At 51.2% G+C, this 57,671-nt stretch carries 57 protein-coding genes (2 of these 57 only partly in view); 52 read left to right on the top strand and 5 right to left on the bottom strand.

What is annotated here, in order from left to right; translation table 11 throughout:
* Window positions 1-1,236, bottom strand: partial view of a cytosine deaminase gene (codA, locus tag DWX59_RS08300; protein ID WP_117557945.1) — the 5' portion only. 42 nt of this gene lie to the left of the window's left edge; 1,236 of the gene's 1,278 nt are visible here — the first part of the coding sequence; the start codon lies at window positions 1,234-1,236; the stop codon falls past the left edge of the window.
* Window positions 1,237-1,441: 205 nt separating this feature from the next.
* Here codA and DWX59_RS08295 point away from each other — a divergent pair, with 205 nt between their 5' ends.
* Window positions 1,442-2,197, top strand: coding sequence for a creatininase (locus DWX59_RS08295; protein ID WP_117557943.1), 756 nt, complete (start codon window positions 1,442-1,444; stop codon window positions 2,195-2,197).
* Here DWX59_RS08295 and DWX59_RS08290 read toward each other — a convergent pair.
* Window positions 2,194-3,387, bottom strand: a complete 1,194-nt coding sequence (locus tag DWX59_RS08290) for a PucR family transcriptional regulator (RefSeq protein ID WP_166460196.1) — start codon at window positions 3,385-3,387, stop codon at window positions 2,194-2,196. The two genes, DWX59_RS08295 and DWX59_RS08290, sit on opposite strands and share 4 nt — an antisense overlap.
* A 148-nt stretch (window positions 3,388-3,535) precedes the next feature.
* On the opposite strand from DWX59_RS08290, the gene DWX59_RS08285 reads away from it, so the two are divergent.
* The 6 genes from DWX59_RS08285 (at window position 3,536) to DWX59_RS08260 (ending at window position 10,230) form a co-directional block, all read left to right on the top strand.
* Entirely contained in the window at window positions 3,536-4,942 is a 1,407-nt protein-coding gene (locus DWX59_RS08285; protein ID WP_117557939.1) for an ADP-ribosylglycohydrolase family protein, read from the top strand.
* 23 nt (window positions 4,943-4,965) lie between these two features.
* Entirely contained in the window at window positions 4,966-6,072 is a 1,107-nt protein-coding gene (locus tag DWX59_RS08280; protein ID WP_165641518.1) for a BMP family ABC transporter substrate-binding protein, read from the top strand.
* A gap of 106 nt (window positions 6,073-6,178) precedes the next feature.
* Complete coding sequence (locus DWX59_RS08275; protein ID WP_117557935.1) at window positions 6,179-7,705, top strand: ABC transporter ATP-binding protein; 1,527 nt, start codon at window positions 6,179-6,181, stop codon at window positions 7,703-7,705.
* A complete protein-coding gene (locus DWX59_RS08270; RefSeq protein ID WP_117557933.1) occupies window positions 7,695-8,780 on the top strand; it encodes an ABC transporter permease in 1,086 nt (361 codons plus the stop codon). The genes DWX59_RS08275 and DWX59_RS08270 overlap by 11 nt, the downstream gene beginning before the upstream one ends.
* Before the next feature lie 5 nt (window positions 8,781-8,785).
* The gene (locus DWX59_RS08265) at window positions 8,786-9,691 is read left to right on the top strand and encodes an ABC transporter permease (protein ID WP_117557931.1); all 906 of its coding nucleotides are present in this window, start codon (window positions 8,786-8,788) and stop codon (window positions 9,689-9,691) included.
* Complete coding sequence (locus DWX59_RS08260; protein ID WP_117557929.1) at window positions 9,688-10,230, top strand: ureidoglycolate lyase; 543 nt, start codon at window positions 9,688-9,690, stop codon at window positions 10,228-10,230. The genes DWX59_RS08265 and DWX59_RS08260 overlap by 4 nt, the downstream gene beginning before the upstream one ends.
* On the opposite strand, the gene DWX59_RS08255 is transcribed toward DWX59_RS08260, so the two are convergent.
* Window positions 10,175-11,743, bottom strand: coding sequence for a PucR family transcriptional regulator (locus DWX59_RS08255; protein ID WP_117557927.1), 1,569 nt, complete (start codon window positions 11,741-11,743; stop codon window positions 10,175-10,177). The genes DWX59_RS08260 and DWX59_RS08255 overlap by 56 nt on opposite strands.
* Window positions 11,744-11,946: 203 nt before the next feature.
* Here DWX59_RS08255 and DWX59_RS08250 point away from each other — a divergent pair, with 203 nt between their 5' ends.
* The 7 genes from DWX59_RS08250 (at window position 11,947) to tnpA (ending at window position 20,724) form a co-directional block, all read left to right on the top strand.
* Complete coding sequence (locus tag DWX59_RS08250) at window positions 11,947-12,891, top strand: flavodoxin family protein (protein ID WP_117557926.1); 945 nt, start codon at window positions 11,947-11,949, stop codon at window positions 12,889-12,891.
* Window positions 12,892-13,052: 161 nt separating this feature from the next.
* Window positions 13,053-15,068 (top strand): oxidoreductase, encoded by a 2,016-nt coding sequence (locus DWX59_RS08245; RefSeq protein ID WP_117557924.1) that lies wholly within the window; start codon window positions 13,053-13,055, stop codon window positions 15,066-15,068.
* Window positions 15,069-15,111: 43 nt separating this feature from the next.
* Window positions 15,112-16,599, top strand: coding sequence for an FAD-dependent oxidoreductase (locus DWX59_RS08240; RefSeq protein ID WP_117557922.1), 1,488 nt, complete (start codon window positions 15,112-15,114; stop codon window positions 16,597-16,599).
* A gap of 57 nt (window positions 16,600-16,656) precedes the next feature.
* Entirely contained in the window at window positions 16,657-18,747 is a 2,091-nt protein-coding gene (locus DWX59_RS08235; RefSeq protein ID WP_117557920.1) for an FAD-dependent oxidoreductase, read from the top strand.
* Between the two features lie 13 nt (window positions 18,748-18,760).
* Complete coding sequence (locus DWX59_RS08230) at window positions 18,761-19,333, top strand: NADH-ubiquinone oxidoreductase-F iron-sulfur binding region domain-containing protein (RefSeq protein WP_117557918.1); 573 nt, start codon at window positions 18,761-18,763, stop codon at window positions 19,331-19,333.
* Window positions 19,334-19,463: 130 nt separating this feature from the next.
* Window positions 19,464-20,084 carry a TetR/AcrR family transcriptional regulator gene (locus DWX59_RS08225; protein WP_117557917.1) on the top strand — a complete coding sequence of 207 codons (621 nt, stop codon included), beginning with the start codon at window positions 19,464-19,466 and terminating at the stop codon, window positions 20,082-20,084.
* A gap of 166 nt (window positions 20,085-20,250) precedes the next feature.
* Window positions 20,251-20,724, top strand: a complete 474-nt coding sequence (gene tnpA / locus DWX59_RS08220; protein WP_117557915.1) for an IS200/IS605 family transposase — start codon at window positions 20,251-20,253, stop codon at window positions 20,722-20,724.
* A gap of 262 nt (window positions 20,725-20,986) precedes the next feature.
* Here tnpA and DWX59_RS08215 read toward each other — a convergent pair whose 3' ends face one another.
* On the bottom strand, window positions 20,987-22,537 hold the full coding sequence (locus DWX59_RS08215) for a PucR family transcriptional regulator (protein WP_117557913.1): 1,551 nt from the start codon (window positions 22,535-22,537) through the stop codon (window positions 20,987-20,989).
* A gap of 150 nt (window positions 22,538-22,687) precedes the next feature.
* Between DWX59_RS08215 and DWX59_RS08210 the strand changes: the two genes are divergently transcribed.
* The 17 genes from DWX59_RS08210 to DWX59_RS29270 all read left to right on the top strand — a co-directional run bounded on the left by DWX59_RS08210 (window position 22,688) and on the right by DWX59_RS29270 (window position 40,714).
* Window positions 22,688-23,998, top strand: coding sequence for a thiolase family protein (locus DWX59_RS08210; protein ID WP_117557911.1), 1,311 nt, complete (start codon window positions 22,688-22,690; stop codon window positions 23,996-23,998).
* Between the two features lie 18 nt (window positions 23,999-24,016).
* Window positions 24,017-24,430, top strand: coding sequence for a Zn-ribbon domain-containing OB-fold protein (locus DWX59_RS08205; RefSeq protein WP_117557909.1), 414 nt, complete (start codon window positions 24,017-24,019; stop codon window positions 24,428-24,430).
* Between the two features lie 61 nt (window positions 24,431-24,491).
* Window positions 24,492-24,731, top strand: coding sequence for an acyl carrier protein (locus DWX59_RS08200; protein ID WP_117557907.1), 240 nt, complete (start codon window positions 24,492-24,494; stop codon window positions 24,729-24,731).
* Between the two features lie 35 nt (window positions 24,732-24,766).
* Window positions 24,767-25,786, top strand: coding sequence for a phosphate acyltransferase (locus DWX59_RS08195; protein ID WP_117557905.1), 1,020 nt, complete (start codon window positions 24,767-24,769; stop codon window positions 25,784-25,786).
* Window positions 25,783-26,895, top strand: a complete 1,113-nt coding sequence (buk, locus tag DWX59_RS08190) for a butyrate kinase (protein WP_117557903.1) — start codon at window positions 25,783-25,785, stop codon at window positions 26,893-26,895. Before DWX59_RS08195 ends, buk begins: the two co-directional genes overlap by 4 nt.
* A gap of 6 nt (window positions 26,896-26,901) precedes the next feature.
* A complete protein-coding gene (locus DWX59_RS08185) occupies window positions 26,902-27,567 on the top strand; it encodes a DUF1097 domain-containing protein (RefSeq protein WP_330668581.1) in 666 nt (221 codons plus the stop codon).
* 81 nt (window positions 27,568-27,648) lie between these two features.
* On the top strand, window positions 27,649-28,473 hold the full coding sequence (locus DWX59_RS08180) for an MBL fold metallo-hydrolase (RefSeq protein WP_235844965.1): 825 nt from the start codon (window positions 27,649-27,651) through the stop codon (window positions 28,471-28,473).
* 187 nt (window positions 28,474-28,660) lie between these two features.
* Window positions 28,661-30,661: an FUSC family protein gene (locus DWX59_RS08175; protein WP_235844962.1), complete on the top strand. Its 2,001-nt coding sequence runs from the start codon at window positions 28,661-28,663 to the stop codon at window positions 30,659-30,661.
* A 277-nt stretch (window positions 30,662-30,938) separates the two neighbouring features.
* Window positions 30,939-31,454 carry a 5-(carboxyamino)imidazole ribonucleotide mutase gene (gene purE / locus DWX59_RS08170; RefSeq protein ID WP_117557899.1) on the top strand — a complete coding sequence of 172 codons (516 nt, stop codon included), beginning with the start codon at window positions 30,939-30,941 and terminating at the stop codon, window positions 31,452-31,454.
* A 33-nt stretch (window positions 31,455-31,487) separates the two neighbouring features.
* Window positions 31,488-32,522 (top strand): phosphoribosylformylglycinamidine cyclo-ligase, encoded by a 1,035-nt coding sequence (gene purM / locus DWX59_RS08165; protein WP_177314772.1) that lies wholly within the window; start codon window positions 31,488-31,490, stop codon window positions 32,520-32,522.
* On the top strand, window positions 32,516-33,109 hold the full coding sequence (gene purN / locus DWX59_RS08160; RefSeq protein WP_117557897.1) for a phosphoribosylglycinamide formyltransferase: 594 nt from the start codon (window positions 32,516-32,518) through the stop codon (window positions 33,107-33,109). The genes purM and purN overlap by 7 nt, the downstream gene beginning before the upstream one ends.
* A gap of 86 nt (window positions 33,110-33,195) precedes the next feature.
* Entirely contained in the window at window positions 33,196-34,470 is a 1,275-nt protein-coding gene (purD, locus tag DWX59_RS08155) for a phosphoribosylamine--glycine ligase (protein WP_117557895.1), read from the top strand.
* Between the two features lie 174 nt (window positions 34,471-34,644).
* A complete protein-coding gene (locus DWX59_RS08150) occupies window positions 34,645-35,658 on the top strand; it encodes a virulence RhuM family protein (protein ID WP_117557893.1) in 1,014 nt (337 codons plus the stop codon).
* Window positions 35,659-36,813: 1,155 nt separating this feature from the next.
* Complete coding sequence (cas5c, locus tag DWX59_RS08140) at window positions 36,814-37,470, top strand: type I-C CRISPR-associated protein Cas5c (protein ID WP_235844961.1); 657 nt, start codon at window positions 36,814-36,816, stop codon at window positions 37,468-37,470.
* A 3-nt stretch (window positions 37,471-37,473) separates the two neighbouring features.
* Window positions 37,474-39,354, top strand: a complete 1,881-nt coding sequence (cas8c, locus tag DWX59_RS08135; protein ID WP_117557889.1) for a type I-C CRISPR-associated protein Cas8c/Csd1 — start codon at window positions 37,474-37,476, stop codon at window positions 39,352-39,354.
* 4 nt (window positions 39,355-39,358) lie between these two features.
* Window positions 39,359-40,189: a type I-C CRISPR-associated protein Cas7/Csd2 gene (cas7c, locus tag DWX59_RS08130; RefSeq protein WP_117557887.1), complete on the top strand. Its 831-nt coding sequence runs from the start codon at window positions 39,359-39,361 to the stop codon at window positions 40,187-40,189.
* A gap of 378 nt (window positions 40,190-40,567) precedes the next feature.
* On the top strand, window positions 40,568-40,714 hold the full coding sequence (locus DWX59_RS29270; protein ID WP_235844959.1) for a hypothetical protein: 147 nt from the start codon (window positions 40,568-40,570) through the stop codon (window positions 40,712-40,714).
* Window positions 40,715-40,919: 205 nt separating this feature from the next.
* Here the strand turns inward: DWX59_RS29270 and DWX59_RS08115 are convergent, their stop codons facing one another.
* Complete coding sequence (locus tag DWX59_RS08115; protein WP_117557885.1) at window positions 40,920-41,285, bottom strand: helix-turn-helix domain-containing protein; 366 nt, start codon at window positions 41,283-41,285, stop codon at window positions 40,920-40,922.
* A 481-nt stretch (window positions 41,286-41,766) separates the two neighbouring features.
* Between DWX59_RS08115 and DWX59_RS28660 the strand changes: the two genes are divergently transcribed.
* The 21 genes from DWX59_RS28660 to fliP all read left to right on the top strand — a co-directional run.
* Window positions 41,767-41,943, top strand: a complete 177-nt coding sequence (locus DWX59_RS28660; protein ID WP_166460194.1) for a hypothetical protein — start codon at window positions 41,767-41,769, stop codon at window positions 41,941-41,943.
* Window positions 41,944-41,983: 40 nt separating this feature from the next.
* Window positions 41,984-42,373: a flagellar basal body rod protein FlgB gene (gene flgB, locus DWX59_RS08110; RefSeq protein ID WP_117557883.1), complete on the top strand. Its 390-nt coding sequence runs from the start codon at window positions 41,984-41,986 to the stop codon at window positions 42,371-42,373.
* A 67-nt stretch (window positions 42,374-42,440) separates the two neighbouring features.
* Window positions 42,441-42,758, top strand: coding sequence for a flagellar hook-basal body complex protein FliE (fliE, locus tag DWX59_RS08105; RefSeq protein ID WP_117557881.1), 318 nt, complete (start codon window positions 42,441-42,443; stop codon window positions 42,756-42,758).
* 35 nt (window positions 42,759-42,793) lie between these two features.
* Window positions 42,794-44,500, top strand: a complete 1,707-nt coding sequence (locus DWX59_RS08100; RefSeq protein ID WP_117557879.1) for a flagellar M-ring protein FliF C-terminal domain-containing protein — start codon at window positions 42,794-42,796, stop codon at window positions 44,498-44,500.
* Window positions 44,501-44,537: 37 nt separating this feature from the next.
* Window positions 44,538-45,536, top strand: coding sequence for a flagellar motor switch protein FliG (gene fliG, locus DWX59_RS08095; protein ID WP_227124054.1), 999 nt, complete (start codon window positions 44,538-44,540; stop codon window positions 45,534-45,536).
* Window positions 45,514-46,344 carry a FliH/SctL family protein gene (locus DWX59_RS08090; protein WP_117557875.1) on the top strand — a complete coding sequence of 277 codons (831 nt, stop codon included), beginning with the start codon at window positions 45,514-45,516 and terminating at the stop codon, window positions 46,342-46,344. The genes fliG and DWX59_RS08090 overlap by 23 nt, the downstream gene beginning before the upstream one ends.
* Window positions 46,345-46,352: 8 nt before the next feature.
* Window positions 46,353-47,654 carry a FliI/YscN family ATPase gene (locus tag DWX59_RS08085; protein ID WP_117557873.1) on the top strand — a complete coding sequence of 434 codons (1,302 nt, stop codon included), beginning with the start codon at window positions 46,353-46,355 and terminating at the stop codon, window positions 47,652-47,654.
* A 14-nt stretch (window positions 47,655-47,668) separates the two neighbouring features.
* Window positions 47,669-48,127, top strand: a complete 459-nt coding sequence (locus DWX59_RS08080) for a flagellar export protein FliJ (protein WP_117557871.1) — start codon at window positions 47,669-47,671, stop codon at window positions 48,125-48,127.
* 76 nt (window positions 48,128-48,203) lie between these two features.
* Window positions 48,204-49,442, top strand: a complete 1,239-nt coding sequence (locus tag DWX59_RS08075; protein ID WP_235844979.1) for a flagellar hook-length control protein FliK — start codon at window positions 48,204-48,206, stop codon at window positions 49,440-49,442.
* 17 nt (window positions 49,443-49,459) lie between these two features.
* The gene (locus tag DWX59_RS08070; protein WP_117557869.1) at window positions 49,460-50,032 is read left to right on the top strand and encodes a flagellar hook capping FlgD N-terminal domain-containing protein; all 573 of its coding nucleotides are present in this window, start codon (window positions 49,460-49,462) and stop codon (window positions 50,030-50,032) included.
* A gap of 27 nt (window positions 50,033-50,059) precedes the next feature.
* Entirely contained in the window at window positions 50,060-50,443 is a 384-nt protein-coding gene (locus DWX59_RS08065) for a TIGR02530 family flagellar biosynthesis protein (protein WP_117558020.1), read from the top strand.
* Between the two features lie 69 nt (window positions 50,444-50,512).
* On the top strand, window positions 50,513-51,511 hold the full coding sequence (locus tag DWX59_RS08060; RefSeq protein WP_117557867.1) for a flagellar hook-basal body complex protein: 999 nt from the start codon (window positions 50,513-50,515) through the stop codon (window positions 51,509-51,511).
* A 61-nt stretch (window positions 51,512-51,572) separates the two neighbouring features.
* Window positions 51,573-51,773, top strand: coding sequence for a flagellar FlbD family protein (locus tag DWX59_RS08055; protein WP_117557865.1), 201 nt, complete (start codon window positions 51,573-51,575; stop codon window positions 51,771-51,773).
* 27 nt (window positions 51,774-51,800) lie between these two features.
* Window positions 51,801-52,625, top strand: coding sequence for a motility protein A (locus DWX59_RS08050; RefSeq protein ID WP_117557863.1), 825 nt, complete (start codon window positions 51,801-51,803; stop codon window positions 52,623-52,625).
* Window positions 52,615-53,625, top strand: coding sequence for an OmpA/MotB family protein (locus tag DWX59_RS08045; RefSeq protein ID WP_117557861.1), 1,011 nt, complete (start codon window positions 52,615-52,617; stop codon window positions 53,623-53,625). The genes DWX59_RS08050 and DWX59_RS08045 overlap by 11 nt, the downstream gene beginning before the upstream one ends.
* A gap of 23 nt (window positions 53,626-53,648) precedes the next feature.
* Window positions 53,649-54,695 (top strand): flagellar motor switch protein FliM, encoded by a 1,047-nt coding sequence (locus DWX59_RS08040; RefSeq protein WP_117557859.1) that lies wholly within the window; start codon window positions 53,649-53,651, stop codon window positions 54,693-54,695.
* Between the two features lie 30 nt (window positions 54,696-54,725).
* Window positions 54,726-55,088 (top strand): response regulator, encoded by a 363-nt coding sequence (locus DWX59_RS08035; protein WP_002577856.1) that lies wholly within the window; start codon window positions 54,726-54,728, stop codon window positions 55,086-55,088.
* 12 nt (window positions 55,089-55,100) lie between these two features.
* Window positions 55,101-55,550, top strand: a complete 450-nt coding sequence (flgC, locus tag DWX59_RS08030; RefSeq protein ID WP_117557857.1) for a flagellar basal body rod protein FlgC — start codon at window positions 55,101-55,103, stop codon at window positions 55,548-55,550.
* 40 nt (window positions 55,551-55,590) lie between these two features.
* Window positions 55,591-57,048 carry a flagellar motor switch protein FliN gene (fliN, locus tag DWX59_RS08025; protein ID WP_117557855.1) on the top strand — a complete coding sequence of 486 codons (1,458 nt, stop codon included), beginning with the start codon at window positions 55,591-55,593 and terminating at the stop codon, window positions 57,046-57,048.
* Window positions 57,045-57,338 carry a flagellar biosynthetic protein FliO gene (locus DWX59_RS08020; RefSeq protein ID WP_117557853.1) on the top strand — a complete coding sequence of 98 codons (294 nt, stop codon included), beginning with the start codon at window positions 57,045-57,047 and terminating at the stop codon, window positions 57,336-57,338. Before fliN ends, DWX59_RS08020 begins: the two co-directional genes overlap by 4 nt.
* Window positions 57,331-57,671: the 5' portion of a flagellar type III secretion system pore protein FliP gene (gene fliP / locus DWX59_RS08015; protein ID WP_117557851.1), read on the top strand. Its footprint extends 316 nt past the window's final position; only the first 341 of its 657 coding nucleotides appear in the window; its start codon is at window positions 57,331-57,333; the stop codon falls past the right edge of the window. The genes DWX59_RS08020 and fliP overlap by 8 nt, the downstream gene beginning before the upstream one ends.

Raw genomic sequence — 57,671 nt, 5'->3', positions numbered from 1 at the left:
GGTTTTAGCTGGCTGCTTACGGAACAGGAAATTTCCCCTTCGCACCGATGCCAGCACGCCGACGCGTTCACGGATGGCCTCAAAGGCATCCGGGGCATCCAGTACAATGAAGTCTGCATCGTTACCCGGCCGTATCCCATAGCTTCCTTCCATGGACAGGGTGCGGGCGCCATTGTCCGTGATGTAGCAAAAGCTGTTTTCTATTTCAGGAAATGACATCAGGTGGCAGATGTGCAGGCCAAAGTCCAGGATGGTCATAAGATTGCCGTTGCCTAAAGGATACCATGGGTCGGAGATGGAGTCCTGGGCAAAGCAGACATTGATTCCTGCCCCGCTTAGCTCCTTGACCCGGGTCAGGCCGCGGCGTTTGGGATAGGAATCATACCTGCCCTGGAGGTGGATGTTCTCGGTGGGGCAGGATATTATGTTGATGCCTGAACGTTCTAACAGCTGAAAGAGCTTATAGACGTATGCATTGTTATAGGAACCCATGGCGCAGGCATGGCTGGCAGTGGTGCGGCTGCCAATCCCGTTCTGATAGGCCAGGGCTGCCAGGGATTCAATGAACCGTGACTGCTCATCGTCTGTCTCGTCACAGTGGATGTCAATGAGCTTATCATATTTAAGGGCCAGCTGAACCACTGTCTGAATGGATTTTTCGCCCCATTCCCTGGTGAATTCATAGTGGGGGATGGCTCCGACCACGTCAGCCCCCATGATCAGGGCCTCTTCCACCAGCTTATGGCCGTTGGTATATGAATACATCCCTTCCTGGGGAAATGCTATGACCTGAAGGTCCAGCACCCCCTTCAACTCGTCCCGCAGTTCCAGGATGGCCTTTAACCCGGTAAGGGACGGGTCTGTGACATCCACATGGGTCCTCATGTACTGGGTCCCATTGAGTATTTCCTTTTTTAACGCGGTCCTGGCACGTCTTTTTATTTCCTCCACGGACCGGTTCCGTTTTCCATGGGACCACCGTTCAATCCCCTCAAAAAGGGTTCCGGAACAATTGTCTGCGCCAGGTTCCCTGGCAGTGTATACATAATCCAGATGGATATGGGAATCCACAAAGGGAGGGAGCACCAGCTTTCCGTTAAGGTCGCAGACATTCCCTATGGGATATTTTTTATTCAGACATGGCCCGATTTCCAGGAAACGGCCGTCCTCCACCAGCAGGTCGCATAAACCCGGCTCATGATTCAGATGCGCATTGGTAAACAAAATTGTATTCAATTGATTCATTCCCTCCATATGAGTTTTAAGACCACATTACAGGAAAAGGACAGAAAAGTAATTGTGTTAAAGTAACAAAAAATACCTGGTTCTTTTGTGCGCGATAAGACGAAAGAACGGCCCGTATGTTTGTGTGTGCCGCACCTTAAACTGACCGGGGAAATCCGGTATGATAGCTGCATGAGGAAAAGGGAGGGACAAAACAATGTCAGGACATATTAAGATGAAGGATATGACATGGACAGAATATGCGGGGAAAAAGGAGGATATCCTGATTCTTCCGATCGGGGCAACGGAACAGCACGGGCCTCATCTTCCCCTGTGTGTGGACACGGTGCTGGCGGAAGAGTTTTCATACCGCATTGCAGGACAGGTGGACGGGATCGTGGCCCCGGCCCTCTGCTATGGATACAAATCAAAACCCTTCAGCGGGGGAGGCCCGCTGTTTCCTGGGACAATTGACCTGAACGGCCAGACGCTGCAGAACCTGGTGCAGGATGTGATTGACGAGTTTGTAAGGGACGGATTCAGGCGGATCCTCCTGTTCAACGCACATTTTGAGAATGAACCCTTTGTGGTGGAGGCAATGGACCTGTGTTCAGCCAGGCATGGGGATAGGGTAAGGCTCCTGTTGATGAACTGGTGGGACCCCATGTCGCCCAATATGATTGGACGGATATTTGACCAGGTGCCATTCCCGGGCTGGGCACTGGAGCATGCAGCCATTACGGAAACCTCCCTTATGATGTATGTTGCGCCGGAGCTGGTGCGCCAGGACCTGATTGCAGATGTGGGGAAGACGGATCCGGGATTCTGCTACCGGTATCCCATTGATAAGGACAGCATACCGTCCAATGGGGTGCTGGCCACAGCCAGATCCTCCTCTGCCCAGAAGGGGCAGTGGATTGTGGAGGACGTGGTATCCAATATCAGTGATTTCATCCGGCGGGAATTCTGCTAAACAGCATGAAGGTAATCATACAGGAGAATGCTGTTGAACAGTTCCAGGTTTTTCAGCGCATTGGACAGATCCGTGTGGAGAAGTTCTTTTATCAGGGATAAACGGTAGACCAGGGTATTCTTGTGGATGAACAGGGCCTGCGCGGTCTGGCTGGAATGGCAGTTGTTGATGAAATAAAGCCGGAGTGTCTCAAGGAGACTGGATGAATGCTGGGTATCGTATGATATCAGGGGATCAATATTTTTCATGCAGTAATCCCGGATGGACTCATTTTTATCAAGTTCAAACAGGATGCGGTAGATTCCCAGGTTTTCGTAATGGATGATGTGGTTGGGAAACAGGGCGTGCAGGTTTTTGGTGGACAGGGCCACCGTAATCTCATGGTAGCATTGTTTAATCTGATTCAGTTTGGTAAATGTGCGGCTGAACGCCATTTTCATGAAACCTCCCCTGGACGCGTGAAGCGCCTGTATGTATTCAAAGTTGTTCGATATGGTGTTCTGGAGATAGACGGTATCGCTTTTGCTGTCGGCTGTCAAAAGAAAAATCAGCCGGTTGGCATAGGAACAGCTGAGGATGGCCAGACGGCTGGACAGGGCAATATTCCGTACGGAGGCAGACAGGTGCTGGAAATTGGATTCAATGGCTTCTGAGAATACATTGTCCGCGGATTCCACCACGCATATACAGTATTGGGAATGAAGCCGGATGTTATAAAAATGCATGATGGAGTCAATGTCGCTGTTGTTGGAAAAAAGCAGGCTTTCAAGGAAGAAGCGGACATTCTTGCTTTTCTCCTTCACCTGCTCCATCAGTTCAATGATTTCCCGGGTCGCGTCAATCAGCTTCACATCCCAGGGCATCTGGAACACGGGAAGCCCTTCCTGGTCCGCTTTCTCAATTACCGCCTCAGGGATTTCAGGTATGTATTGGGGATTGAGCAGGAAAACGATGCCGGATAGGTTTTTCTGGATGCATTCATCAACCAGGTTCAGCAGGGATTCATCGTCCGAGGGGATACCCACTCCTGTCAGGAAGAGGAGCTCGCCTCCGTGGAGCCATTGGGATACGCTTGGGGTGGCGCCCACGTAAGGCCAGGTGATTTTCCTCCCCAGGCCGGTCCTGCCGCCCCTTAACCGGGCGTCGCGGAAGGAGGACAGTTTAAACAGATCTTCACAGTAAATAGCCATTGTTGTTACTCCTTTCATTGTTTGCTGAAGATAGTACCTAAAATTATACTAAAAGACAGGATAGGCATACATGTGTGGGGGGAACGAAGAATAACATGGAACAATTGTGTGGAACAGACAAAAAATATGAATACAAGGAGAAATCATTATGAAAAGAGCATGGGAATACGACTATGAATTTTTCTGTGACGCAATTCCGGTAAGGGACCGTACGGATTTAATCCAGTGGGATAACTTATTGGAGGGAAAATTCCTGGAGGAAGCAAGGCAGATGCTGGAAACCGGAAAGGGGGCATGGATTAAGCCGCTGCCGGAATCCAAGGCGCCCTATTCCAAGATGCTGGGTGCAATTTCCAGCATGAGGAACATGGGGTACGATGTGCAGGAGGCGGACCTGCTGATCACGGAAGCATTTAAGGCCATTGATGAGGACAGGCTCATAGACCTGCAGATCATCAATGCGCGGGTATTCAAAGCCCTGGCAGAGGCGCCCAAGATAGAAAGCCATCCATACTGGTCCTACACGGTTTACAACAGCTTTGAGCAGTATGCGCAATCTGTGAAGTTCCAGGAATATCCGGACTATAAGCTGCCTGGACAGGAGGCGCTCTTTGAGAAGGTCCATGCAGGATGGCTGGGGGAAATCATTGGCTCCGCCCTGGGAACTGCGGTGGAAGGGTTTAAATCCTCCAGGATATGGGAGGTTTTCGGTGAAATAACGGAATATGTGAAACCGCCGGAAACCCTGAACGACGACATTACATTTGAACTGGCCCTTTTGGAGGCGTTCCGGGAAAAGGGATATGATATTACCTCAGAGGACATAGCGGATAAATGGGTGGGATATATCCCCTTTGCTTATACGGCGGAGGAGATTGCGCTGAACCATCTGCGCCACGGCATCTATCCGCCGGAAAGCGGTTATGTGGCCAATCCTTACCGTGAAATGATCGGGGCCGCCATGCGTGCCGCCATCTGCGGCGCCCTGGCACCCGCAAACCCAAGGATGGCGGCAGAACTGGCCTGGAGGGACGGATGCGTTTCCCATCACAACAACGGTATCCTGGCAGAGGTGTTTAACGCGCTCATTGTCTCCATGGCTTATGTGGAAACCGACATGCAGGTAATCCTTGACAAGGCCATGCGGATGATTCCCCGTGACAGCGAATTCTACAGCGTCCTTGCATTTGCATGCCAGGCCTGCGGACAGTCCAGGGATTACCGCCAGGCTTGGGAACTGTGTGAGGAAAAATATAAGGAATACAACTGGGTACATGCGTATCCGAACCTGGCTGCAGAGGTCGTTGCAATCCGTTTTGCAGGCAACAGCTTTGAGCGCGCCATGACGATATTGATGATGGCAGGTCAGGATAATGACTGCACGGGCGGACCCATTGGACATGCATATGGGGTAATGCTTGGACTGGATGCACTGGATGATAAATTTGTTGCTCCCCTCAGGGACCAGTTAGACACCTATGTGAGGACCATGGAAAGCCAGTCCATAACGTCATTATCCAAAAAGACCACGGATGCCATTCTGAAATATAATTAAACATGAGAAGGGAAGGATCAATTATGAGAGTGAAGAAATTAGCAGCGGTTACATTGTGTGTTGCACTGGGGTTATCAACCGTACTGGCCGGCTGTGGGAAGACGGCGCAGACCGCAGAAAGCGGGACAGCCGCGGCAGGGCAGACGGATGCAGGGCCGGACGCATCTGCCAAGACGCCGGAGACAGGTGGGGCTGCAAAGGAGAGCAAGGCAGGGGAAGGGAAAAGCGATGAGAAAAAGGTAATTGGCCTCTTGATCCCGTCACCTGTTGGGGACCCGTTCATTGCCCTTTGCGTCAAGGGCCTGCAGCGCCTGGCAGATGAAGAGGGAGCCGAATTAAAGATTGTGGAGACACTGGACAAGGCCGAGTATGAGGACCAGGTCCGCGCCATGGCAGACATGGGGTACAACCCTGTTTATACCATGTGGGGCGACCTGTCGGAGATTGCACTGAGGCTTGCGCCTGAATACAAGGATACGGATTTTGTCCTGTGCGATGTATATATGGAAACCAATGAGCCCAATGTAAGCTCCGTATCCGTGGATCCGTCTGAATCCTCCTTTATTGCAGGCGTGGTTGCTGCCAATAACACGGAAAAGAAGAAGGTAGGCTTCATTGCCCATGCAGACCGCCCGGTCAGCCGCAAGTACAGGGATGGGTTCATCCATGGGGTCCACTATGTAGACCCGTCCATCCAGGTGTCCGTGGCTTATGTGGGCAATGACCAGGATCCTGTCAAGGGGCAGGAGGTTGCCAAGCTGATGATTCAGAACGAGGGCGTTGACTTAATCTTCCAGTCCGCGTCCAGAAGCGGCCTGGGCGTCATTGCGGGCTGTGATGAGCTGAATGTAAAATGCATCGGCAGCGATGATTATCAGGGCGATGTGGGAAAGAGCGTCATCTGGTCCGCCCTAAAGCCCATTGACGAGGCTTTGTACAGAGAAGGAAAAGCCTCCTTTGACGGGACCTTTGAGGGCGGGGACAAGGAGTATGGACTGGCCCAGGATCTTCCGATGTATACCCAGCAGGAATTTGACAAGCTGACGCCTGAGCTTCAGGAGACAGTGGAAAAGGTTACCCAAGACATAAAAGCAGGAACCATTGATGTGACAAAGGACACCGCCGATTAGGGGATTTAAGACATACCCTGACACGGCTTACGCCCCGGCAGGGGGCGGGAATATTCTCCGGCAGTTTACCTTGCTGCCGGAGAATTCCTTAAAAGGGAGGGATCTTATGGATGAAATTATCCTTGAGGTAAAACACATTTCAAAGTACTTTGGGCAGCTGGTGGCAAACAATGACATCAGCCTGACTGTTAAGAAGGGTACCGTGCACTCCATCATCGGGGAAAATGGGGCCGGCAAAAGTACGCTGATGAATATGATATCCGGTATTTATAAACCCAGCAAAGGGGAAATAATCGTTAAGGGGCGCAAGGCGGTATTCAGGAACCCCAATGATGCCACCAGGTGCGGGATTGGGATGGTGCACCAGGAATTCATGCTGTTTCCCGAGCTTACGGTGCTGGAAAACCTGATGATGGGATATGAGACAAAAAAGGCAGGGGGATTCCTGGACAAGAAGGCTGCCAAAAAAGATATTGAGGAGATTGCACACAAGTATGGTTTTTCCATTCCTCTGGATGAACGGGCGGAGGATCTCCCCGTATCCCTTCTCCAGCAGGTTGAAATCGTAAAGATACTGTATAAAGGCGCGGAGCTTATTATTCTGGATGAGCCCACGGCCGTGCTGACACCCCAGGGCATCGAGGGGCTGTTCCAGGCAATCCGTTACCTGACAAAGCACGGTAAGACCGTTATCCTGATTACCCATAAGCTTAAGGAAGTAATGGAGATATCAGATTACATCACGGTTTTGAAAAACGGCGAGGTGACCGGGAACCTGTATCCTGGGGATACGGACGAGCATGGGCTGGCAAGCCTTATGGTGGGACGCCAGGTGCTGTTTAATACCAGCAAACAGGAAAAAGATACAGGCGGCACGGTGCTTGACGTAAAAGGGCTGACTGTTATGGGAAGCGATGGGATTGAGAAAGTAAAGAACGTGGACCTGTCAGTAAAAAAAGGCGAGATTGTGGGAATCGCAGGTGTTGCCGGCTCTGGACAGGGTGAACTGATAGAGGCGGTCTTCGGACTGAGGAAGCCGAAGACCGGAACGATTACATATAAAGGCCAGGACATAACCTTTGCCACGCCAAAGGAAAAACGGGAAAAGAAGATCGGATACGTGCCCCAGGACCGTCTGGCCACGGGATGCAGCACGGACTGCAGCCTGGTGGAAAACTGCATCATGGGTTATCATGTGGCCCACAGGTTCAGGAACCCCCTTCTTGTGAATAAAAAGGAAGCTGAGGATTTTACCAGGAAAGTGGTGGAACAGTTCCAGGTAAAGACCCAGGATATCCATGATAAGATGGGCACCTTGTCAGGCGGCAATATCCAGAAGGCCATTGTGGGCCGTGAATTCCTCCAGGATAATGACCTCCTGATCATAGAGGACCCCACCAGGGGAATTGATGTGGGCGCCATAGAGTTTATCTGGCAGAAAATCATCGACATTGCCGGGAAAGGCGTTTCCGTGCTTTTGGTCAGCCATGAGCTGGGCGAGGTGATGGAACTGTCCGACCGGATCCTGGTCATGTATAACGGCGAGATTGTGGGGAACCTGGAAAACACGCCGGATTTAGACGAAAAGACCATAGGACTGTACATGTTAGGAGGGAAGAGGGATGAAATTTAGACTGGCACAGAATACCAAGCTGGAAATCCTCAAATACATCTTATCCATGCTGATGGTCATGCTGATCGGCACCTGTATCATACTTTCCCAGGGAAACAGTCCCACAGAGGCATTTCAGGCGCTGATCACGGGTTCCGTGGGAAGCGTCAGCGCCATCGGGACAACCATCCGCTGGGCAACGCCCAGTATCATAACAGGGATTGCGGCCGTGATTGCATTTAAATCCGGAATCTGGAATGTGGGGATTGAAGGGCAGATGTATTTCGGTGCATTCCTCGCGGCCATCATCGGGGCATCGGTTGCGGTACCGAAAATCATACATATACCGCTGTGTCTGGCAGCTGCCGGAATCGGCGGGATGCTGTTTGCGTTCATACCGGCAATCTTAAAGCTGACGCTGAATGTAAATGAATTAATCTGCACCCTGATGTTAAATTATGCGGCCTCCCTGTTTACCGAGTACCTGACCTTCAAGTATATGGGGTTTGACGCCTCCGAACTGGCGGACGCCATTGCCACCCCGGACATGTTCCCCACTGCGCGCCTTAGCACCATCATACCTAAGACCAGCGCCAGCACCGCTATTTTTATTGCCCTTGGAATCGCCATACTGGTGTATCTTCTGTATAAATACACGGTAAAGGGATATGAACTGAAGATGGTGGGGGAAAACCTGCGGTTTTCCAAATACGGCGGTATCAACTATAAGAGGACATTCATCCTGATTTTCCTGCTGAGCGGATTCATTGCAGGCGTCTGCGGCGGAACCGAGATGACGGGTTCCTTTGGCAAGTTCAGGCCTGCATTTGCCACCAATCTGGGCTGGGACGGGGTCATGATTGCGTCCATTGCCAAGAACAATCCCATTGCAGTCATTTTTATTTCCATATTCTGGGGAATGTTAAAGAGCGGTTCCTTCCACATGGAAAGGGTGACCAATACCAACCGTCTGGTAATCTCCGTGCTCCAGGCCGTATTCGTTCTACTGGTGGCCGTGGACTACGAGGCCCTGTACAGGTGGCTGTGTGAAAAACGCCAGCTTCGGATGCTCCGCAGCCAGAAAGGGGAGGTGTAGAAGATATGTTTCAATTATTATTCAGCGTTTCCACACTAGCTGCCACCATCCGGCTGTCCGCGCCCCTGGCCCTGGCTGCAATGGGCAGTGTGTTCGGACATAAGGCAAAGATATTCAACATCGGCCTGGAAAGCTATGTTCTTACAAGCGCGTTTTTCGCCACATGGGGAAGTTATCTGTTTGAAAATGCGTTCATGGGGCTTTTATTCGGCATCGTGGCAGGGATTGTCATGTCTGCTGTTTTCGGGACCTTTGTGCTGCATTTTAAATCAGACCCCATTGTGGTGGGCATTGCCATGAACCTGAGCTCCTGGGGGCTTACCTCCCTGCTGCTGTTCAATATATTCCATATCAGGGGTTCCATACTGGACCCAAGGATTAAGAGCTTTGGCAGTATCCACATGCCCTTCCTGGACGGGATTCCGGTGGTGGATGAAATATTCAATAACCAGAACATCCTTGTCTACATGGCATTTGCAGTGGTCATCCTTTCACAGGTCGTCATGTATAGGACGCCCTTCGGGCTGCGTCTGCGGGGCGTGGGTATCAATGACAAGGCGGTACAGACAACGGGCGTGTCCGTGGTAAAGTATAAGTGGGCAAGCCTTATCATCACAGGCGTCCTGGCAGGGGCCGCGGGCGCGTTCCTTCCGCTGAGCGGCATATCCATGTTCACGGAGAACATGTCTGCAGGCAAAGGTTTCCTGGCCGTGTCCGCGGCCCGTATCGGGAAGGGCGACCCCCTGAAATCCTTTTTTGCCTGCTTTATCTTTTCCTTTGCGGACGCGCTTTCCGTGGGCCTGCAGAGCTTTAACATACCGTCCCAGCTGGTGCTGATGGCGCCGTATGTGGTGACAATCGTGGTAATGTGCCTGACCAATTTAAACGAGCTTAAAAAGGAGGCCGTATGATACTGAAAGCAGTGGACATAAGGGATTTTGATTTTACCGGATACGGTACCTATTATAATATGACAGGGGACCGGGAACGGGTTTACAGGACATTGGGGGAGGAATTTGAGGACTATATGACAAGGACGCCGTTAATCGATACGCCAGGACATCTGGGATATACCGTGGGCATGGGCGCCCCCTATGTTTTAAAGGCCATGGAGAAACATGACCACACCCAGGAGGCGCTGTTCTGCGCCGCTGATCCGGTCATCCTTTGCGTGGCAAAAGCCAGGGGGGATGAGCCGCCCCTGGCAGAAGATGTGCGGGCCCTTATCCTGAATCCGGGGGATGTGGCTGTCCTGGACCGGAATATCTGGCATGACGCATGCCACGGCATCGGGAAGAGGACCGCCTATTATTATCTTGCTTCCCAGGGCCCCGCTCCTGCCCTGTGGGTCCGGGTGGCCGGGGACAGGGTACTGGTACAGTGTTCCGGACGCCTCAAACAGACCCCAGGCCAAGATAATCCAGCACCCGGAAGGAATACTCATAGCTGAACAAAGCCAGGCCGTCATTCATATCAATGCCGAACAAATCGGCCATTTTTCCCAGCCTGTAGAAAAAGGTGCTTTTATGAATATGCAGTTCCCCGGCAGCGGCCAGGGCATTCCGGTTCTTTGCAAGATAGATCCGGAGTGTCCTGGCGTATTCCGTGTTGGCGGTGCGGTCATATTCCGTCATCTGCGTGATGACCGGGTGGATGCTGGCGGCTAAAAGCCCGGTATCCTTATACTGACAGAAGCCATGTTCCAGATAATGTTGTTCATAATAGATGAAATGCCGGTCCTTTGGGAGGCCGGTTTTTTCATGGAGCAGGGACAGTTCCTTGACCTGCCGCCAATAGATGCTGCTCTTTGCAATATCCGTGTAAGGATAGCTGACATAAGCCTGCATGTGGTTTAACTGTAAGAAGGCAGCGAACCGGTTCCTTCCTGTTTCGCAAAACGGTTCCCCGCTGCCGCTGGGAAGCAGGACGGTCAGGTCGCCGTGGAACACCACCACCATGCAGCTTGGCAGAAGGGACAGAAGCTGTTCAAAATATCCTTTGTACGGACGCGGTTTGCGGGACGGCTCGGTGAACTTAAGGAGCAGGATTGTGTAATAGGGCATCTGGGCGCGTCCCAGCTGGATCAGGCGGCTGGCAATGTACCCGGCCCGGTCAAAATGTCCTTCCAGCAGCTCCGTAAGGAAGTACTCGTATTTCAGGCCCGTGGGATGGCGGTAACTGGAATCCTTCTGCATTTCAATGGAAAGCATCTTGGAAAATACATCAATGAATTCTAAATCATCTTCCGTGAATTCCCGCACCGTACCCCTGACACAGATATAACCCACCACGGCGTGGTGGATGCGTATGCTTTCAAATACCCATTGATAGGGATAATCGTCCAGGGCGGTTAGATACGGCACGGCGGAGGAGTAGATGTGGCGGATGATGTTCTGGTCCGCCATGTTCTGGAACAGGGAATCCTTCAGGTAAAGACGCCCGTGCCGTTCCTCCAGATTGTCCGCGTCCTTCACAACCGGGCTGGCGGCAATGACCGAGAAGCTGGTATCGCAGATGGTGACTGGGTTGCCAAGAAAGGTATGGGCCACATGGGCCATGCCTGCAATCCCGTTGTCACTGTGCAGTGACTGGAATAACTCCTCCTGCTTCAGTTTCAGCGTATAATGCCGGAAGATGACCTCCTGGATGGCGTTGAATACCTGGCAGGCATCCAGGGCTTCCCGGATGTATAAGATGCCGGGGGTGTCCGGGGGCGTATCATGCCCGGTTAACAGGATGTTCGGCAGACGGCGGAAGGGCGCTGCGGCCTGGGGGTCCCAGGCAGTGGCCCCTGTCCTGGAACATGCGACATAAAGCAGCTTGTCCCCGTATTCCGGGTCTGTTTCCTGTTCCGGTGTAAGGAAGCGCGTCCCTTCAATTTCAGTCCGTGTATGGAACTGACCGTGTACCTTCACATGGAAGGCGGTTTCCAGATGACGGACAATGGTTCCTAAGTATGCCATGTTATACCTCCAATCAGACAAATGTCTGAAAAACAGCAGATGATAGCGGATGATATCCGACTTGGAATGGATGCTTGTTAAAAAAATAACTGTTATATTTTACATAAAGTATAACAGATTTGCGGACGGGTTTCAATTCCAACCATTCATCCGTAACATCTGTTAGAAAAGACAAATCAGACAAAAGTCCAGGAGGAAAGAAAATGTCAGTAAAAGTAATGGGTATTACCGCGGGAAGAAAGGACAGCAACAGCGAGATACTGTTAAAAGAAGCGCTTATGTACTGTGAGGAGGCAGGCGCAGAGATAACCATGGTTAATCTGAAGGATTACCACATTGAAAGCTGCACGGGATGCACTTCCTGCACAAGGGGCATGGCCCAGGGGAAGAATGTGGGCTGCGTGCTGGATGCAAAGGATGATAAAAAGAAAATCATGGAGGTCATGCTGGCCCAGGACGCCGTGATTTTTTCTGCGCCAACCTATGATTTGATGCCCAATGCTGAATACCTGATATTTGCACAGAGGAGTTTAAGCTATGAAACTGCATTTTTAGAGACGATTGGTGCAATTGAACATAAGGACAGGGTTGCGGGGCTGATCTGCGCAGGCGGTTCCACCAGGGCGTGGCAGTCCATGGCCCTGGAGGCCATGCAGGCAACCATGTTTACAACCGATATGAAGGTGGTGGACATGATACTGGCCACAAGGGTGCCGGGCCGGGCGCAGTGCCTGCTGGATGAAGGGCTGATGGCACGGGCAAGGAAGATGGGCGAAAACATCATGACAGCAATCCATACACCGGCAGAAGAACGGACCTGGCTGGGGGATGAGGATATGGGCTGGTGCCCAAACTGCCATTCCAATGCCCTGGTGCTGGGGGAACCCCAGTGGGACGGGCTCCACTATCCGGTGGAATGCCAGGTCTGCGGCGCGGGCGGCAATCTGGAAAAGGCAGGGGATGGAAAATGGAAATTCATCATCCGGGAAGACGGATACCTGAAGGACCGCACCACGGTGGCTGGAAGGGCAAGGCACCTGGAGGAAATCGGCTGCACCGAAGGCGGGTTCTATGGGGATTCTGAGAAGCTGAAGCTGGTACAGGAAAGGCTTCAGAAATATAAAGACAAACAGTTTAAAAGCGTTTAGGGCAAAATGGGTTTGTGCCTTTGCACAAAAACAGGCTGTATATGTAAGGAAACATAAGGTGCAGGCATGATGTGAAGGGGTTGTGAATCCTTTATAATTTGAACCATACAGGACAATCAGGAATTCAGGTTCCATTAGGGTTTAAACGAAAAGGAGGACATATGAGTAAATTCACATATCTGGAAAGCCCCATGACCATCCGGGGAAAGGTCTACAGAAACCGCTTGATTGCAGCCCCTACCTTGTTTGCGCATTCCGTGTTTTTTCTGCCGGAGATTGCTGAAAATGTATACCGTATGGTGGAGAACCGGGCAAAAGGCGGGTTTGCCGCCGTATCCACCGGCGAGCTTCCGGTTAACAATGAAGAGGGGACCACACTGTTCATGGAACGGGCTATTGACATGGATGACTATGACGGGGAAGACTTTAAAAAGGTGAAGGAATATGCGGACCGTATCAAGAAGCACGGCGCCCTTGCCTACCTTGAGTTTTCCCACGAAGGCGCTGTGGCTGAGACAAAAGCCCCTCATGTCCCCTGGGGGCCGGACGCTTATGTCCGGGAGGACGGGGTGCAGGTTTATGCACTGAACCTGGGAATGATGGAAAAAATCTGCAACGACTACCGCAGGATATCAAAATTTGCAAAGGCCTGCGGGTTTGACGGCGTCCTGGTTCACGGAGGGCATGGGTTTAACATCCAGCAGTTTATTTCACCCTGGACCAACCACAGGACCGATGAATTCGGCGGAAGTATGGAAAACCGCGCCCGTTTTCCGAAAATGATCCTGGAAGCGGTGCGGGAAGGCATTGGGGAAGACATGATCCTGGAACTGCGCATGTCGGCAGAGGACGGTGTGGACGGCGGCATGGACATCCGGGATATGGTGGGGTTCTGCCGGGAAATCGACGGGATGGCCGACATCATCCATGTTTCCAACGGCCTTAAATGGGCGGGGAACCAGACCCAGACCTTTTCGGATTTCTTTGACGTGCACGGGGTCAATGTTGAGTTTGCAGCAAAAGTCAAGGCGGCAGTCACTAAATCAAAGGTGGCTGTCATTGGCGGGATTAATGACCCGGCTTTTGCGGACCAGGTAATCAGGGATGGAAAAGCGGATTTCATTGAACTGGGACGTCAGGGCTTTGCAGACCCGGAATTTCCGAACAAGGCATTTTCGGGAAGGGAAGACTATATACGTAAATGCGTCAGATGCTTCTCCTGCTACCCCGGTTTCTGCGAGCACAAGACCGATGTCCCCCTCTGGGAGAAAGGACTTTCCAAGGAAGAGGTTGACCGCATTTACAGCCCGGCGTCCATGGGGCGCTGCGCCATTAACCCGGATTCCGGGTTTGGATGGTATGAAGACAGGCATCCCTATCCCGCAGAAAGCAGGAAGATACTCATTGTGGGCGGCGGCGTGGGCGGCCTTCAGGCAGCAGTTACCGCGTCAAAGCGCGGACATAGGGTGACGCTTCTGGAAAAAACAGGGGAACTGGGCGGCACCATTAATTTTACGGACCAGGACGAGGATAAGGCGGATCTGAGGAACTTTAAGAACCTTCTGATCCGTGAGGCAAGGGAGAGCTGTCCGGATATCCGTATGGGTACAATCTGTTCCAGGGAAATCCTGGATGAGATAAAACCGGACGCTGTAATCATAGCGGTCGGCGCCCATCCGGTCAAACCGCCCATCAAGGGAATTGACCGGGCCATGAACGCGCTGGAGGCGTATCACGGCATGGATAGGATTGGGAAGCGGGTTGTCCTTGCCGGCGGAGGGCTGGTGGGATGCGAAGTGGGTCTTCACCTGGCAGGGCACGGCCATGATGTGACCGTGGTTGAGATGCAGGGGATGATGGCTTTTGAGACATTCGGATACTACAGAAACGCGCTTTTGGACGAGATGGATAAACGTGGCCTGAAGCAGATGTTACATACAAAGGTGCTGGAATTCACGGAAGAAGGCGTTGTGGTGGAACAGGACGGCAGGGCGGAGCTGATTCCCGCAGATACCTGCATATATTCCATGGGGATGAAGGCAGACCAGTCCGCCGTGCAGGAGATACTTAAGATGACCGGGGACATTAAGACTTATGTAATCGGTGATTGCCGCACAGCCGGAAAAGTAGGCGACGCGGTCCATGGGGGATATGAAGCAGCCATTGATATTGTATAATCCGCCCGGATAAATATGGATAAAAGAAAATGGAGGAAGAACCATGAAGAAGATGGAAACAGACATTATTGTAGCAGCTGCCGGCCTTTCCGGCCTTGCGGCAGCCATATCGGCGGCAGAGAACGGGGCCAGGGTACTGGTGTTTGAAAAGTCCGGCACCACCGGAGGCGCGGCCAACATGGGAATGGGGCCCCTGGGGGTCGGCTCCAGGATTCAGAGGGAGCACATGATTTCCCTGACCCCGGGGGAGGCATTCCGCAAGCACATGTATTTCACCCACTATCGTGTGGATGCCAGGATGGTCCGCGACTATTACTTTAAATCAGGAGATACCATTGACTGGCTGATGGACATGGGCGTGGAGTTTGCAGGCGTGCAGAGGGCTTTTGGTGCGCCGGAGGACACAAGGGCTTATTCGGACGGCGAGTTCACATGGCATGTGTGCAAGCCCGAGGGAGGCGGGATCCCCGGACCCAGGGCGGCCACGGCCATGACCAAGAAAATGACGGAAAGGGCCAAGGAACTGGGCGTGGAATTCCTCCTTGAGACGCCGGTTCATAAAATCATCATGGAGGACGGCCGCGCAGCAGGCGTGCTGGCAAAAGACAAGGACGGGGAAGAAATAGAGGCAAGGGCCAATTCCGTCATTCTTGCAACAGGCGGCTTTGGGGACAACCCGGCCATGATTAAAGAAGAAACAGGATATGAGTTCGGAAAGACCATTTTCAACTTTGCGATTCCAGGAATGAAGGGGGACGGCCTGCGTATGGCATGGGAGGCCGGCGCGGGAAAGGAACCCTGCACAATGGAACTTATGTACCAGCTTCCGGATAATATGAACCACTTTATCCTGGACGGCGCATTCCGCCAGCCATGTCTGTGGGTGAACCGCAACGGACAGAGATTCATGCCCGAGGACCAGATTGGCAATACCACTTTCACAGGCAATGCAATCACGGCACAGCCGGGCAGCGTGGCTTTTTCCATCTTTGACAGCAAGCTGCTGAAAAAGTATAAAAAGAAAGGTCCGGACATTGTAAGCCATGTGCATCCCCATGACCTGTACGACCATTTTGACGAGCAGTGGGAAAGGGACCTGGCGGATGGCTATGAACCCATAACACAGGCAGATACCCTTGAGGAACTTGCACAGAAGGCAGGAATCGACCCGGAGGGGCTGGCTGCGCAGGTGGAGGAATACAATGAGATGTGCGAAGCCGGGTTTGATGAGATATTTGAAAAAGACAGGCATTACATGCAGCCCATTGCCAAGGCGCCGTTTTATTGCTGCCGGCAGAACGTAGGCGCGTACGGCTCCCTGGGAGGCGTCAAGATTAACCACAGGACGCAGGCCATGACCCAGGAGGCAAAGGTGATTCCGGGATTGTACTGCGTTGGGACGGACGCATGCAATATTTTCGGGGACAGCTATCCATTTATCCTTGCGGGCAATACCATGGGCTTCTGCCTGAACAGCGGACGCATTGCAGGCGAAAACGCGGCGGCGGAGCTGGATGGGTTTGAGTACTGATACCAGGACATGGACGGACCGGGTCTTTGTATCCGGTCCTGAAACAGGAGTGAAAAAATGAAAATCACAATCGACGGAAAAGAAATAGAAGCAAAAGAGGGCCAGTCCGTGCTGGAGGCTGCCTTGGCCGCCAATGTTTTCATCCCCCATCTTTGCAGCCATCCGGACCTTGAAGCCAAGGGAGGCTGCCGCCTGTGCTCCGTGGAAATCGAAGGCGGCAGCGGTGCGGCGCCGGCGTGTGAAACCATGGCAAAGGATGGCATGAGGATCAGGGTCAGCGGGCCAGAGGCGGAGAAGGTGAGGAAAATGGCCATGGAGCTGATCCTGGCAACCCACCCCGCAGACTGTACGGGCTGTCCCAAATATGGCAGATGCGAACTCCAGTCCATGTACCAGTACATGGGCGTCAGCCCGGAGCGCTGGAGGAAGAAATCCAGAAGTACTGCCAATGACGACAGCAATCCCCTGATATCCCATCTGTTTACCAGATGCGTCCGCTGCGGAAGATGCATCCGCGCCTGTCAGGACCTTCGGGGCGTAAAGGTGCTGGATTATATTAAGACAGACGCAGGGGTACGGGCAGGCATTCCCGAGGGAAAGTCCTTAAAGGAAGCAGGATGCCGCTTCTGCGGGGCATGTATTGAGGTCTGTCCCACGGGTTCCATCATGGACCAGGTGAAAATCATGAAAGAAAACCGTTCCATGGCAGAAAACATCGTGCCCTGCCAAAGCACCTGTCCGGCCCATATCGATATCCCCAGGTACATACGCTATATCAGGGAAGGGGATTTTGACAAGGCGGCAGCGGTTGTCCGTGAAAAGGTACCGTTTCCTGAGACGCTGGGAAGTATCTGCAACCATGCCTGCGAGGGCGAATGCAAGAGGAATGAACTGGACGCCCCCCTTTCCGTGTGCAGGTTAAAACGGGCAGCGGCTGCAAATGACAGCGGCGCATGGAAAACACGTGTCCGCAGGGAACCGGCCACAGGAAAGAAAGCAGCTGTCATGGGCGCCGGTCCGGCCGGACTGACCGCTGCCTATTATCTGGCGAAAAAGGGACATGAGGTGACCGTGTTTGAAAAAAATCCAAAAGCCGGAGGTCAGTGCCGGTACGGAATCCCGGCGTACCGTCTGCCGGATTCGCTTTTGGACCGGGAAATCCATACCATCCTGGAAGCGGGAATTGAATTGAGGACAGACACGCAGCCACAATCCCCGGACCAGCTTTTGAAACAGGGATATGACACAGTGCTTGTGGCGGTGGGGACACACAAGGGAACCAGGCTTCCCATTGAGGGAAGCAGCCTTCCCCAGGTATATGTGAACACCGATTTCCTGAAACAGGCAAGACTTGGGACACCGCTTCCCTTAAGCGGAAGGGTCATGGTCCTTGGCGGCGGCAATGTTGCCTATGACTGTGCCAGGACAGCCCTCCGCCTGGGGGCGGAAGAGGTGCATATAGCCTGTCTGGAAAATGAACAGCAGATGACCTCCACGCCGGAAGAAATTGCGGAAGGCGCAGAAGAAGGCATCCTTCTCCATGCAGCCCATTCCTTCCTGCGCATTACGGGGACAGACCGGGTGGAGGGCGTGGAACTCCAGAAGGTAAACCGTTTTTATTTTGATGAAAACAGGAAGGCGGTCATTGAGCTGGAAGAGGGGACAAACCAGGTGATTCCTGTGGATTATGTCATATTCGCGGTTGGACAGAAGCCGGAGGGCACGGAGCAGATGGGGCTTGAGCTGACCCACGGACCCTATATCCTGGCAGACGCAAACCAGCGTACCAGCCTGGAAGGCGTATACGCGGCAGGAGACGCTGTGACCGGGACAAAATCCGTCATTGAGGCAATCGCGGCAGGACGCAGGGTAGCGGAACAGATGGATTTATATCTGGGTGGGGACGGTGATATAAGCGAGATGCTTCTGGAAAAGGAAACCCCGCCGCCATACATTGGACGGATGGAAGATTTTGCAGGACGAAAGCGCAGCCAACCCCGGACAGCACAGCCGGACCAGAGGGTGCAGGACTTTACGCCGGTGGAAGAGCCGTTCACCTGTGAGCAGGCCATGTGCGAGGCAGCCAGATGCCTTCAGTGCGACTTAAGGCTCCAGCTTACGAAACCAAAGCTGTGGAATGAATATTAAGGGGGTGTCCGCAATGAGTACATTGGAACGGATAGAGAATCTGAAAGACACAGAATGTATTGTAGATATGCTCTTAAAAGAAGTCAGGGCAAACCAATGCCAGGCCTGCGGGAAATGTGTATTCGGCTACGAAGGCATTACCCAGCTTGAACTGACCTTAAGCGACATCACGGAGAAGAAAGGGCGCAGCGGGGATCTGGACCTTATGAAGGACCTGTGTCAGGTAATGAAAACCCAGTCCCTCTGCGAGACAGGGGAGGAGATAGCAGAGGCTGTCCTCACTGCCATCCGGACCCATTTTGCGGACTTCGAGGAGCACATCGGAAAAAAAGCCTGCAAAGCAGGAGTCTGCAAAAAATTCATGACCTATCACATCCTGGCCGACAGATGCACTGGCTGCGGGGACTGTATGGATGAATGCGAAGAAGACGCCATCCAGGGAAAAGCCCGCTTTGTCCACATCATTGTCCAGGACGAATGCACCCAGTGCGGCGCCTGCCTGAACGCGTGTGATGAAGACGCAATCGTAAGGGCCGGATTGATAAAGCCGAAATGCCCAAGAAAGCCGGTTCCCTGCAGACGGTAGGCGGGATGGGGATATATGAATAAAAAGGCAGTTGAGAAAGTTATTTTCCAAGCCTTTCATTAAGGATACATGACATTTTCCCGCCGCTGTGGTAAACTGTTGGTATCTCAAATAAAAAGGCGGTAAGGGCATGTCAAAAAAGGGTTATTCCAAGGAAGAACGGGAGCAGGTAGGGCGGGACCTGCTGGAGGTGGGGCTGGAAATGCTGTCCCAGCGGGGACTGAAAGGCACCACCCTCCAGGACATCCTCCAAGCTGTTGGCATCTCCAAGCCGTTCTTTTACGGAAACTATTATACCTCCCTGGCAGAGCTGGTGATTCACATCATCAATTACGAGATCACGCTTTTGCTCCGGGAAGTACAGCAAAGCGCGGAAAACCAGGATATGGGCCTGGAAGAAACAATCCATCATTTTTTGGATATGGTCACACATAGCCGCCAGCACCATTTTTTTGTGATGACCCAAGAGGAGGAAATGTGGGTATATAAGCATTTAAGCCCGGAGGATTTTGAAACCTACCAGCAGGGTCAGGCGCGGTTTTATGAACAGGTGCTGGCCTTATGGCAGATACCCCAGGAAAAATGCACCCCCAAGGAGCTGGGCAACCTGATTCTCTCTGTCATCCTGATCTACAACTCGGCGGCCCGGTCGCTCCCGTTCTTTTTCACGGAGGAATTGGAGCGGACAGCCCAGGCCCAGGCAACCGCCCTTTCCCGGTATCTGGCCTCCCTGGCTGACACAGACGCATAACAGCCTGCGGCGCATCGTCCAAACGATGCGCCGTTTTTCTGTGTCACAGTAAAAATAAACCACCTGCTCTGCAGGTGGAGGGAATATCTCCAGATAAAAGCAAACTCCTGTGCTAAACTAGATGTAGGTCTGCAAACCACAAATAAAAAAGCACAGGAGGTCCAAAATGGACAATAATAGTTTAGCTCATAAAAATTGGGATTGCAAGTATCATCTGGTTTTTGCACCAAAATATCGTAGACAGGTAATCTATAAAGATATCAAGGCAGATGTAGGACAAATCCTTGGGACATTATGCCGAAGAAAAGGGATAGAGATAATCGAGGCACAATGCATGCCAGATCATATTCATATGCTGGTAAGCATTCCACCCAAATATTCAGTATCAGAGGTGGTGGGTTATCTCAAGGGAAAAAGTTCACTCATAATATTCGAGAAGCGTGCGAATCTAAAGTACAAGTACGGAAACCGTCATTTCTGGTGCCGTGGATATTACGTGGACACAGTAGGAAAGAATACGGCGGCAATAAAGGCATACATCCAAAATCAGATAAAAGAGGACTTGGAATATGACCAAATGTCGATAGTAGAGTACATAGACCCGTTTACGGGTGAGCCGGTGAAGAAAAACAAGAAGTAGGACTCTTAAGAGTCAGTAGGAAGTCAAAGCAAACCAGCAAGCCCCTTATGGGGCAAAGCCGGAGTAAGGAAGCACTGAACATGCCCTTTTAAGGGCAGCTGAGAATGTGGTGCAGCAGGCAGACTTTTCAGTGCGCCTTCCGGGCGCAAGCAGGTAACAGCCCCTTATAGGGGCAGAACAAGCCACCGGCTTAGCCGGTGGTCTTGACTGGTTGCTTCTGGCAGCTAAACTGAATGCCCTCTCTTTGGTATACTGCCTCCGACTACTCAATCATCCCAAGATATCTCATGATTCTTACGGAAAAATTAAAATTCATGAAATCCTCCCCTTCAATAAAACTGCAGTCCGTAATCTCTTTGATCTTCCCCATCCGGTACAGAAGCGTATTCTTATGGATATGCAGGTTTTCCGCAATTTTAGCAGGCTGTCCGGGCTGTGTCAGGTATTCCCTCAGTGTGGTCATGAAATCCGTATTTTTTTCCTGGTCATAGAAGTAAAGCTTCATAAGCCCGGGATGGATCAGGAACCGTATCTCAGAATCTTCCTTTTCATACAGCTCCAGCATCTGGTACAGATAATAATCACTGTAATAATAAATCGGCGCAGTATCCTTAAGCTTCAGGCCAAGATGGACGGAATCAATGGCCTGCCGGTAGAACCTGGGGGTGTCCTCCAGGTGCTGGTAAAAGTTGCTGATTCCGGCCTTCAGGCGGTTGGCCGTGAGATATCCGGAAAGCTGGGAAATCTCATATCCGCTCAGGTTCTGGTCCATGTCCCTGCTGATAAGGAACACAATGGTATCTTCATAAATCACATAGATGCTGCCCGCAAAAATCTGCTTCAGATGTTCCAGGATGACCTCCAGCTTCAAATCGGAAAAACTGTGGCTGACAGGAGGGATTGCCACGATATAAAAGGTTTCCTTAAGGCTGTAGCCAAGAATCTTTAACCGTTCCTTGATATCGGACACATTCTGCCTCGGATTCTTCAGCAGGTCGGCCAGGAAATAGGAATACATGACCCCTTTGTTCCTGGAATAGGCTGAATTCTTCTGTAGTTCCATGGACACCAGCTTACAGAAACGATGGAAAAAGTCCGGATCGTATTCACGGAAAGGGTGTTCGGACTCCAGCATCATCACATGCCCCACTTCCACGCCCTGGATATGCACCGCATCCACCAGCATCCCCTTTTTGACCAGGCTGTTGACAAAGTAATAGGCGGTGTCAGCCCTGCGGACCTTTTCATCCACTTTGTTGGCCCGGATGGAGCGGATGCCCTTCTCGCTGATATACCCGGACGCGCTTTCCTCCCGGAAAAAAGCATCATCCGGGACAATCCCCGCAGACATGGCAAGGTACTTGTTCTGCAGATCCACCACATAGATGGGATTGCCGAAAAGATGGGAGGCCGTATCAACCAGATACTGAAGCCCGTTTCCTGAAAACAGGGCATTGGTCAGGATATGCATGCCTGCGGTTATCTGCTGGAGCTCGGTCAGGTTTTCCAGGGTCACGTTAAACAGTTCCGCCTGCCGGATACCGGCCTCAAAATAAACAATGGTAAAAGAACTCTCCTGATACCGGGAAAAATCGATTTCCTCCCCATAACAGAACAAGGTAAACAGCTGGCCGTTGTCAGGCTCGGGCATAAGTCCGGTGGAGGTCAGATAAAGTATGGTTTCCTCAAAATGGCGCTGCCCCTCTGTCAGGATCCGTATGTTCAGCATATCGCAGCAGCTGTCCCGGTTCCCGTATATCAGCGGGCGGTATCCGGCATTTCCCAGCCTGTTTAACAAAACCTGTAATTCCATGATGTCTCCTTCTGCATTGTGCGCATGCACAAAAATGGGGTGGTGGTACAAGCCATACTTAGCCCCAAACACGATGATTACAATATCTTTATTATATATAATAATCATACAAACGTAAACAGGGAATAAGCAAAAGGAAGGAAGATGGTTATGGGTACTTTAGGAAAGTATAACAGAAGCGTCTCTATCATAGGCGTTGGCTGTACGCCATTTATGTACACGGTGGATAATCCGGAAACAAATGGACTGACAGAAGGGGAAATGTTCGGATATGCGGCATTAAAAGCAATGGAGGATGCAGGGGTCAATCCCCAGGATGTGGATTTTTATTTCCACGGCGAGGCCAGCCCGTTAAACGGCTCCAACTACCTGACGCCCAATGTGCAGGTGGCCAACTGGTTCGGGATGAAGGGAAAAGGCTCCATCCACCACTCCGAGGCATGCTGCACAGGTTATCTTGCAATCGAGCAGGCGGTCAACGCAGTGGCATCCGGGAAATACAACTGCGTCCTCACCGGAGCAGTTGAGTTCGGGGACAGCACCCCGTCGCCGGCCGATAATGTGGAAAGCCCCAAACATCCGTACAAACGGGATAAGATGACCATGGAGAAGTTCTTAAAGACCACATCCTGGTTATATGACCGCGCCTATACAAGGAGCCTGATGGCCGGCCAGGAACTGATTTATGACGATGCGGCGGAGTGGTATGTGCGCACCCGGGGGATTACGGCAGAGCAGATGAACGAGACATTGAACTGGATGTGCATCAACAACAGGCGCAATGCATCGGTCAATCCCCTTGCCATTGAAAGAAGGACATATGAATCCCTTGCAGAAGAAGCCGGGATGACCCTGGATGAATATATGAACTCACCGTATAATCCCAAAATGGGGGATTTCCTCCGGGCCGGCGGCATTGAGCTAAAATGCGACGGCGCGGCGGCAGCCATTGTATGCGCCACGGAAATGATCCCGGTCATAGCAGGGAACCTGAAGCACCGCCCGATTGAGGTGCTGGGAATCGGAAGCGCTGCCTGTGAAGCAACCACCCCCCATTTTGAAGTCCGGGCCACCGAGGAAGCCGTTCGCCAGGCATATGAGCTGACCGGCCTGTCAGGAGATGACCTGGACCTGTTCTATGCCAATGATTTCATCATCACGTCCCATCTTGTATCCGCAGAGATTGCGGGATATCTTCCTTACGGTGAAGGCTGGAAATACATCTGTGAGGGACGCACTGCATGGGACGGGGATAAGCCGATTAATACCAATGGCGGCCGTACCTCCTTTGGACATGCACATGCTGCCTCGGGTCTGGCGGATGTGTATGAGGCCTGCAAACAGATCTGGGGCGAATGCGGCGGCCATCAGGTAAAAAACCAGCCCAGGACAGCCATGCTCCGGGGCTACGGCGGGGCGCAGAACGTTGCGGCCGTATTGCTTGGCATATTGGATGAATAGCAGGAGGAGAGATGCGTTATGAGTATTAAATTAGAAAAGGTTGTGCAGACATTTTACGAAGGACTGGAAGAAGGAAAACTCTTAGGGCGCAAATGCCCCAAGTGCGGCAATGTGGAGTTTCCCCCTGTATATGCCTGCAATGCATGTGGGAATTATGAGACGGAGTGGTATGAAATCAGCGGAAAGGCCAGGCTGCATTCCATTGTATTGCCTGCAGCCCTTTCTTCCAAACCGGAATACAAGCAGTTAGGAAAATATGCGTACGGTGAAGTTGAATTGGAGGAAGGCACAAAATTAAACGCAGTTGTCCGGGGCATCAGCAAAAAGAACAGGAAGGAACTTTCAGAAAAGCTTCCCCTGAACTGCCATGCGGCAATCTTACGGAGGGAAGGCGGATTTAAGACCGTTGTATTTGATTTGGACGAAGCGTAAATAAAAACATGGAATCCGAAACGGACCAGATGTAAATAAAAATTATAGAGGGAGAATGAAAATGGACAGAAAAGAATTGGAAACACAGGTACTTAACATGGTTGCAATGTCATACAAACAGGATATCAACGACCTTTCCGTATCAACATCCTTTAAGGAGGATTTAGGCGGAGCCTCCGTACAGATGGTTGCCCTTGTATCTGAGATTGAAAATGAACTGGACGTGGAAATCATGCTTTCAGAAGCCAGCGCCTGCGCCACCGTCAAAGACCTGACAGACCTGATTGAGAAGGAAATGTAGGACGGATTTAGCCAATCCGGCCGAAAGGAGCAATAATGGGATTACTTGAACAGATTTATGAAAAAGCAAAGGAAAATCCCCAGAGGATAGCATTTCCGGAAGCAGTCAATGAAAAGATGATGCAGGCAGCCTATGAGACGGGCAAAGAGGGATATATCATTCCCGTGCTTGTGGGATATGCCGATGAAATCAGGGAAGCATTATCCTCCAAAGGATATGAGGAAGATATTTTCACAATCGTGGATATCAGGGAAGAGACGTATAAAAAGAAGCTCATAGACCGGTACGTGGCCCTGCCCCAAACCCTGTTAAAAGAAAAGGCCTTAAACCGCCGCATGCAGAATCCGCTGTATTATGCCATGGTCATGGAAGCAGTGGGCGAGGCGGATGTAACATTTGCGGGGATTGACAATACCACCGGGGATGTGCTGCTGGCCGGGCAGATGGTCATTGGCCTGAAACCGGGAATCAGCACCATCTCAAGCATCGGGTTATGCGACATCCCTGGATTTAAGGGAAGTGAAGGAAGCCTTCTTGCAATCGGGGACAGCGCTGTGTGCGCCAACCCGGATTCCGGTCAGCTGGCCGGAATCTCTGTCTCTGCCTGCGACACGGTCAGGGAACTTCTAGGCTGGGAGCCAAGATGCGCCATGGTCAGCTATTCCACCCTGGGAAGCGGACAGGGGGAGCTGGTGGATAAAGTGACGGAGGCGGTCAGGATTGCCAATGAACAGAGGCCGGAGCTTGCCATTGACGGAGAATTCCAGTTTGACGCGGCGGTATCGCCGGCAGTGGCCGCTAAAAAGGTGCACAGAGACAGCAGGGTTGCGGGAAAAGCCAATGTGATTATCTGGCCGGACCTGAACGTGGGCAATGTGGGTGTGAAGCTGATACAGCAGTTCGGCCACGCAGATGCCTACGGCCCAATGCTCCAGGGGTTCAACAAAGTGGTGTGCGACTGCTCCAGAGGCGCCCCTGTATCCGAGATTAAGGGTAATATCGTAATCAGCGCGGTAAGGGCCGCGGGTAGTAAAAGGCAGGAGGAACCAGCATGAAACCGTACAAAGTACTGACCATCAATCCCGGGTCCACCTCAACCAAGATTGCTTTGTTTGAGGGGGAGGAATGCCTGTATTCCCAGACTGTCTCCCATGAGGCCAAAGAGCTTGAACAGTATGCATCCATGTCAGAGCAGCTGCCCTACCGCAGGGACACGGTTTTAACCCTTTTAAAGGAAGCTGGCATAGGACTTGAGGAAGTGGACGTATTCGTGGGACGGGGCGGAGGCCTGATTGCCATGGAAGGCGGAACCTACGGGGTGACGGACCTGATGCTGGAGCACGCCAGGACATGCGCCAACGGCGTCATCCATCCTGCTGCCCTGGGTTCGCAGCTGGCCCATGAGTTTGCCCAGGCCTACGGCGCAAAAGCAATGGTGGTAAACCCGCCGGATGTGGATGAACTTCAGGACCTTGCCCGTATGACAGGTATCAGGGGCGTGCACCGCATCATCCACCTCCATGCCCTGAACCTGAAGGAAACCGCCATCCGGCACAGTAAAAACGTGATGAAGAAGCCGTATGCGGAATGCAGGTATGTGGTATGCCATATAGGCGGCGGCATTTCCATATCCGCCCATGAAAAAGGACGGATGATAGACGGGTACGATATTGTGGGAGGAGAAGGCCCCATGGCCCCAACCAGATGCGGAAGCATTTCCGTGACAAACCTTCTGGAATATATGAAAATGAACCAGGCGAGTCTGGAAGATGTGAAAAAACTCTGTACCAGGACAGGCGGTTTTGTGAATCATATGGGGATTTCCGACGCCTTTGAACTGACGGAGCGGGCCAAGGCAGGGGACCGGTATGCAGGGCTTCTCTGGGACAGCATGATATACCAGATTGAAAAATGCATCGGGGCCATGGCGGCAGTGCTTCACGGGCAGGTGGACGGCATCCTGCTGGGAGGCGGCATGGTACATAACCAGGATCTTGTAGGGCAGCTAACAGATGCCTGTTCCTTCATCGCCCCTGTGACCGCTTATCCGGGCGAGTTTGAGATGGAGGCCATGGCGGCCGGAGCCATCCGCGTGATGGAAGGCGAGGAAGAGCTGAAGACGTATACCGGAACGCCTGTCTGGGATGGTTTTGACTGGGAGTGAGGGGTGATGGAAGAAAAGTGCATGGAAGAAAAGTACATGGAAAAGAAGTACATGGAAAAGAAGGTCATGGAGGAGAAGCGCATGGGAAGAAATGGCATGGAAAAGAAATGCGTGGAAGAAAGAAATATGGAAGACAAGCAAAAGAAGACAGTCAATATGCTGACCCTGGCTTTCGGTATTGCGTTCATGCCTCCAATCTGGGCCGTGCTGGCCCCTTTCATAGGGATTGGCACCGGCTCGGTGGCCCTGATCTGCGCCGGGCTTTTTGTGGCCAATGGGAACAGGCGGCAGGACACCGTGAAAATCTCCGTCGGTTTCCTGTTGGGCGATTTGTGGGCCTATATTGCGGTCTGGGTGATGGAAACCCTGCAGTGGAATCCCAATGTGGAACTGTATGTCACATTATTCGTCATGGGAGGGCTGGCAGTGATCGTCAGCGAGACATTTTCAAGTATGATATACACGCCCGCCTGGCTGTGCGGATGGGCCATCGGCCTGACCATCATGGGCCCCATGCAAGTGGATGGAATAGGGACCCTGCCAATCCAGATTGGCGTGGCAATGCTGGTGGGCGTGATTTACGTCGGTGTGGGCGTGGATGCGTTCCAGGGAATGCTGGTGCGCAGGCTGGGATGCGGAGACGGCGGGAACGGAGTACCAGACACACACTAAAATATCATTGGTCATGTAAGGTGTATCCATGCGTTTAGTCAGGATAAGTAATGCAGATGCAGCGGATTGCATGCGCCGCATATGGGGAGTTTTATGTATGGACTGAAAAAGACAGAAGTCACCTGTATATGTGACAATGTATATGTCATTACAGACCGGGCAGGGTGCTGCGTGAACCTGGTTACGGGTAAGGAAAAAGCCCTGGTTTTTGATACGGGTTCAGGTACGGATGATATCCATGGACTGGTGCGCGGGATTACAGGGCTGCCTCTTGTGGTAATCAACAGCCATGGGCATTTTGACCATATTGGGGGAAATGGCCGGTTTGACACAGTCTACATGCACCCGGATGATTTTGTGGTGCTGGAATCCTATACGGCAGAGCTCCTTGGGCAGTGGAGGCGGGAACTGCTCCCTGGACAGGCTGGCTTGTGCCAGCCTTTTGAAGCCGAAACGTGGCATGGGCAGTGGGATAATATGAAAGCCCTGTATTTTGACACATTCAATCTGGGAGAGCTGGAATGCAGGATCATACCATTGATGGGACATTCAAAGGGGTCCATCGGCATATGGATACCAAAGCTCCGTTTACTGCTGTCCGGGGATGCCCTTACGCCTGTCATGTGCCTTATATTCCAAAACCATACGTCGGTTGAAACACAGTACAATACGCTGCAATGTGTGAAGGATTTGGATTTTGATCATTATCTTACGTCCCACCACAACCAATGTTTTCCCAGGCAGACCATAGACCGGCTGCTGCGGTGCATTGAAAACAGCAGGAAGGGGAAATGGCATCTTTACCAGTATCCCTATCCTCCTTATGCAAAGGGGAAACTATATTTGGACTCCATGGAAGGGGAGCCGGTGGCGCTGATATGTGAAGCTGATAAGGGGCATTGCTGATACATCATAACTGTTTGGGAAGGTCAGGACACGTTTGAAGATTTCATTGAAACATTTTTCTGCCATCCGTGCATCCCGCATAGCGGGGCATGAAGGAAGCGTAAAGCGCCCGGCCGTAAATAAATATATGGATGACATCCGATGGCCTTAGATGTATAATAAGACCCTGAAGGAGAGGATTTTATCCATGAAGAGCAAATTGCAGACAGGATTGGCAAGGCTTTGTTCCAAGTTTATGGATGCTTTGCCAATCATATTATTTTTTCTGTTTTTATTCTATTCTGTTATTCTGATATTCGGGATTTCACATGTGATTCTTGTGTCAGTGGTTACCATACTGTTCAAAATGAATTACCGGAGGTATATGACAGCCAGGCAGCTTATGGGGCTGGCCGGGACGCAGCTGCTGATGGCCCTGCTCAGTTTCCTTGCAACCCTGAACCTGCCGCTCTGCATCATATTGAACCTGACCGTGCCGTTCCTGCTTGTGTTCCTCCAGTCGTCGCAGTTTAACCAGCTGGGCTACTATACCGGGGCCATGTGTTTTACGTTCCTGCAGCTGCGCCCGGTGGGATGGCAGGGCCTGGCCGTGCGGATGACGGCGCTGGCTTACGGGCTGGCCGTCATGACCGCGGTTCTGTATGTCTGTTCAAGAAGGGGAAGGAAAGAGGATGATTTCGCCCTGGCGAAAAAGGGGCTTCTGCTGCTTGCGGCCGTCCTCCGTTCTGCTGCAGGCACTGATCCTGAAGGGGGCAAGAGGCAGGCGGACAGCCTGTTTCCCATCCTTCAGGGACTTTACAAAGAAGCGTATAAAAGCCGGGGCCTGACCAATGTGGTCAATGCCCGGGGCAGGATTCAGTACATGTTCGGGCTGCTGTTCCAGCGGTCTGCTTATTTCCTTACCAATCCATACCAGGAATGTACCCTGGCTGATGAAAGCTGCCAGGGCATCATCCTGCGTCTTGCCGGGTATATGGAGGCCATGGGAAAGGAAGGGTTTCAGAAGGGAGGCAGTGGAACATACAGCATCCAGGCGTTTATGGAACAGGGGAAGGAGCTCCTTGCAGAAGCAGGGGGCAGGGAGGAGGCCCCTTACATATTCGTGCGCAGCTTCCTTGGGCTTGTGCTTCTTATCCTGGAGAATCTGCGCAGGATAGATGAAAATGTCCCTTCTCCCGGCTGGAAGCTGCCGGTGTACCGCCGCCCGATCCGAAGATTATTCTGCCATATGAGGACGGACACCTTTGAAACACGTTTCGCACTGCGACTGAGCGTGGTCCTGACAGCCGGTTTTGCCTACAGCATGATGAGCCAGGCCAATCACGGTTACTGGCTTGCGCTGAACGCGTTCCTGCTGCTGCGCCCCATGTATGAAGACAGCGCCTCCCGCATGAAGTCGCGTTTCATCGGCACCGTGGCAGGGTGCCTGCTGCTGCAGCTGCTTCTGCCCATGTTCCATGGGACCGGATGGCACTTTGTGCTGGCCACGGTCATGGCAGTGGGCCTGTATATGGAGACAGCCGGAACGTGGCAGCAGGCCCTCTATTCCACCTGCTTTGCCCTGACACTCACCACCATGGCCCTGCCCCAGACCCTGGCGGCAGAGCTGCGGTTCCTGTATGTGGTGACTGCCATATTGATGGTGCTGGCCGCAAACCGGTTCTTTTTCCCCACCAGTTTAAAGAGCCAGTTCGCCTATAACATGAACCAGCTGATCCACATACACCAGGTATATCTCAGGCTTTTGGGGCGCAGCCTGAAAATGCCCCTGGATTACGGCGTTATCTGTGATATACAGATCCACTACCATCTTGTCCACGACCAGATCCAGGAATATCTGAAAAAAGCCGGACATGAGAAGGAGGGATTTATCAGGGAAATGCTCTGGATTTCCTGGTACATGGTTTCTGAGGCAGAGCAGATGCTGTACCTGATTAACAGCCGGAAGATAAGCACCATGGACAATGGACAGATGGATGATTACCTTATGTTCACGGCCTGCATCATCAGTGACATACAGAAGCGGTTAAACATGCGGGCAGACCATGTGCCGGCAGCAGAGGAATCCATGACCTACAGACGGTCCATGAAAGGGGAGGAACAGCTGTCTGATTTGATGGGGCAGTATTCCAAACAGGTATCCAGGCTGTACCTGTGCGTATGCAGGCATCCGGGGGCTTTTATATAAAACAATGCCTCTTTTTACCTTATTTTAATACATGAAATGCCGGAAGGGCCTGGAAACATGGGCCATTCCGGCATTTCAGCATTTATCAGGAGAAAATTTCGAGATTTGTATTGACTCATGAAAAATTTCCTAGTATTATAATTATAAGTACGAAAGGAATAATGAAAGAAATTAATAAGTAAAACTAATAACAAATATCCCTATCTAAAATAACAGGATTTTACGGTTCCCTGAGATGGAGGATACGCTGGACGTAAGTGGAAAAGGAGATTGGACAATGGCAAAAGTAGGAATTGTAATGGGAAGTGACTCTGATATGCCGGTTATGGCAAAGGCGGCTGAAATCCTGGACAAACTGGGAATCGGCTATGAGATGACAATCATATCCGCCCACAGGGAGCCGGATGTTTTCTTTGACTGGGCAAAGGCTGCTGAGGGAAAGGGATTCAAGGTAATCATTGCAGGGGCAGGCAAGGCGGCCCATCTTCCGGGCATGTGCGCAGCCATTTTCCCCATGCCTGTCATCGGGATTCCCATGAAGACTTCGGACCTGGGCGGCGTGGATTCCCTGTACTCCATTGTTCAGATGCCAAGCGGTATCCCGGTTGCGACGGTTGCGATTAACGGCGGGGCCAATGCAGGTATCCTGGCGGCCAAGATCCTGGCCACCTCCGATGAGGCATTATTAGGCAGGCTTAAGGAGTATTCAGGGAGCCTTAAGGATGACGTGGTTAAGAAGGCTGAAAAGCTGGAATCCATTGGATACAAGGAATATCTGGCACAGATGAAATAGGGATTTTTAAATAACGCGGAGGATGATAAAACCATGATGGATTACAAAAAGGCCGGAGTTGATATTGAGGCGGGTTATAAGTCAGTTGAGCTGATGAAGGAATATGTAAAAGGAACCATGCGCCCGGAAGTATTAGGCGGAATCGGCGGATTCTCAGGCGCATTTTCCATGGCTGCATTCAAGGGGATGGAGGAACCCACCCTGCTTTCCGGCACGGATGGTGTGGGAACGAAACTGAAGCTGGCATTCCTTATGGATAAGCATGACACGGTGGGCATTGACTGCGTGGCCATGTGCGTCAACGATGTTGCCTGCGCCGGGGGCGAGCCATTGTTTTTCCTGGACTATATTGCCTGCGGCAAAAATGTGCCGGAGAGAATCGCAACCATCGTAAAAGGCGTGGCAGAAGGCTGCAGCCAGTCCGGGGCAGCGCTGATTGGCGGCGAGACAGCCGAGATGCCTGGATTTTACCCGGAGGATGAATACGATCTGGCCGGATTTGCAGTTGGCATCGTGGATAAAAAAGACCTGATTACCGGTGAGGACCTGTCTGCCGGTAATGTGCTCATCGGAATGGCAAGCTCCGGCGTGCACAGCAATGGTTTTTCACTGGTCCGCAAGGTGTTTGAGAAGGAACTGACAAAAGAGGGGTTAAATACCCACATGGACGCCCTTGGAACCACCCTTGGGGAGGCGCTGATTGCCCCGACCAAGATATATGTGAAGGCGCTGAGGGCCGTCAAGGAAGCAGGGGTTGCCATCAAGGCCTGCAGCCATATCACTGGCGGCGGTTTCTATGAAAATGTTCCCCGCATGCTGAAGGACGGCGTGCGCGCGGTGATTAAGAAGGACAGTTACCCCATTCCTCCAATCTTTCAGCTGCTGGCTGAAAAGGGACAGATTGAAGAGAAGATGATGTACAACACATACAACATGGGCCTTGGAATGATCCTGGCAGTGGATGCCGCAGATGCGGACCGGACCATGGAGGCCATCAGGGCCGCAGGGGAGGCCCCTTATGTGGTGGGTACCATTGAGAGCGGGGAAAAGGGCGTGGACTTATGTTAAGGATAGGCGTCATGGTGTCCGGCGGCGGCACCAACCTTCAGGCAATTATGGATGCAATGGACAGCGGCAGGATTACCAACACGGAACTGGCCGTGGTAATCAGCAACAATGCCAATGCATATGCCCTTGAGCGCGCGCGGCTTAGGGGAATCGAGGCAGTGTGCATTTCACCCAGGGAATATGAGACAAGGGCTGCGTTTAATGAGGCCTTTCTGGCAAAGGTGGACGGATATCAGCTGGATCTGATTGTGCTGGCCGGATTCCTGGTGGCCATACCCGCTGCCATGACAGAGAAATACGAGGGACGTATCATCAATATCCATCCGTCCCTGATTCCTTCTTTTTGCGGAAAGGGGTATTATGGGCTGAAGGTCCATGAAGCGGCCTTGGCCCGGGGCGTGAAGGTTACAGGGGCAACCGTGCATTATGTGGACAGCGGCATGGATACAGGACCAATTATCCTGCAGAAGGCCGTGGAAGTGAAGAAGGGCGATACGCCTGAGGTATTGCAGAAACGTGTGATGGAGGAAGCGGAATGGGTAATCCTTCCCCAGGCCATCCATATGATTGCGAATCAACTGGTATAGGAACAGGCTGGAATCATGGCAGGACATACGGCTTAGACAGGAACAGGCTGGGGCGATGATAAGGCAGACAGGCAGGAGGTAACAGCATGAAAGTATTAATTGTAGGCGGCGGCGGACGTGAACATGCGATTGCGTGGAAGGTGGCCCAGAGCCCAAAGGTGGAGAAGATATATTGTGCTCCTGGCAATGCCGGGATTGCCGGGCTGGCGGAGTGCGTGGATATAGGAGTCATGGATTTTGATGCGCAGGTAACGTTTGCCAGGGAACATGGGATTGACCTGGTAATCGTGGGACCGGATGACCCGCTGGCAGCAGGCGCAGCGGATGCCTTTGAGGCAGCCGGGCTGCGGGTATTCGGGCCAAGGAAGAACGCGGCCATTCTTGAGGGCTCCAAGGCATTTTCCAAGGATTTGATGAAAAAATACAATATTCCTACGGCTTCATATGAGACCTTTGACTCAGCGGAAGATGCGCTGGCATACCTTGAGGACGCGCCCATGCCCATTGTACTAAAGGCTGACGGCCTTGCGCTGGGGAAAGGCGTGCTTATCTGTAACACAAGGGAGGAGGCAAAGGAAGGCGTCAAGACCCTGATGTTAGATAAGCAGTTCGGATCTGCCGGGGACCGGATCGTGGTGGAGGAATTCATGACAGGCCGGGAGGTATCCGTGCTTTCATTTGTGGATGGAAAGACCATTAAAATCATGACCTCGGCCCAGGACCACAAGCGGGCAGGGGACGGGGATCAGGGACTGAATACCGGCGGAATGGGAACATTTTCACCCAGTCCATTTTATACAGAGGAAGTGGATGCGTTCTGCAGGAAATATATCTATCAGCCCACCGTGGACGCAATGAAGGCAGAGGGCAGGGAGTTCAAGGGAATCATTTTCTTCGGCCTGATGCTCACGGACAAAGGTCCTAAGGTCCTGGAGTATAATGCCCGCTTCGGCGACCCTGAGACCCAGGTGGTGCTGCCAAGGATGAAAAATGATATAATAGACGTTTTCCAGGCCTGTGTGGACGGGACCCTGGACCAGATAGAGCTGGAGTTCGAGGACAATGCCGCCGTATGCGTGGTGCTGGCCTCCGCAGGATATCCGGAGCATTACGAAAAAGGGTATAAGATGACCGGGTTTGAGAACTTTGAGGGCAGGGACGGCTACTATGTGTTCCATGCAGGCAGCAAGTTTGATAAGGACGGTAATATCGTGACCAACGGCGGACGGGTGCTGGGGGTTACGGCCAAGGGAAAGACACTTAAGGAAGCCAGGGAAAATGCTTATAGGGCTGCGGAGTGGATTGAGTTTGGGAATAAGTATATGAGGCATGATATTGGGAAGGCGATTGATGAGGTTTAATGGAAGAAATAGATATCGCTGAAGGTACAATTAAGATATAATGTTATATATTAAAAGGCGCTCAGAAAATGGGCGCTTCTTATATTGCAAACATTTGTTCGTCATGCTAGAATAATTAAGCAGGGATACAAGTGGTACAAATTGTATGGAAGTGATATGAAAAGGGAGGTTCCTATGGCAGACAAGGATTTTCAAGTTAGGAATAGTACAATAGATTTCCTTGTATTTACAAAACAGAATTCAACAGATTCAATTCAAGTTAGAGTACATGATGAGAATGTTTGGTTGACGCAGAAATCTATGGCACAGTTATTTGAATGCAGTATTGATAATATTTCACTGCATTTAAAAAATATATTTAAGGACGGGGAACTAGTACCAGAGGCAGTTATCGAGGAATCCTCGGCAACTGCCTCTGATGGAAAACAATACAAAACAAAATTTTATAATCTGGATGCTGTGATTTCAGTTGGCTATAGAATTAATTCATTAAGAGCAACCCAGTTTCGTCAATGGGCAACGAAGGTATTAAGAACATATACAGTACAGGGATATGTTCTTGATAAGAAAAGATTGGAAAATGGACAAATATTTGACGAGGAATATTTTGAACATTTACTGGATGAGATTAGGGAAATCCGTGCCAGTGAGCGGAAATTTTATCAAAAGATAACCGATATTTATGCTACAGCAGTGGATTATTCAAAAGATGCAGTAACCACAAAGGAGTTCTTTAAGACCGTGCAGAATAAACTGCATTATGCGATTCATGGTCATACTGCTGCGGAGGTCATTGTGGAGAGAGCAGACCACGAAAAGGAACATATGGGGCTGACTACATGGAAAAATGCGCCAGGCGGTAAGATTGTTAAATCTGATGTAAGTATAGCAAAGAACTATTTGTCTCAGAGTGAGCTGCAGGATTTGAATCAGTTTGTATCCATGTATTTGGATTATGCGGAAAGGCAGGCCAAAAAGCGCATCCCAATGACGATGGAGGACTGGGCCTCCAAGCTGGAAGTTTTCCTTAAAATGAATGATGAGAATATCTTGATGGATAAAGGAAAGGTGACGCATGAAATTGCGAAAGCCTTTGCAGAAAGTGAATTTGAAAAATACAGGGTGATACAAGATCAATTATATGAGTCGGATTTTGATAAGTTGGTAATGAAAGTTGACTTGTTGTAAGTATAATCTGACAATATTAAGAATATCTATTTCATTCAATCACCAGAGGTTTAATGGAAGAAATAGATATCGCTGAAGGTACAATTAAGATATAATGTTATATATTAAAAGGCGCTCAGAAAATGGGCGCTTCTTATATTGCAAACATTTGTTCGGTGCGCTAAAATAGTTTAACAGGGAAAGAAAAGAGAGGTAGTTGTATAGACGATAAGAAATTCCAGATTAGAAACAGCACTGTGGATTTTTTAGTATTTACAAAACAGAATTCAGAAGATTCTATCGTGACAAAGGCCGTAAGCAGGACTACGGATAATCTTGGGCTGTGTTTTCTGCGTTAAAAGATATGGAAGATATTCTAAAACATCCAATCAGAAGCGATTGGAGTTGTGATATAAATGACATCCTCTGGTTTGGGTATCTGACCAGGGGATGTTCTGTTTTTGGGAAATAAAATCCCAAAGAAATGCAGGATGTTATCCATCCATGGATTCCAAATAAATACACCTTCAAATCCAAAGCCCATCTAAGGCACTTCAGCCCCAACCAGGACAAACGTAAAGTCCGGAATTTTCCAGACAGAAAAACAATTTAAAACTATTATGATTTAACCATTTCCGCCGATGAAAATAAATGGGTTATCTATAAAAAGGCAGACTTAGGGAAAGCAGGAAAATGATAATCATGCGGAAGCAACGCGGACCTATGGCAAACCGTAAATCATAAAAAGCAGTAAGCATTTTCGGCAACATGGCCTATGATGGCTGTGAGGATTGAAGTTAGCATATATGCGAGATATTAATGGCAATACATTATTACAGATTATTACATAGCCTTGACGGCCTATGAGGATTGAAGGACTACCCAGTTTATTTCAGGTATATGAGCAGATATGCATTGCAGGAGGTTCCTGTTTTCTCCTGCCTGTTTTACCGAATCTGTCTTCCCAAACCTGCTTTCCGTATCGGCGCTTTATTATACCAGAACCATCATACTACCAGAACCATGATGTTGCCAGAACCATAATGTTACCAGAACCATCATACTACCAGAACCAGAACAATACCATAACTAAGACTATCCCAACCGTTTAGTCCTGGTAAATATGTTAGATAATGCCATCCTGATAATCACACGGATGGTTAACGAGGTGATTTTTTGAGAGATAAAAAGACAACCCCTTCTCAGGGACGGGACATGCCAAGGATATGCTATGAGGTGAGAGGTGAATATGCGCTATTTACCAATCCCATGACCAAAACAGGCGGGGATCTGCATTCATATCCGGTTCCCACCTGTTCAGCTGTTACAGGATTGACGGAAAGCATTTATTGGAAGCCGTCCATTAAGTGGAAACCGCTGCGGATCCGCATCCTGAATCCCATCCAGTACCAGTCAAGAAGCAAGCTTCTGCCTGTTTATAAGACCGGCGGGAAGGATTTGGCATATTACAGTTACCTGCGTGATATATGTTACCAGATTGAGGTTGAAATGGCCTGGGGAAGTGAACGGTATGCCTCGGACCGCAACGTTGCCAAGCACTATGAATCCATGCTGCGGTGGCTCAGGCGGGGAGGAAAGCTGCCTATCCACCTGGGAATCACCGAATGCTACGCATATGTCAGGCCATGTCCCTTTGGGGAGGGGGAAGGCTATTATGACGCTGTGGATATGGACTTTGGGGTTATGGTCCACAGCAGGGATTTTGAAAAGGGCGTAATCCGTCTGGCGCCTTACCGGATGAATCAGGGCGTGATCCGTTTCCCGGACCAGGAAGCGTGCATTACCAGGAAATGCAGGGCAGGAGGGGATTAGCAGATGAATGTATTGCAAAGCCTGGCCAGGGTATATGACGGTCAAGCTTCCATGGCTGGCGTTCAGAGGGAGGATACGGATGCAGTTCTCCTGCCGTTGTTCCACACATATCTGGCCGCGCATATAACCGTGACAATTGATATGCAGGGGCATTTTCTGGATGCGCGTGTGTTGGATGTTAAAAAAGATGAGGTATATACGATTGTGCCCTCTACCGTGGATTCATCCAGCCGGTCCGGCCCGGAACCGCCGCCTAATCCGTTAAATGACAAACTGGTGTATCTTATGGGCGATGCGGATTCCTGCCTTCAGGACAAGCAGATGGCCATGGATATACAGAAGCGATACAGGGCGCATGATCAGCTGCTTGCTGCCTGGAGCCTGAGCCCTTACGCGGTTCCTCAGTTAGAAGCGGTGAGGTCATACCTGAACCGGAAGCAGACAGCCTCCGACCTGATTGCGGCCAAGGTCATCATACCAGAGGAGGATGGGGCCATTGATGGGAAAAAGAAAGTGGCTGGCAGGGATATCCTGTCCTGTGTGGTCAGGTTCAGGGTACTGGACCAGGAGGCAGGTAAAGGATATGTGGCAGAGACATGGAAAAACAGGGAACTGTTCCAAAGCTGGATTTCTTATTACACTGCCTTTGTGATGGAGCATGGAAAAAGGGATGTCTGTTATGCAACAGGAGAATATACGGTCTGTACCAGCAAACATGCCAATGGCATCCGGGGAAGTTCGGACTGGGCCAAACTTATTTCCTCCAATGAAAACGGCAATATTGTTTTTTCCAGGGACTGGTTCCGCGAAGAGACCGACGCGGTGGACATTGGCCTGGTCACAAGTTATAAGGCCCACTGTGCCTTAAGCTGGATGATCAGACGCCAGGGTCGTGTGTTTGGGAGCAATATCCGCGTGTGCTGGGATAGGGACGGCAATCCACTGGCATTTGACCTGTTTGCAGACACGCCTAATATCCGTGGGAAACATGAATACAGGTTTTATACCGATATGGAAGCCTGCCAGAGCTATCTGGATGCGTGTTTTTCCGAATTCCTTACGGACCGTAAGATGTACCATATGCTGCTGCTGGATGCGCCCAATAAGCAGAATTATAAAGGCAGGCTGGCAATCCTCGATTATGCGGAAATGCCTGCGGGCCTTATCTATCAGCGGCTTAAGCAATGGCACCGGACTGCCATCTGGCAGTTTGCGGCGGGAAGTAGGACCTATACAGGCGCGCCCTCGGTGCCGGATGTGGTGATTGCTGCTTATGGGAGCGAATATGGGGGCGCCCTCACGGTCATGGACCAGACATTATTTGCACGCCAGGTCAACCGTGTGGTTTCTGTCATCTTATCAGGCCGGCCCATGCCTTCAGACATCATGGGCACTCTCATCAGACGGGCGGGGAATCCCTGCATGTTCCGCGAGCGCAGCCATTGGCTCCTGGTCCTGCAGGTTACGTGCGCCCTCCTAAACCGCGATGGGGCAGGGGAAGGCGTCATGCCGGACAGATTAAATACAGACCGCAGCTATCTTTGGGGCCGTCTGCTGGCCATTGCCGATTACATTGAGCGGCTGTATTTCCAGGGGGTTAGGGAAGGGCGCATATCAGGCGTGTGCAGATACATGCAGATGTTTTCATGCGCGCCGGGGAGATATTGGGGGATGATTCGGAAACGGCTTATTCCATACATTAACGAAATCAGCCGGATGAAACGGGGGCAGTATGCGTGCAGGCTTATGGATCAGGTGGAAGACTTGCTCCCAGGGCAGGATGATACCGATGGACCGTTGGGAACCTCCTACTTGACAGGGTTCAGTTCCCAGCAGCTATCTTTTATACAGTATGATTACGCAGTCAGGAAGGAAAAGGGATAGATTTATGAACAGACAGGATTTCATCATGGTATTCAGGGTGGACAATGCAAACCCAAACGGAGATCCACTGGAAGGAAACCGACCAAGAACCAACGACAATGGATACGGGGAAGTAACAGGAGAATGCATCCGACGCAAAATACGCAACCGGTTCATCCACATGGGACTGCCTGTGTTTGTCCAGTCTGACAGCCTTTGCGTGGACGGATACGGTTCCCTGGCACAACGCCTGGCTGCCAGAAAGGACATTTATGATGCCCTCAGGGATGGAAAGACACAGAAAGAAGGTCTGCGCATGGCTTGCGGGACCTGGCTGGATGTGCGGCTGTTTGGACAGATTTTTGCTTTTTCCGGGGTCAGGGCCGCTGCCAGTGCTTCTGTCCACGGCGCCGTGACCATATGCCATGGCACATCCGTGGAGCCGGTGGTGATTAAGGATATCCATATCACCAAGAGCACAAACGGTGAGGACAAAGGCAGCGCCAAAGGCAAATCCTCCGACACCATGGGGTCAAAGAGCATTGTGGAACAGGGCCTGTATGTGGTAAAAGGCTCGGTCAACCCATTTTATGCGGACAAGAATGGGGTCAGTGATGAGGATGTGGAAATTCTTAAAAAGGCCCTTGCCACCATTTTTGAAAACGATGAGTCCTGTGCCAGACCGGCCGGCTCCATGGCAGTATGCAGACTATACTGGTTTGAGCAGCCGGAGCATCATGCCTGTGTGCCAATCCACAAAATTTTTGAATTGCTGGACATACAGAGCCAGGGCAGCGGGGATGCCTGCTGCTTAAAGGAGCTGCCCGATGGGGTACGGGTGACAGAGCTGATTTAGGTTTATGCGGATGAAATCATGGGGCCTTTGATTATCTTAAGGCGTTATTCAATGTGGTATATCTGGACCGGACTGCGGATGTTTCGTCTACCCAGCTGCGCAAGAACCGCTTCAGGATTGTGAAGACAGGCATCATCGGCACGGGGCGTATTGCCCCATGAGACTCACTAGGATTACGCAAAGCGGGCCCTGGAACAAGGAGTCCACGTGCTGTGTGAGAAACCCCATGTCCTTTATCGAGGCGTTTATGGTACAGAGGAGAAGGCAGTGGGAGAACCGGTGATGGGCGGCTGACCACAGGGAAGGATGGATTTGAAAAACGAGAGGAAATATGGATTCTTCTGCTATGGTAGCCGCATTTTCTCCCCTAAGGGTTTAATGAATACATTGACAGAGGGAAAACTCAAGGAGGCAAGGACACGTCAGATGAAGGAGCTGGAGACAATGGCCGCTAATCCGGACGGTACCTGCGGAAAAAGGGTCCACGCACATATGATGGGGATTCTGAAAGGGGAGACAATTTAAGGAGTTTTGAGAAGGGCCCAGGCCGCGACTTATTGTTGCGGCCTTTTAACTGGCTGAAAAATGAATGGTAAGGCTTTTCTCAGTCCGTTCATAAGGTTGGGAGGGTGTTTGTCGGTCTGCAACGATATTGTAACATGTAAAGGTCATATTTATATTGATTAAATGCATGGGTCATTTTAATCATGAGTCATTTAAAGTATGAATCTTATGATTCTTTCCCGTTGGTGTCATCCTCATGGGGACTTGCGCATTTAAGTATTTTCTGCTGCATTTTCAGAAGTTCTTTTGCCATGATCAGGAGATAGTCCTGTGTGTCCGGCAGCAGTTGGGAAAACAAATCCAAAAGTTCTTTTTTATGAGGAGAAGATACAAACATTTCTCCTTGTCCACTTACCAAATATGGTTCTGATACATTGAATGTGATACAGATGATGCGGACATATTTGTCGGATAAAGGACGTATGCCGTTTTCAATCATGGAATAAGAGGTCTGTGTTATTCCTAAAAATTTTGCAAATTCTGTCTGTGTGTACCCAAGGGCCTTTCTTACCTGCTTTAAACGCTGAAGCACGAGTTTACCTCATTTCTGTTTACATGTAGCTGTTTCTGCCTGGCCGCTTACCGTTCTCTTTTGAGTAGAAAATCATTCTGCCAAGTAGGGGGCGCATATCCCTATGATAAACCAAAAAAGCAGATTTGAACATACCAAACATGATTTTAAAGTATACATTTATAGTATTTTAATACCGTTTGGCTGATTTTACAGCCGGCTCAGCTGCAATGTAATAGAATCTATATGATTATTCTATATTATCATATCACAGGATTAATAAAATACAAGGTTTATAAATTAACGTCATATCCCATAATGTCTAAAAACATCCAAATCTTTTCCCTGCTTTTTTCGGTGACAAATTTCTCGCAGATTGGTGAAAAATAGTATTTTTTTGATAATTATGTCATATTCTAATTGATTTTTTATTAATTTAGTGATATTGTAATATCACAAAGGCAATAAAAAACATCTGTTTGAAACCATATAAAGGAGTGATATGAATAATATGGAAAAGTCAAGGTCTGAAGAGATGGCTATGATTTTCAGGCAGCTTTCACCTATCAATCAGCAATACTTTCTGATGATGGTTCAAGTGGCAGATGTTGCGGAAAAAAATGCCGGAAGAAAGAACTGGACTCAAATGGAACCCGGGCAGGGGAATCGTGAGATTTAGGTTTCCCTGCCTGTTTGTCATGAAAAAAGGAGTACGAAAGATGTCAGGATTTTATGGAAATGGAATCGCGCTTACGGAAAAGGTGCTGGATTATCTGTGGGGCAGACAGACCATAACGCTTAATAATATAGCCAATGATGATACGCCTGGATTCAAGTCGCAGCAGGTGACGTTTGAAGACGAACTGATACGCAGACTCCAGGGCGCCGGGAAGGAAATGGATAATCCGCTGGCGGTCTCCAGGGCCATTGACGGGGTGCGGGCCAGGCTGCGGACTACCTGGACCGAGTCCAGCCGTCTGGACGGCAATAACGTGGACATGGACCAGGAGCAGGTGGAGCTGGTCCGCGCCGCTTATGAGTATCAGTATATGGTCAGTTCCATCAGTAACGATATCACGCGCCTGCGCAATGCTGCGAAGGCATTTTAACGGCACGGATTAAGGGAACGGGGAATGGATTTTCAGACAGACCCCGGGACAGGGAAGGGAAAAGAATATGGAAACAGGAACATCGTTCATAACATTAATGAAAGAGTGGGAACCCATACGTGAGTTGTCCTCTGCAAAGGGAAACGCAGCTTCTTCATCAGAGACACCGATATTTAAGGATGTGCTTAAGAATGTGGTTGGCCAGGTTTATAACACCCAAAAGGATGTGGAGACGAAACAATACCTGCTGGCTACAGGACAACTGGATGACGCGCATTCACTTCCCATAGCAGAGGCAAAGGCTGCGCTGAGCCTTGAGGTGATGATTTCCCTGCGGAATAAGGCCATGGAATCATACGGCGAGCTGATGAAGATGAATGTCTGATTTTTACATAAACAAAAGCAAAAGGCTGGATTAACATGCAGAAATTAAAAGAACATTGGCAGAATCTATCAGACAAGTCAAGAAAAATGCTTATGGCAATTGCAGGAGGGACTGCTGCAATTGCCATTATTGCGGTGTTGGTTCTGGAATTGGGGACGAACACGGATTACAGCACGCTGTTTACAGGCCTTAACCAGGAGGAGGCCCAGGAGGTGGTGGCCCTTTTACAGGAGGAAGGGATTGACTACCGCTTTTATGACAAGGATGGGGCCATCCGCGTTCCTGCGGTAAGGGCAGACCAGACCAGGGCCGAGCTTCTCAGCAAGGGGTATCCCAAAAGCGGCTTTACATATGATATGTACCGCAGCAACGCAGGGCTTATGACAACGGAGTCAGATAAGAAACAGTATACCCTGTATGACTTACAGGACAGGCTGGGAGCGCAGATCCGCCTGTTTGAAGGCGTACAGGACGCCAAGGTAACCATCGCAGAAGCGGCGGAGCAGAAATACGCCCTTCAGGATAACACCAACACGGATGCGTCTGCTTCCGTGGTTGTTACCATGGAGGCGGGGCAGGGCCTGAACGACAGTAAGGCAGCGGCAATCAAGAACCTGATAGCCAGGTCGGTGAGAGGATTGAATTTCACTAATGTGGCTGTTTTTGACGCGGACACAATGATGGAGGTAGGGGGCAGCGCTGCGGGTGAGGATGCCTTTGGCAGCGCCAAGGACCTGACAGCCCTTACCAGCCTGATTGAGAATAATATCAGCATCAATGTGCGACGTGTGCTGGAAAAGCTGTACGGACCAGGTAATGTGGCTGTATCGGTAAAGGGAACCCTGAATATGGAGCGGCTGATACAGGAGAACACACAGTACAGCACGCCGGAAAAGATAAATGAGCAGGATAAAACAGGACTCCTTAACAGGGAAGATACCATCAATGAGAATTCGGCGGCCTCGGACCAGGGGGCCGGGGGCGTGGCGGGAGCTGACGCCAATGCGGATACCCCGCGCTATACCAACCAGGATAACACCCAGGCCATAGCGGACAGCTACAGCAACAGCAGCGCCACCAGGGAATGGCTTTACAATTCGGTAAAGGAACAGCGCCAGGTGGACCCGGGCGTGCTGGAAAACGCAACCGTGGGTATTGTAATCAATACAGAGGATACCGCCACGGTGACCAATAACCAGCTGATTAACCTGGTGGCTGATTCCGCGGGCATTCCCCGGGACCGGGCCAATCAGAGCATTACCATTGTAAGGGCGCCGTCCCAGGATGTGGTGCCGGTAATTGCCCCGCCTGAACAGCCTCAGACTAAGGATGAAGGTCTGCCTCTTCCCATCGTGATAGCCATGATAGCTGGCGGAGTCCTGATTCTCCTGCTCCTTTTGCTGCTGTTTATGGAGAGGAGGCTCAGACGCAGGAAGACGGATGGGTATGTGGATTCCCCTGGCATGTACGCTGTGGAGGAGGAAACCAGGGCGCCTGAGACAGAAGCTCCTCCCGTCAATGTACTTAATACCGAGGCAGGGCTTCAGATGCAGGCGGAGAATGCTGAGATGGAGCGCAATGAGGAAATCCTCAATCTCAGGATGCAGCACAGCCTGAAGCTGAAACAGAACATAGGGGAATTCGTGGATCAGAATCCACAGATAGCGGCCAAGCTGGTACAGAGCTGGCTCAGAGGGGAGGTAGGGGACATTGCCGGAAACCGCAGAAGAAAAGAAAGATAAGGCAGAACCAGCCAAGGGGCCGGTGGATATTAAAAACATGGATACAAAGCAGAAAGCGGCCATTGTGGTTGTTTCCCTTGGGGCTGACCGGGCTTCCCAGATTTATAAATATCTGAATGAGCAGGACATTGAGGACCTGACGTATGAGGTGGCTAAGATGGGAAGGACCACCAACAGCCAGGTGGAAGGTGCGCTGGACGAGTTTTATAAGCTCTGCCTTACCCACAAGATGATGACGGACGGCGGCCTTGATTATGCCAGGAACGTCCTGGAAAAGGCCTTTGGGGAGACAACAGCCAGAAGCCTTTTGGAGAAGGTGTCCAAAACCCTTCAGTCCAAGCCTTTCAATTTCTTTATGAAGGGGGATCCCAAAGCCCTTTTGTCCCTTTTGCAGCATGAGCGTCCTCAGGTAATCGCACTCATCATGTCCTACATGGACCCGGAGCAGGCCGCCCAGGTGCTGGAGCAGCTGCCCGAGGCCAAGCGGATACCTACCCTGGAAGGCATGGCCAAGATGGACCGGGTATCCCCGGAAGCCATTGCCATTGTGGAGGAGGAGATGAAGCGCAAGTTTGCCACCATCATTACAAGCGAGGACAATATGAACCTGGGCGGCGTGGATTATGTGGCGGATATCATGAACCATGTGGACCGCACCAATGAAAAACGCATATTTGATGAGATGGATAAGACGAATCCTGAACTGGCCCAGAGCATCCGCGACAAGATGTTTGTATTTGAAAACATCATGGATATGGACGACCGTTCCGTACAGCGCTTTGTACGTGACTGCGACGCAAGGGATATTGTGTATGCGCTTAAGAGCGCGTCGGATGAGATGAAGCAGGTATTCTTCTCCAACATGTCAAAACGTATGGCTGAAACCGTACAGGCTGACCTGGAGATTACCACCAATGTCAGGATGAAGGACGTGGAAGAAGCGCAGCAGCGCATTGTTAATATCATCCGGAATCTGGAGGATGCCGGTGAAGTGATTATCAAGAAGGGGGGAGATGATGACAACATCATCGTCTAGCTGCATCATAAAACCGGGAACAGGAATAGAGATACTGCAGTTTGTCCCGCCTGCCCAGACCGATATCGCGCCCCAAATGCAAAAAAGCAGGGGCAAGGAGGCGGAGCATGCCCGGGCAGGGGAAAACAATCCCGAACCCGCTGCAAGGACGGACGGACAGGGAGCCGCAGATATGGTGGAGGACGCCAGGGAGCAAGCCCGGCAGATTCTTTTAAAGGCCAACCAGATGGCCGGGGATATCCTCAGGGAAGCAGGGAAACAGGCGGAGCAGCTTAAGAAAACCGCCATAGAAGAAGGCTGCAAGGAAGGGTTTGAAGCAGGGTACAAATCAGGAACCGAACAGGCGGCCATGGAACAGGCTGATTTTTTCAGGCGGCAGGAAGATGAATTCAGGAAAGATATGGAACAGGCCCTGGCATCCATTGACCAGGCAAAAGAAAAAAGCCTTAGGAACTACCTGGAGGAATTAAAGGACTGTTCAGTTGCCATTGCTGAAAAGGTCATACACATCAGCCTCAGGTCCAGCGGGGAAGTCATCAAGAGGATGCTTGTAGCTGAGACGGAAAAGCTGAGAAAGACAGCGTGGGTCAAGATATACATGGAAAAAACGGACTATGACATGATGGCGGAGGCGGACGCGGATGTGGTCAGCGAATTGGCCAAGCTATCGGACAATATAAAATTCGTGGTCATGGATAAGGAGTCCAGCGGAAACTGCATCATTGAGATGCCGGATGAGATTGTTGATATCAGCGTTGACACCCAAATGGATAACATCAGGGAGATACTGGGAAATATCAGGTTTTAGGAGTGCTTATGTTTGAGAAAATCCCCAGACTGATTGCCAAATCAGAAACAGTCAGCCATATCGGGAAAATAGAAAATGTTGTGGGCATGCTGATGGAGGCTTCCGGCGGCAGGTCCAGTATCGGCGATATCGTAATGATTTATAACGAGGAGCAGAACTGCCAGATGCCGGCCGAAGTGGTGGGCTTTAAAGACGGTAAGATACAGATCATGACCTACGAGGCTACAAGCGGGATTACCTCAGGAAGTTTTGTCCGCAATACCAAACGCCGTCTGAAGGTGCCTGTGGGGGACTTCCTCATAGGCAGGATCATTGATGCCCTGGGGGAGCCCATAGACGGCAAGGAGGGGTTTAAGGCAAACCGTTTCTACACGGTCAGCAGTCCTTATACCAACCCCTTAAACCGTCCTCCCATCAGGGAACGCCTGGAATTCGGGGTTAAGGCCATTGACGGGCTGAATACTATTGGAAAGGGCCAGAGGATAGGGATATTTGCCGGCTCCGGCGTGGGTAAGAGTACCCTGATGGGCATGATAGCAAAGAATGTCAAGGCGGATATTAATGTCATCGCCCTGGTGGGGGAACGTGGAAGGGAAGTGCTGGAGTTTGTGGAAAAGGACCTGGGGGAGGAGGGGATGCGCCGCTCCATCCTGGTTGTGGCCACCTCGGACCAGCCGGCCATGCTGAGGATGAAGTGTCCTCTGGTTGCCACCACCATAGCGGAATATTTCAGGGATCAGGGCAATGATGTACTGCTCATGATGGATTCCCTTACCAGGTATGCCATGGCCCAGAGGGAAATCGGCCTGGCAATTGGGGAACCGCCCATAGCCAGGGGTTACACGCCTTCCATATATGCTGAATTCCCCCGGCTTTTAGAGCGGAGCGGCAATTTTAATAAGGGTTCCATAACAGGCGTCTACACAGTGCTGGTGGAAGGGGATGACACCAATGAACCCATAGCGGACACGGTCCGGGGTATCCTGGACGGGCATATTGTACTGAGCCGCCAGCTTGCCAATGAGAACCATTTCCCTGCCATTGATATCGGGGCCAGCATATCCAGGCTTATGGTGGATGTGGTGGGGGAGGAACACAGGAGGGCTGCCTCCCGTTTCCGCAATATGCTGGGCCTGTACCAGAAGAATTCAGACCTGATTTCCATCGGCGCCTATAAGAAGGGGACCAACACGGCCCTGGACGAGGCGGTGGCCAAAATCAACAGCATGAATGCATTTTTGCAGCAGGGCATAGATGAGTCGTTTGCTTACGATGAAACCCTAAGGCTGATACAGAACATTGCAGGTTAAAGGAGGGACGGTCGTTGAAGCGGTTTAAATACAGCCTTGATACCGTACTGGATTACAAGACCCAGGTGCTGGATGAACTCAGGTCGGAACATGCGGCCATTGCCAGGAATGTCATGACGAAGCAGGAACAGATTGTACGTCTGAAGGAAAGATTAAACGGGTTCCAGGAGGGATTTGACCAGACAAAATCCACGGGCGCTTCCATTGAGAACCTCCGCCTTTACGACATGTGTATTGGAAGGATGGAAGAAATCATCAGCCAGGAAAAGGAAGAGCTGTCTTTTTTAAGAAAGCGGGAAGAGAGCAAAAAGAAAGAGGTGATTTCCGCAAAGGTGGACACCTCCAAGTTTGAAAAGCTGAAGGATAAAAGGATGCAGGCTTATCAGAGGGCTGAGATGAAGGAAGAAGAAGGGTTTGTGGAAGAATTCATCATCAGGGACATTACCAGGAGCCGGTATCAGGGCCGGGTATAGGGCTGTTAAGGTAGTCGCAGCTGTCAGGCTGTTGATTATAAATATCACATAGAAAGGAGGGACAGGTTTGATAAGGATGGATATGACGCAGAGGGTGCAACAGGCCGTGGAGACCGCGGGACCGGACGTATCTGTTAACCGGGATAAAGGGGATGACAGGAGCGGGACGGATTTCCTGCGGATGTTAAGAGGCAGGCAGCAGGCACTGGAACGCCGGGAAACAGAAGAACGGCTGTCAAAGAAGAATGGGACCAGGGACAAGGCAGGCCCGGTGGATAAAAAAGAGGATGATGCCGGGGAACCGGTGTCCGGGTGGATTCCATTGGAGGCGGTTAAGGCGGGTACTGGCGATGTCTTGAAGGATTTCACCTTTCAATTCCGCATGAATCCCGGTCAGATGCCAATGGAGTGGGATGCTGCTGTCTCAGACACACAGGGGTCAGGCTTTTGGACGCAGGTTGAGGATGGGGCTGTCCGGGAGGACGCGGCGGACGCGTTAGGACAGGAGACAGGCCAGACGCTGCCTCAGGATGGGAATTCCGGTACGGGAATCCCTGGGGACATGGTGCAGCCGGTTTTAGATGCGGTTGTAAGTCCCATGAAACAGCCGGAAGAATCATTCCAGGCATTGGGAAAAGAAGAAACGTTTCCTGTGACCATGGCAGAAGAAAGCCGTAATCAGGAGGAACCCGCAAGGGTCTGGCCGGAAGAAGGGTTTCCTAAGCCGGAGCAGCAGACGGCCGGCCTGGAACAGGCCGTTCCTGAGATTCCTGTTAAGGCGCAGAACCGGGACACCATGGACGGCAGTGGGCAGCCTGAGGAGGAACTGCCTTTGGCCCATGCAGTGGATTCCCACCCGTCCGTGCAGCCTAAGGATTACGGGACCGCGGCACAGGCAGGGACCCAAAGCCCGGTAAGGACAAACATGGAGGAAATGCCGGAGGCCTTTGCCAGGAACCTGGCAGACAGGCTGCCGGAGCGTGACGGTACGCTGACCATTGAGTTTGAGCCTGCTTCTTTGGGGAAGGTGACGCTGAGGGTCATATATGAAGCCGGACGCACATCGGTATCCCTGATGTCAGACAACCCCAAGACCCTGGAAATCCTCAGCCAGAACGCGGGACAGATAGCTGGAATCCTGGAGGATAAGACGGGCAGGGAAACGGTGATTTACACCTATCAGTCCCAGCAGCAGTTTGGGGATTCAAGGCAGGGAGGCAGGGAAGGCCACAGGGAGCCCGGAGAACAAAAGGACGACAGAAGGAGGGGTCAGCGGGATTCATTTGCACAGCAGCTCCGGCTGGGTCTTATATAGACAGGAGGATTCAAACGATGGCAGATAATGTTTCGGTAAGCGGGACCACAGACCCTTATACCCCCCAGGTATATTCAGCAGGGTCCACTGAAAAGAATACGCTGACAGTTACCAGCTTCATCAAGCTTCTGGCAGCACAGCTGGCCAATCAGGATATGACCAATCCCATGTCCAACAGTGAGATGATGGGCCAGATGACACAGATGGCCATGGTCCAGTCCATGGGAGCCATGACGGATTCCATCACCACGTCAACGGCAGTTACCAGCCAGACATATGCGGCAGGTCTTGTGGGACAGGAGCTTACGGTGGCGGTGACAAAGGAAGGGCCAAATGGCCTGCCGGTGCCGGTTGATGTTAAATATGGAAAAGTGGAATCAGTAAACCTGACCGGCGGCGTGCCCATGCTTAAGCTGGAAGGCGACGGTGAGGAATATCCCCTTTCCTATGTCCTTGGCATTGGCCGCATTGATAATCCATATGCGGAAGATGAGGATAAAGAAGGGGGAGATGAGGGAGGAGACGGTGAGAAGGTAGAGGAAAAAGGCAAGACGGAAAACCCCCTCCTTGATGAGAACCTGTATGTCTGATTTTCATGCATGTCAGGAGGAAATAGGATAATGGGAATAAATGGAATTTATAATCCGGGTTTTGCCCAGGCGGACGGAAACAGCAAAGCAGTGTCTGGCCGGGACGGCAATGGAAACAGCGCCAGCTTTGGCGAACTGCTGAAGGCCCGTATGGATGACAGCCTGAATTTTTCCAAACACGCTTCCAGACGTTTGGAGGAGAGAGGCATTGCGGTTGACAGCCAGCTTTTGGGCAGGCTTGAGCATGCAGTAAAAGAGGCGCGCAGGAAAGGCGCCAGGGATGTTGCGGTTATCGGCAGCCAGGGCGTATTCATCGTCAATGTGCCCAATAACGTGGTGGTCACCACCATGACGCAGGACGATATGAAAGACAGGGTTTTCACAAATATTGATAGTGCTGTCCTGATGTAGGCAGGACTGTGAGAGTGCCGGGCTGGGTGCCCGAAGCGCACCGGCAGGGACAGCGGAAAGGATTAAATCATGTTAAGAGCAATGGACTCAGCGGTCGCAGGTCTGCGGGCGCATCAGAGCAAATTAGACGTTATAGGTAATAACATAGCAAATGTAAACACCTTTGGATTCAAGGCCCAGACCTTTACCTTTAAGGAGGCCATGTACCAGAGCGCGGTCAATTCCACGGGAGGGGTGCTGGGGACAGCGGCAGGAACCAACGGCGCCCAGTATGGATACGGAACATTGATGGGTTCCATCATCACGGACATGACGGCCAGCACGCCGACCCAGGTAGGCGGGCTGAACGCATGCCTGAATGCACAGGGATTTTTCATCACGGCATCGGTTCCGGACAAGTCCACATCTATGACAGGAACGGATACAGCTGAAATCACGGCAAATATTAAGGGAGCCGGTTATGAATATACCCGTGTGGGCCAGTTCCAGCTGGACAGCCGGGGACATCTCACGGATGGGAAAAACTTTGTTTATGGTTTCCGGGCAAAAGATGACGCAACCGATGTGGAAACCGATAACCTGGTATCCCTGAGGGTTCCTACCTCCGCGAAACTGTCAATTGCGGCGGACGGCACATCCACATGGGACCTGGAGTTTGATGATGACGCGGAATCACTGCTTACCTCCAGTATACAGATTAACAGTCTGGGTGAGGTTACGGTGACAGTTCCGGTAGAGGTGACTAAAGACGGCGCCACGGTAACCGAGGACCGTCAGGTATCCATCGGCAAGGTTGCAGTGGCCACGTTCCAGAACCAGGAAGGCCTTATGAAGGCCGGCGGAAGTTACTATGTGGCTTCCACAGGCGACAACTCAGGCGCCTGCTCGGCCACTGTCCCGGGAGGGGCCACCTCCTCCCTTATGAGCGGTTATCTGGAGGCGTCCAACGTGGACCTGGCAAAGGAGTTCTCAGAGATGATTACAACCCAGAGGGGGTTCCAGGCCAATTCAAAAATCATCACGGTCAGTGATGAGATATTATCGGAACTGGTTAATATGAAGCGTTAATACACAACTGTTTTCCCTGGTTCTTAAAAATGCCGGGGAAAGCCTTGGAAAGAGGGGCTATATGATTAAAGTCATCCGCCTGAACGGAGAATTACTCTACCTCAATTTATTCCAGATTGAATATATGGAGTCGATTCCGGAGACAAAGATAAAAATGATGAACGGTAATTATTACCTGGTAAAAGATACGGTTGATTCAATTATGAAACAGGCATCGGGATTCCTGAACAACTGTATTAACTTTGAGGATAAATCAAAGTAACGCTGTGGGCACAGGAGGCATCGTAACATGGACATAACAACATTGATTGGAATTGTAGTTGGCACTTTCCTGATAATTAACGGGATCGGAGCTGACAAATTGGGGAATTTCGTGGATAAGTCCAGTATCCTGATTGTTGTGGGAGGGACCCTTGCCGCTACGGTTGCAAGCTATCCGCTGTCCATCCTGATGGATATCCCCAAACATATCATGGTCCTTTTCCGCGGGAAACAATATAACATTCCGAAACTTGTTGAACAGCTGGTGGATCTGGCCATGATTGCGCGTCAGAGCGGCCTTCTGGCCCTGGAAGAAAAGGCGGATGAAATCAAAGATCCCTTTTTCAAACAGAGCGTGCTTATGATTGTGGATGCCAATGACCCGGATAAAGTCCGTTTTGTGCTGGAGCGGGAGCTGGAGAATATGATGACCCGCCATGACGAGGTGGCGGGGCTGTATGAAAAAGCATCGGCCTATGCCCCCGCCTTCGGCATGATAGGAACCCTGGTAGGACTGATTAATATGTTAAAGGGACTAAATCTGGATGACGGGGGAGGGGCCGGGAACCTGGGACAGGATATGTCGGTGGCGCTGATTACCACCTTCTACGGAAGCGTCCTTTCCAACCTGCTTTTCCATCCCATTGCAAAGAAACTGCGTATACGCCAGGATGAGGAAGAACTTTACTGCTCCACCATTATAGAAGGAATCATAGCAATCCAATCAGGAGAGAATCCCAAATACTTAAGGGAGCATCTCCTGGCCTCCATCAAGCAGTCCCAACAGAGAAAGCTTCTGTCAAAGGCAGAAGCCGTCAGCGCCAAGGGCGGAGGTGGCGACAGTGAGGAATAAAAGAAAAAGACCCACTGACGGCGGCGGGAACTGGATGGATACATACGGGGACATGGTCACCCTGCTCCTTACTTTCTTTATCATGCTTTTTGCCATGTCTAACCTGAATGAGCAGAAATGGGAGATATTTGTGCGGAGCATATATCCCCGGTCCACCCAGGAAGTGCAGGAACAGGTGTCCATCAATTCCCCGGTTGGCAAAGCCGAGAGCCAGATGGAGGGGACGCTGGATGTTCCTGAGGCTGAAACAGAAGTCGACATTGATAAGCTCTATCTGACCCTGGCTGAACGGATGAATGAGATTGGGATTGACGGTGTGACCGTATCCAGGGGTGAGGATTACACCTTTATTGTTTTTGAGGACAAGACCTTTTTTGACGGTGACAGTTCCATCCTGACAGACCAGGGCAAGACGACCCTGGATGTATTCTGTGATGTCATAGGCCCTGCCCAGGACGGAGTGTCGCAGATTAACATCATGGCGCATACGGCCCAGGGGAATCCGGACAGGCCCAACAATCCCAGGACGGACCGCATGCTGTCTGCCATGCGCGCCGCGGAGGTGTGCATATTCATACAGGAAAAAGGCATTATTAAGCCTGAAAAGCTGGTGAACATAAGCTACGGGCAGTTCCGCCCGGTTGCGGATAACAGCACACGGGAGGGCAGGACCAGGAACCGCCGTGTGGAGATACTGATGATTGACGAGGGCGCGGACCTTCATTCCATGAACCGGTATTATGACGAATACAACAGCGGTGTGAATGCGGACAGGACCGTGGTCACGGGCCAGGATGCCCGTGGGGATGGTCATGGGTTTGCGCCTGCGGCTCCCAGCGCCGACGGCGTGTCCACTACCATGTCTCCTGCGGCATCCAGCGCCGACGGCGTGTCCGCTGCCGTGTCTCCTGCGACGGACCTTCCGGAGAGCGCGTCTGCCGAACAAGGTATTCCTTCCGATGGCACGGCAGAAGAGGCCGGAGGAACAGTGGCTGAATAAATTTAGTAAAGGTGGCTTTAGCAATGGCAGATGTATTATCCCAAAGTCAGATAGACGCGCTTCTTAAGTCCATGCAGGGCAGCGGGCCTGAAGAAGAGGTGCAGGCGGTTGAACAGAAGACAGAAGCAGAAGAAACAAAATACAGCAAATATGATTTTTACAGTCCAAGGAAGTTCACCAAGGATAAGATGAAAATACTCAACAGTGTCTTTGAGAACTATGCCAGGATACTGACTTCCCAGGTTAACGGCATATTCAGGGTGCTGACCGATATTACAGTGCTGGAGGTCCAGGAGCGCAGATATTATGAGTTTGTGAATTCGCTTCATGAGAATGACAGCATCACCATGGCTAACGCGGAAATCCAGGATAAGATTAAGAACAGTGTCCCCCTTATGCTCCACGTCACCCCGGGGCTTGTGATTACGCTAATCAACCACATGCTGGGAGGCGGTGACGAGATTGTCAAGGTAGAGCCAAAATACCGCTATTCGGATGTGGAGGTGGCGTTATACCGGCGGGTAGTGGAATATTTTGTCCTGGCCTTAAAGGATGGGTTTTCCAATTACATTAATGTCAACTTCAAGGTCCAGAGGGTAGAGGAAAACCCAAGCATGGTCCAGGAGGTGGGGCTGGATGAAACCGTGGCCATCGTGCACCTGAATGTGGATGTGGCCGGATTGGCGGTGGAAAAGATAAAGCTTTGCATACCCGGAACCCTGCTTGAGTTCATTTTCCATCTGATAGACAGCCGCAAGCACATAGCCAGGGGCTTTGCCTATGAGGATAACAAGGAAGTAATCCTGGATCATATCCGTTTCTCCCAGCTTCCCATCACCGGGCAGCTGGGAACCGTGGAGCTGGGCCTTCGGGATCTGGCGCAGCTCCAGGTGGGCGATGTAATCAGCCTCAATAAACCCAAGGACAGCCATTTGAAGGTATTTGTGGGGAGACAGCCCTGGTTTACCGGAAAGATGGGAGTTTATAAGAAAAATGTGGCAATCCGTATAGAAGACAGAATCTATGCCGGGCCGGAGAAAGAACGGGATACGGAAATCCTGTATGAGTAAAAATACAAATTTAAAGTGAGGGAAAGCACAATGGAAAAGATTATGTTGGTAGATGACGCTGCATTTATGAGGATGATGATTAAGAATGCATTGACACAGAAAGGCTACAGCAATTTTGTGGAAGCCCAGGACGGGGCGGAAGCCGTGAAAAAGTATGATGAGGAAAAACCGGACCTGGTCATCATGGATATTACAATGCCCAACATGGACGGACTTCAGGCCCTTAAGAAAATCAGGGAATCAGATACCTCCGCCAAGATTGTCATGTGCACGGCCATGGGCCAGGAGAGCATGGTTGTGGACGCCATCAAATCAGGCGCTAAGGATTTCATTGTAAAGCCCTTTAACGCCGAGAGGATTGTCCAGACCGTTAATTCAATTTTAGGCAAATAAGGAGGAAGGAAGATGGCATTTTTAAGCTCATTCGATATCTGCGCCTCCGGCATGAGCGCGCAGCGTGTAAGGATGGATGTCGCTGCCGAGAATATAGCCAATATTGACACGACCAGGACAGAGGCAGGAGGACCGTACCGGAGAAAGGACGTGATGTTTGAAAGCTACGGCGCCGGCTCCTTCCAGGAAGCCCTGCTAAGCGCCTCCCAGGGAAAGGGCTTTGCCAGCAGGAACGCGGGAGTAAGGGTATCAGGTATTGTTGAAGATGACAGGGAGATGAAGATGGTGTACAACCCCAGCCATCCGGACGCGGACGCGGATGGATATGTCAGCATGCCCAATGTGGATTTACTGAAAGAGACAGTTGACAGTATGTCGGCCACCAGGTCATACGAAGCAAATGTAACAGCCCTGAACGCGATGAAGCTGATGGTACAGAAAGCTCTGGAGATTGGAAAGTAAAGGCGCAGGTTAAGACAGATGATACAAGAAGGAGATAAAAATGGGCGTTAGCGACTTTAATGATATGGAACTGGACGCCATAGGCGAAATAATGAATATCAGCCTTGGTGCGTCCGCCACAGCGGTTTCCACCATGCTGGGCACAAAGGTGAACATTACCACACCGGTGGTGCGGGTGCTGACAAGCGATGAATTTGAGTTCAAGAGCCTGGAGCCGGCGGTAGGCGTGGAGATAGCTTATACGGAGGGCCTTGAGGGCAGCAATATCATGATGTTCCGCCGCAACGACGTGCGGATTATCGTGGGGATGCTCATGGGGGCTGATATACCAGATGAAGAATTTGAAATGAATGAAATTAATGTGAGCGCAATCTGCGAGGTCATGAACCAGATGATGGGATCTTCGGCCACCGCGCTCTCGGAATTTCTTGGGAATCCCGTAAACATATCTACGCCTGTTTCTTTTCCGATTGAAAGTGAGAATAGTTTTAAAGAAAAATATTTCACCTCCGGCGTCAAGATGGTGGTGGTCCGTTTTTCCCTGGAGATAGAAGGAAAACTGGAAAGCGAATTCCTGAATATCATGTCGTCCAAGCTGGCAAAACACCTGCTGGAACCCTTTGAAATCAGTTTCCAGCAAGCGGAACAGTACCAGATGGAGGAGGATGCGAGAAAGCAGGCGGAGGCAGAAAGGCAGGACGGGGAAGCGCATGAGGCGCAGACACCATCCATGCAGGAGATGCAGGCGGCGCCCGGACAGGAGATGCAGGCAGCGCCCGCGCAGGAGTTGCAGGCAGCGCCCGGACAGGAGATGCAGGCAGCGCCCGCGCAGCAGATGCAGGCGGCGCCTGGGCAGCAGATGCAGGCAGCACCCGCGCAGGAGATGCAGCCCCCGCCCGCGCAGACGCCCAACCAGCCCCAGTTCTCTGACGGCGCTGCCCGGACCGGGGCGCAGACGGTGCCGGAACCTGTCCGGGAGCAGCCTCAGTATGTTCCCCAGGAAGGGCCGGTCCAGCCTCAATATGCCCCGCCCATTGGCCAGCCTGTGATATACCAGTCCGCCCCGGACCCGGTCATGCTTCAGATCCTGAACCAGATGCAGCAGTCCCAGGCCCAGATGATGGAATTCATGAAGGACATGAAGGTAAAGGAAAAGCAGCAGCCCCCAAGGGAGAACATCCTGCTCCATCCGGTTAACCCACCGCAGATGGAGACCGGACTGGAAGCAGGGGCAGAGGAGCGTGCCAACCAGGAAATGCTGATGAAGGTCCCGCTGGAACTTTCAGTGGAAGTGGGAAGGACCAAGAAACTGGTTAAGGACATATTGGAACTGACCCAGGGGTCCCTGGTGGTATTGGACAAGATGGCAGGCGAGCAGGCCGACCTGTTCGTAAACGGTCAGTGTGTTGCAAAGGGGGATATCGTGGTGGTGGAAGATAATTTCGGCATCCGTATCACAGAGATTGTGGCCAGGGACCTGAACCCGGAAATCTTATGATGAACGACAGCTTTTTTTCATTGGCAGGCGCAGTGCTTACCGTGGGATGCATACTGTTCCTGGCATATTGGTGCAGCCGGCTCATGGGAAAGACATATATGAAAGCCACATCCGGGCGGAACCTTAAAATTATTGAACAGGTCCGGATCAGTGCTGACAAGCAGATCCTTCTTGTGAAGCTGCAGTCCCACATGTACCTTATCGGCGTCAGCCAGGCGGGTATCCAGCTGTTGGAAAAGCTGGAAGAGGAATACAAGGAACCAGAAGAAAGGGAGGAGACAGATGAATGATCTTCTTGCCGGCCTGAACGGAGGCAATGTCCCGGCGCTTGATTTGATATTCATGATTACCCTGGTAGCTTTGCTGCCGTCCATTGCGGTCATGATGACCTCCTTTACCAGGACCATCATCATATTGTCATTCACAAGGAACGCCATGGGAATCCAGCAGACCCCTCCCAATACGGTCCTGGTAGGGATTTCATTGTTCCTGACCCTTTATATCATGAGTCCGGTCATCGGCAGGGTCAATGCCGAGGCTTATGAACCCTATACCCGGGGCGAGATAACCCAGATGGAAGCAGTTCAGAGGATGGGTGTTCCTGTAAAGGAGTTCATGCTCAG

This window comes from Enterocloster aldenensis (assembly GCF_003434055.1).
Lineage (GTDB): Bacteria > Bacillota > Clostridia > Lachnospirales > Lachnospiraceae > Enterocloster > Enterocloster aldenensis.
The sequence above is the reverse complement of the archived record's forward strand: the minus strand, read 5'-3'. Positions and strand labels throughout refer to the sequence as shown.

What these genes read in the sequence shown, in the direction of transcription:
- DWX59_RS08295 (WP_117557943.1), top strand. Translation starts at nt 1,442, where the DNA reads ATGTCAGGACATATTAAGATGAAGGATATGACATGGACAGAATATGCG.
- DWX59_RS08290 (WP_166460196.1), bottom strand. Translation starts at nt 3,387, where the DNA reads ATGGCTATTTACTGTGAAGATCTGTTTAAACTGTCCTCCTTCCGCGAC.
- DWX59_RS08285 (WP_117557939.1), top strand. Translation starts at nt 3,536, where the DNA reads ATGAAAAGAGCATGGGAATACGACTATGAATTTTTCTGTGACGCAATT.
- DWX59_RS08280 (WP_165641518.1), top strand. Translation starts at nt 4,966, where the DNA reads ATGAGAGTGAAGAAATTAGCAGCGGTTACATTGTGTGTTGCACTGGGG.
- DWX59_RS08275 (WP_117557935.1), top strand. Translation starts at nt 6,179, where the DNA reads ATGGATGAAATTATCCTTGAGGTAAAACACATTTCAAAGTACTTTGGG.
- DWX59_RS08270 (WP_117557933.1), top strand. Translation starts at nt 7,695, where the DNA reads ATGAAATTTAGACTGGCACAGAATACCAAGCTGGAAATCCTCAAATAC.
- DWX59_RS08265 (WP_117557931.1), top strand. Translation starts at nt 8,786, where the DNA reads ATGTTTCAATTATTATTCAGCGTTTCCACACTAGCTGCCACCATCCGG.
- DWX59_RS08260 (WP_117557929.1), top strand. Translation starts at nt 9,688, where the DNA reads ATGATACTGAAAGCAGTGGACATAAGGGATTTTGATTTTACCGGATAC.
- DWX59_RS08255 (WP_117557927.1), bottom strand. Translation starts at nt 11,743, where the DNA reads ATGGCATACTTAGGAACCATTGTCCGTCATCTGGAAACCGCCTTCCAT.
- DWX59_RS08250 (WP_117557926.1), top strand. Translation starts at nt 11,947, where the DNA reads ATGTCAGTAAAAGTAATGGGTATTACCGCGGGAAGAAAGGACAGCAAC.
- DWX59_RS08245 (WP_117557924.1), top strand. Translation starts at nt 13,053, where the DNA reads ATGAGTAAATTCACATATCTGGAAAGCCCCATGACCATCCGGGGAAAG.
- DWX59_RS08240 (WP_117557922.1), top strand. Translation starts at nt 15,112, where the DNA reads ATGAAGAAGATGGAAACAGACATTATTGTAGCAGCTGCCGGCCTTTCC.
- DWX59_RS08235 (WP_117557920.1), top strand. Translation starts at nt 16,657, where the DNA reads ATGAAAATCACAATCGACGGAAAAGAAATAGAAGCAAAAGAGGGCCAG.
- DWX59_RS08230 (WP_117557918.1), top strand. Translation starts at nt 18,761, where the DNA reads ATGAGTACATTGGAACGGATAGAGAATCTGAAAGACACAGAATGTATT.
- DWX59_RS08225 (WP_117557917.1), top strand. Translation starts at nt 19,464, where the DNA reads ATGTCAAAAAAGGGTTATTCCAAGGAAGAACGGGAGCAGGTAGGGCGG.
- tnpA (WP_117557915.1), top strand. Translation starts at nt 20,251, where the DNA reads ATGGACAATAATAGTTTAGCTCATAAAAATTGGGATTGCAAGTATCAT.
- DWX59_RS08215 (WP_117557913.1), bottom strand. Translation starts at nt 22,537, where the DNA reads ATGGAATTACAGGTTTTGTTAAACAGGCTGGGAAATGCCGGATACCGC.
- DWX59_RS08210 (WP_117557911.1), top strand. Translation starts at nt 22,688, where the DNA reads ATGGGTACTTTAGGAAAGTATAACAGAAGCGTCTCTATCATAGGCGTT.
- DWX59_RS08205 (WP_117557909.1), top strand. Translation starts at nt 24,017, where the DNA reads ATGAGTATTAAATTAGAAAAGGTTGTGCAGACATTTTACGAAGGACTG.
- DWX59_RS08200 (WP_117557907.1), top strand. Translation starts at nt 24,492, where the DNA reads ATGGACAGAAAAGAATTGGAAACACAGGTACTTAACATGGTTGCAATG.
- DWX59_RS08195 (WP_117557905.1), top strand. Translation starts at nt 24,767, where the DNA reads ATGGGATTACTTGAACAGATTTATGAAAAAGCAAAGGAAAATCCCCAG.
- buk (WP_117557903.1), top strand. Translation starts at nt 25,783, where the DNA reads ATGAAACCGTACAAAGTACTGACCATCAATCCCGGGTCCACCTCAACC.
- DWX59_RS08185 (WP_330668581.1), top strand. Translation starts at nt 26,902, where the DNA reads ATGGAAGAAAAGTGCATGGAAGAAAAGTACATGGAAAAGAAGTACATG.
- DWX59_RS08180 (WP_235844965.1), top strand. Translation starts at nt 27,649, where the DNA reads ATGGGGAGTTTTATGTATGGACTGAAAAAGACAGAAGTCACCTGTATA.
- DWX59_RS08175 (WP_235844962.1), top strand. Translation starts at nt 28,661, where the DNA reads ATGAAGAGCAAATTGCAGACAGGATTGGCAAGGCTTTGTTCCAAGTTT.
- purE (WP_117557899.1), top strand. Translation starts at nt 30,939, where the DNA reads ATGGCAAAAGTAGGAATTGTAATGGGAAGTGACTCTGATATGCCGGTT.
- purM (WP_177314772.1), top strand. Translation starts at nt 31,488, where the DNA reads ATGATGGATTACAAAAAGGCCGGAGTTGATATTGAGGCGGGTTATAAG.
- purN (WP_117557897.1), top strand. Translation starts at nt 32,516, where the DNA reads ATGTTAAGGATAGGCGTCATGGTGTCCGGCGGCGGCACCAACCTTCAG.
- purD (WP_117557895.1), top strand. Translation starts at nt 33,196, where the DNA reads ATGAAAGTATTAATTGTAGGCGGCGGCGGACGTGAACATGCGATTGCG.
- DWX59_RS08150 (WP_117557893.1), top strand. Translation starts at nt 34,645, where the DNA reads ATGGCAGACAAGGATTTTCAAGTTAGGAATAGTACAATAGATTTCCTT.
- cas8c (WP_117557889.1), top strand. Translation starts at nt 37,474, where the DNA reads ATGAATGTATTGCAAAGCCTGGCCAGGGTATATGACGGTCAAGCTTCC.
- cas7c (WP_117557887.1), top strand. Translation starts at nt 39,359, where the DNA reads ATGAACAGACAGGATTTCATCATGGTATTCAGGGTGGACAATGCAAAC.
- DWX59_RS29270 (WP_235844959.1), top strand. Translation starts at nt 40,568, where the DNA reads ATGAATACATTGACAGAGGGAAAACTCAAGGAGGCAAGGACACGTCAG.
- DWX59_RS28660 (WP_166460194.1), top strand. Translation starts at nt 41,767, where the DNA reads ATGAATAATATGGAAAAGTCAAGGTCTGAAGAGATGGCTATGATTTTC.
- flgB (WP_117557883.1), top strand. Translation starts at nt 41,984, where the DNA reads ATGTCAGGATTTTATGGAAATGGAATCGCGCTTACGGAAAAGGTGCTG.
- fliE (WP_117557881.1), top strand. Translation starts at nt 42,441, where the DNA reads ATGGAAACAGGAACATCGTTCATAACATTAATGAAAGAGTGGGAACCC.
- DWX59_RS08100 (WP_117557879.1), top strand. Translation starts at nt 42,794, where the DNA reads ATGCAGAAATTAAAAGAACATTGGCAGAATCTATCAGACAAGTCAAGA.
- fliG (WP_227124054.1), top strand. Translation starts at nt 44,538, where the DNA reads ATGGATACAAAGCAGAAAGCGGCCATTGTGGTTGTTTCCCTTGGGGCT.
- DWX59_RS08090 (WP_117557875.1), top strand. Translation starts at nt 45,514, where the DNA reads ATGATGACAACATCATCGTCTAGCTGCATCATAAAACCGGGAACAGGA.
- DWX59_RS08085 (WP_117557873.1), top strand. Translation starts at nt 46,353, where the DNA reads ATGTTTGAGAAAATCCCCAGACTGATTGCCAAATCAGAAACAGTCAGC.
- DWX59_RS08075 (WP_235844979.1), top strand. Translation starts at nt 48,204, where the DNA reads ATGGATATGACGCAGAGGGTGCAACAGGCCGTGGAGACCGCGGGACCG.
- DWX59_RS08070 (WP_117557869.1), top strand. Translation starts at nt 49,460, where the DNA reads ATGGCAGATAATGTTTCGGTAAGCGGGACCACAGACCCTTATACCCCC.
- DWX59_RS08060 (WP_117557867.1), top strand. Translation starts at nt 50,513, where the DNA reads ATGTTAAGAGCAATGGACTCAGCGGTCGCAGGTCTGCGGGCGCATCAG.
- DWX59_RS08055 (WP_117557865.1), top strand. Translation starts at nt 51,573, where the DNA reads ATGATTAAAGTCATCCGCCTGAACGGAGAATTACTCTACCTCAATTTA.
- DWX59_RS08050 (WP_117557863.1), top strand. Translation starts at nt 51,801, where the DNA reads ATGGACATAACAACATTGATTGGAATTGTAGTTGGCACTTTCCTGATA.
- DWX59_RS08040 (WP_117557859.1), top strand. Translation starts at nt 53,649, where the DNA reads ATGGCAGATGTATTATCCCAAAGTCAGATAGACGCGCTTCTTAAGTCC.
- DWX59_RS08035 (WP_002577856.1), top strand. Translation starts at nt 54,726, where the DNA reads ATGGAAAAGATTATGTTGGTAGATGACGCTGCATTTATGAGGATGATG.
- flgC (WP_117557857.1), top strand. Translation starts at nt 55,101, where the DNA reads ATGGCATTTTTAAGCTCATTCGATATCTGCGCCTCCGGCATGAGCGCG.
- fliN (WP_117557855.1), top strand. Translation starts at nt 55,591, where the DNA reads ATGGGCGTTAGCGACTTTAATGATATGGAACTGGACGCCATAGGCGAA.
- DWX59_RS08020 (WP_117557853.1), top strand. Translation starts at nt 57,045, where the DNA reads ATGATGAACGACAGCTTTTTTTCATTGGCAGGCGCAGTGCTTACCGTG.